Here is a 56,096-nt window from a genome sequence, read left to right as displayed (position 1 = left end):
CGAGCCCGGGAGGGTGACCGGCTTCCTGGGGCCCAACGGCGCCGGGAAGTCCACGACCATGCGGCTGATGCTGGGTCTGGCCCGGCCCACGTCGGGCGAGGCGCTGGTCAACGGCGGCGAGTACGCACGGCTGGCCTGGCCGACCAGGCAGGTCGGAGCCCTGCTGTCGCCGGACGCCGCCCACCCGGGGCGCAGCGCCCGGGCCCACCTGACCGCGAAGGCCGTGGGCGGGGGTATCCCGAGGAGCCGGGTCGAGGAGGTGCTGGAGGAGGTCGGTCTGACCGACGTCGCACGTCAGCGGGTCGGCGGGTACTCGCTGGGCATGCGCCAGCGGCTGGGCGTCGCGGACGCTCTGCTGGGGGACCCCGGTGTGCTGCTGTTCGACGAGCCGGTGAACGGGCTCGACCTCGACGGTGTGCGGTGGATGCGGGACCTGACCCGGCGGCTGGCCGACGAGGGCCGCACCGTCTTCGTCTCCAGCCATCTGATGAGCGAGATGGAGATGGTCGCCGACCACCTGGTGGTGGTGGGCAGGGGGCGGCTGATCACGGACGCTCCGATCGGTGACGTGATCGCGGCGTGGTCGCGTACGCACGTGCTGGTGAGCAGCCCGGACTCCGGAAGGCTTCGGGAGCGGCTGGAGGGACTGGGGCCGCGGGTGCGGGTCGAGGACGTGGAGGACGGCGGGGACGGACGGGACACCGCCGGCGGGGAGGGAGTCCGGGGCGGCGGCACCGACCGCGGCCCCGGCCTGAGGGTGTTCGGACTGGACGTGACGGAGGTCGGCGACCACGCGCACGCGGTGGGCGCCCGGGTCCACGGGTTGCGGCTGGAGGAGGCCTCGCTGGAGCAGGCCTACCTGGAACTCACCGGGGAGGCCGTCGAGTTCGGCTCGCGTCCGGCGAAGGGCGAAGCGGCGGGCGCGCCGGAGGCGCCCGGGAGAACGGCGGACGCCGCGGGGGGAGCGGCGGGCGCGAACGGACCGGTGCGCTGATGCGGACACCGGAGAACCAGCGGACGGGTCGAGGGCCGGAGAACGGCGGAAAGCGCGGGCAGGACGTATGAGCGGGACGAACACGCCGGGTACGCCGGGCACTCCGGAGACGGCTGAGGCGACGGAGACACAGGAGATGCGGGAGAGGCGGGATACCGGGCGGCAGGCGGAGAGGCGGCCCGGACGAGAGGCGGGCGTGCGACCAGGACGGCGGGCGGACGGGCAGCACGGACTCGGATCGGCGAAAGCGGTCGGGGCGACCGGCCGTCGGCGGTCGGACCTGCTCCGGGAGGTCGCCGCCGAGTGGGTGCGGCAGTCGTCGCTGCGGTCCACCTGGTGGGCCGTCGCCGCCGCGCTGGCGGGCATGGCCCTGTTCGCCGTGCTCATGGGCTACACGGAGTGGACCCGGATCCTGGAGAACCCCGACGAGGCGGACGGCCGCGCTTTCATGCGGCTCACCTCGCAGGGGCACTTCTACCTCGTGCAGTTCGCGGTGCTGATCCTGGCCGCGCTCGCCTCGACCGGGGAGTTCACCAACCGCAGCGTCACCAGCACGCTGCTGTGGCGGCCGAACCGGGGAACGGTGCTGGCGGCGCGCACGCTGGTGACCGCCGGGCTGGCCTTCGTGGTGGGCGCGCTCGCCACGGTGGTCGGGGTGGCGGTGCTGGCCGGGTTCGTCGGCTGGTACACCGACGTCGACGTCGCGGGTGCCCTGGCGACGGCGCTGAGGGCGGGCGTGTGCATGGCTCTGTTCGCCGTGCTGTTCGTCGGCCTCGGCACGGCTCTGCGCAGCATGTCGGGCACGTTCACCGTGGGATTCCTGCTTCTCCTGGGGTTGCCGCTGGTCATGCAGCTCTCCGGGGTGCAGATGATCAACGACCTCGCGGCGCTGATGCCGGGGATGGCGGGGATCGAGTTCTACGCGGGCGGCGACGTCGGGTTCTACACGGCACCGCACGACGGGCCCGTGAACATCGCCGCGGTGGCGGGCTGGGCCCTGGCCGCGCAGATCGTGGCCCACACCGAGCTGCGCGTCCGGGACGTGTAGGGCGCGGGCGGGGCCGGTGGCGCGGTGGTTCCCGCCCCGCCCCGCCCCGAACCGGCGCGTGTCACACGCGCACGGCGCTGACCAGCCAACCCGAGTCGCCGACCCGGACGCCGTCAGCGGTGTGGAAGGCGGTCAGCCCCTCCACCAGCTCCTCGCGCACCCTGTGCCGGGTGGCGTCGTCGAGTCCCTCCAGACATGACCGCACCATGCCCTGCCCGCACACGAAGTCCGCGGCGTCCACCGGGTCCGCGCCCAGGACGGCGACGGACTCGACGCGCTCGATGTCCGTGTCCCGGAATCCCGACGCGCTCAGGAGCCCGTGGACGACGTCGCGGCTGCCCAGGGACATCATGCGGCGGGTGGTGGGGGAGGGCTTCGCCATGTGCGGGCGCAGCGCGGCGGTCGCCCGCGCGTACTCGCCGTCGGGCTCGGCGGCGCCGGGGACGAGGAAGGCCAGGCGTCCGCCCCGGCGCAGACCCCGGCCGAAGTTGGCGAACGCGCACACGTGGTCGTCGAAGAACATCACCCCGCCCCTGCTGACCACGGCGTCGTAGCCCTCCCGAGGGAAGGGGTGGACCTGGGCGTCCGCCTCCTCGAAGGAGACGTTGGCCAGGCCCCGGGCCCGCTCTTCTGCGGCGGCGACCATCCGCGCCGAGATGTCCACACCGGTGGCCGAGCCGTCCACCGCCCTCGCGGCGGCCTCCCGGGTGAGCTGGCCGGTGCCGCATCCCACGTCGAGTACGTGCGAGGAGGCACCGACACCGGCGGCGTCCAGGATCAGCGCGTTGTACCCCTCCACGAGGCCGTCGTAGCGGTCCGGGTGCTCCACCCAGTGCTCGCCGAGCCATCCGTTCCAGACCTGCTGCTGCTCGGTGTTGGTCACCTCGGACATGGTGTCCTCCCAGCCAATTCCACTAGTGTCGCTCACTAGTGACTTACTCTAGTTATAAGCTGCTGGCATGAACCAGGTCAAGACCGGGGGAAAGCGTGCCGAGAAGGCGCGGATGACCCGCATGCGCATGCTGGAGGCCGCCAAGGAGCTGTTCGTGGCGAACGGTTTCGGGGCCACGCCCATGCAGGACGTCGCCGACCGGGCCGGGGTCGCGGTGCAGACGCTCTTCTACACGTTCGGCACCAAGAAGGCCCTGCTCAAACAGGTGGTCGACACGGCGATCGCCGGTGATGACGAACCCGTGCCGACCCTGGAGCGCGCCTGGTTCCGCGACGCGGCGGGCAGACCGGACGCCCGGTCCGCGCTCGAAGCGCACGTGGACGGCACGGGCCGGGTGCTGGCCCGCGTCGCCGGGGTGTCCGAGATGCTGAGGGTCGCCGCCGCCACCGACCCCGCCGTGGGCGGTCTGTGGGGCGAGGACGCCCCGGCCGATCCCCGCTACACGGTCCAGACCGCCTTCGCCCGGGCCCTCGTGGACAAGCCCGGGGCGGCGCCCGGTCTGGACGCCGCCAGTGCGGCCGACGAGTTGTACGCGGTGCTGGGCCCCGAGCTGTACCTGGCGCTCGTCCGGGACCGGGGCTGGCCGCACGAGCGGTGGGAGGACTGGGCACGTGAGGTGCTGACCGCCCGGCTGTGCGCCTCCTGAGTACCGCGGGTCCCGGGCGCGCGGTTCCCGGGCACGCGGGTCCTGGACACCACGGCTCCGGTGGCCCGCTCCGCACGGCTCTGCGCCGGTCCGCTTCGGTCCGGTCCGCTTCGCTCCGGCCTGTTCTGCGCCGGTCCGGTGGGTGACGGGTCCCGGGAGAGCTCTCCCGGGACCCGTGTCATCAGTCGTGGCCGACGAACTCCATCTCGGGGAAGTCGGGGGAGGGACCGTCCAGGACCGGGGTGTCCTGTCCTCGAAGGTGGGTGTCGAAGAAGGCCGTGACGTGGGCGCGCTGGGTGCGGACGGATCCCTCGGGGTCGACGGTGCCGATCGCCCCGGACACCAGGTTCCTCCAGGCGTCACCGCCGGGGTGGTGGTACTCCTCGATGGCGGGCAGGATCCACTGCTGGTCGGTGTAGCTCATGTGCTCGCCGTCGGCCATGTACAGCTCCAGGACGTGCGCGGACGAGGCCTCGACGAACATCCGGTAGCCCGGGCTGTACCCGCTGTGGTGCGGTTTCCGGGCGCTGCCGGACAGCCCCGCCGTCAGGAGCGCGAACGGACGGTCGGTCCCCCGGAGGTTGGACTCCGCCCACACCTCGTCGCCCACGTGGTAGCCGATGCTGCCCTCCATGTTGATACCGGCGTCGACGCGGTCGTCCACCAGCATGACCTCGGCGGCGGTGAACCCTCCGGCGGAGTGGCCGAACATGCCCACCGCGTCCATGTCCAGCGCCTCGCCCAGTCCGGCGGGCGGCTCCTGGCCGCTCGCGTCGGGGCTGCCGCCCCCGGCCAGCTCGGTCAGGCCGTCCAGGACGAGGCCGACGTCCTCGCTCCGGACCGCGATGACCTCCCGGGCGACATCGGCGCTGTAGGAGGGCGCGTTCGTGCGCAGGACCCGGCCGTCGGGCATGTCCACGGCCAGCGTCTCGTACGGGTGGTCCATGGCCGCCACCACGTAGCCGTGGGAGACGAGCTCCTCGATGTTGGAGGTGTTGAGGAACCGGGACTCCCGGAACCCGGGTGAGTAGAGGACCACGGGGAAGGGGCCCGCGTCGGAGACGGCCGCGTCCTGGAGGGCGTTGGCGCGGGAGGCGGCGAGGTCGACGGCGTCGCGGTGGAGCCCGCCCTGTTCCAGCTGGCTCTTCAGCGCACCGGCGACGGAGGGCGTGACGTAGGGCGCGGGTTCGGCTCCGCCGTCCTCGCCGGCCGGATACCAGACGCTGACCATGACGTCCCGCGTGGTGGCCTCCTCCACCCACGGGTGGCCCCGGTCGGGGTCCACGAGGTGCAGTTCGGTCCGGCCGACGGCGTACGGGCCGGTGGGTTCGGGCGGTGTGAGGACCAGGCTTCCGGAGTCGGTGACGGCGGTGACGACGGTGGGGATCGAGAACGTCGCGGCGAGGACGAGCGCGGCCGACCCGTAGGCGAGTATGCGCTTCCTTCGGACGGAGCTGGCGGTGATCATGTCCGTATCCTCCGTCGCCGGGCCTCACCCGCGCATCGCCTGGTCGGCAACGGCCGGATAGGCACAAAGGGGTAGACGCGCGAGGGGACGAAGGGACGAAGGGACGAAGGGACGAAGGGGCGAGGGAGCGAGGCGCGGGGGAGCGGACGGGCGGGGGAGTGGACGGGGCGGGGGAGTGGACGGGGCGGGACCCGCGGGCACGCGTGTGTGGAAGGGCCCCGGGGACCCCCCGCTTTCCATGAGACCGCAGCGGCCCCCACACCGCCAGACCCGGTTCGCGCCTGTGGACAACCGGGCCCGCACCGCGGTTCCGCGTCGCGGCCCGCACCGCGATGTGGAGCCGAGGTCAGGGAACCCCGTAGCCCATCGCGCCTGTGAGGTCCCTCCAGTTCGAGACCAGGGAGCTCCACGCCTGGCCGCACTCCGTGTCCGACTCGTGTTCCTCGGAGGTGAACCAGTCCTCGCAGGGCTTGAGTGCCTTGACCGTCTCGTCCATTCCGTCGATCGCGGTGGAGACGTCGGCGTACTCCTCGGGGGCCGGGCTTCCCTCGATCTCCTCGCGCATGGGCTCGACCACGTCGTCGGTGATCCCGGAGCGGATGTGGTCGAGGCCGCAGCTCTTCTCCGCGTTGGCCGACATTCCCGGAGCGCAGTAGGACAGCGTGGCGTTGAGGTCGCCTATCTGTGAGTCGAACCGGTTGAAACGCGATGTGTCGGGGGAGTCGTCCGAGCTGGGCGCGGGGGCGGCCGACTCGGGGGATACGGAGACCAGGCTGTCGGGATCGTCCTGGGAGTTGCCGCACCCCGCGAGCAGCAGGGCCAGAGCGGGGACGAGGCCCGCCCGGACGGCGCGTCGCGCCGGGCGTGTGGATCGGGAACGGGGCGTGTGCTTGATCGGGACCACTGGCGAAGCCCTCTCCGAACAGGGGGTTTGGGGGATAGGGCACACGTTAACGGGGCTTCGGGCGAAGCGACAGGAGTACGGCGGATCGGATCGGACGAGTTCCGGGCGCCACCGGCGGGCCGGCGACGGGCCACCGACGGGCCGACTGCGGCGCCCGGGGCGCGGTGCCCGGGGACCGCGGCGTTCGGACAGGTCGGCGCGCGTCCGCCGAGAACGCCCCTAGGGCATGTATGGCGGATACTCACCCTGCTGCGCGACGCCCCAGCGGCACCCTCACTGCGTTCTCATCAGTCAACAGCCAAACCAGGATGCTTCCTTCTTCGGCCTTGCGAGGCCACCACCGGATACGCCCGCCCGTCTCCCTCCCACCGCCCTCAACGGTCGCGCTTCGCGCGCAGCGCTCTCCAAACGACGGGCGGCATCCACCACACACGCCCTAGACCAGTCCGGCCTCGTAGGCGAGGATGGCGGCCTGGACCCGGTTGCGCACGTCGAGCCGGGTGAGGATCGACCCCACGTGCACCTTGACCGTGCCCGACGCGATGGCCAGACGGCGGGCGATCTCGTCGTTGGGGCACCCCTCGCCGACCAGCGCCAGCACCTCGCGTTCGCGCTCCGTGAGCTGCCCGACCCGCTCCCGGGCCTCCGACGCCCGGGACAGCCGCCCCCCGGAGGCGTCCAGCTCGTCGATCACCCGGCGCGCCACCTCCGGCGACAGGTACGCTCCGCCGTCCGCGACCGCGCGTAGCCCGTCCACCAGTTGGCGGGGGTCGCCGCTCTTGAGCACGAACCCGCCGGCACCGCCGGAGAGGGCCCTCGCGATGTAGGCGTCCTCGGAGAAGGTGGTGAGGATGACGACCGCCGTCCCCGGGTACCTCGCGGTGATGGCCTCCGTCGCGGCCAGGCCGTCCGTGCCGGGCATCTGCACGTCCAGCAGGGCGATGTCGGGCCGGTGCTCGGCCACCAGGGCCACGGCGGCGGCACCGTCCTCGGCCTCGCCCACCACCTCGATGCCGGGCACCGCGGACAGGATCGCGCGGATACCCGCGCGCATCATCGCCTCGTCGTCGGCGAGGACGACTCTCAGCACCCCGTCACCGTCTGTCGCGTTCACGCCGACACCCTACTCGGCGCCCGGTCGGGGGAGCGTGCGGAGGCCGTACGCCCCACCGCGCGACGGCCACCGGCCCCGACGCGCGGCACCCGCACCACCTGCGGCGGCCACCGCGCGCACCGTGTGGAGGACACCCGCCCCACCGCGCGACGCACGGCACCCGCCGGACCCGCCCTACTCGACGCGCTGGATCTCGTCCTTGTCCACCAGGACCCCGTCCGCGAAGCACAGCCGGTACACCGGCGGCAGTCCGTTCTCGTTCCGCACCAGGTAGAAGGAGCACCGGGCGCCGGGCGGCTCCGGCGGCCGGTTCGGCACGGACTGCTCGGGATAGGCGAACCGGGGCAGCATCCGCTCCACCCGCTCCTGGTCGTCTCCCACGGACAGCCGCTCGTAGCGCTCGGGCGGCAGGACGGTGCTGGTGCTGATCCACGCCAACAGCCCGAAACCGACCAGTACCGTCCCCAGTCCCAGGGCGACCGGGACGGTCACGGCGGTGACCAGTCGGCGCCGGGCACGGTCACGGGCCTCGCCGTGGGCGCGCCGGGTCTCCAACGCCTCGGTCCCCTCCTCCGCGCCACCGTCGGCGCGGCCGCCACCGGAGTCCGGGACGGTCGCCCGCACGGTGAACCCCGCACCGTCCTCCGGACCGGCGTCGAGGCTGCCGCCGAACTCTCCCACCAGGGAGCGCAGCCCGGCCAGGCCGGACCCCTCCTGCCTGCGTGCGGGCAGGATCGCGTCCGCGCCGGAGCCGGTGTCACCGACCGACACCCTGGTCCGGTCCGCCTCGCGGACCACCCGCACGGTCACCTCGGCCCCCGGCGCGTACTTGGCCGCGTTGGTCAGGGCCTCCCGGACCACCCGGTGCACGACCGCGCCGCCCGGGGCCGCCGGGTCCGGGTCGGGACCCTCCCGCAGCAGCCGGACCGGCATCCCGGCGTCCGAGGCGCGCTGGACCAGGGCGGCCACCGGTTCGGGGGCCTCGTCGTCATCGGCGTCCTCGCCCCCCTCGCCTCCCTCACGCAGCACCCCGATGACCTCCCGCAGCCGCAGGTTGGCCTCGTGCGCGGCCGTGCGCAGCTCACCGGCCGCCCTCCGCTGCTCGGGGTCGTCTTGGGCGGTTATCTCCAGGGCGGCGGCGCGGATCGCGATCAGTGCGAGGTCGTGCCCGAGGGAGTCGTGCATCCGCCCCGCGATGCGGGCGCGCTCCCGGAGGCGGGCCCGGTCGGCCTCGGCGGCACGGGTCCGCTCCATGCGCTCGGCGATCTCCCAGCCGCCCCGTGTCGCGTTGTGGTACAGCCGCTGGTACCGGCCGAACAGCCACGGGGCGAACGTGGTCAGGGCGATGGCGAGGGCACCGCCCAGCCAGTCCACGAAGTCGGACAGGAACGCACGGACGTCGGAGCCGAACATGATCCCCGACAGCAGGTACAGGACGAAGGTGAAGGCACACGCCACGGCCACCGTCGCGACCATGGGCCGCACCCGGTCGGAGCGCAGTCCCGCGAGGAGGGACAGGGCCATCACGGCCAGCCACGGGGAGAGCGCGAAGTTCGGCACCAACTGGAGGGCGTTGGCCGATATCTGCAGGGTCGCACCGGCGAGCATGACGCCCACGGCGGTGAGCGGGAGGGAGCGGCGCAGGACGGCCGCGATGCCCAGGGCGAGGAGGAGTACGTACGTTTCGAGGAGCGGTGGCCGGTCGCGGGCACCGAACAGTTCGACCACGATGAACAGGCCCAACAGCGCCCACAGGGCGGCCTCGGTGGCCGGGCGGCTCCACCGGCGCAGTCTTTCCCGCATCACCACAGATTAGGCCGTGCTCCCTCTCCGCCTCCCCGGCGACGGCCTCCCGCGCCCCGCCCCGGACCCTCCCGGACGCCCATGCGCCGCTTTCGGCCCTCCCGCCTCCCGCGCACCGCCTTCAACCCTTTCCGAACGCCCACGTGCCCCACCGGTTCATCCCCTTCCCTCCGGCCGGAAGACGGGCGCCATCGCGGCGTCGGGTTCTCGCGTCGCGGTGTACTCGCGATCGCGCGGTCGGCTTCGTCACCGCTGGTCCCGGTCGCGGGGGGATCCGCCGGGAAGCGCCCGTCAGCGCGGGGCCAGGCCCTCGAAGAGCACGTGGACCACGTCGGCGAGGCCCGCGTCGACCTCCTCGGGGGAGACCGTGGCGCTGAACACGGTGATGCCGTGCAGGGTCGCGGACACGACGGACGCGAGGACCACCGGATCGCCGCCCGCGATCTCACCGGCGGCCTGGCCGTCGACGATGGGCCGCACCAGCATGTCCTTCAGCCGCGACACGGCGTCGGCCAACTGCTCGGAGACGTCGGGATCGTGCTTGTGCGCGTACATCAGGTCGAGCAGCGCCTTGTGCTCCATCGCGAACCCCACGTAGGCCCTGGCCATGGCGAGGACCTGGGCACGCGCGCTCCCTCCGGAGGCGGACGCCTCCGCCAGCCGACCGATCAGCCGCTCGAAGCCGGTCAGCGCCAACGCGTCCAGCAGCGCCTGCTTGTCCCTGAAGTGGCGGCCCGGTGCGGCGTGGCTGACCCCCGCCTCGCGGGCGAGCTCGCGCAGGGACAGCGCCGCCGGACCGTGCTCGGCCAGGGCGCGCTCCGCGTTGGCGAGCAGGGCGGCGCGCAGGTCTCCGTGGTGGTAGGGGCGGTCGGCCATGGGATCCAGGATAAGCGGATGTTCGCGCTGCCATCATTGGTCCCATGGACAACCCCTGAGGGCTCGCCTACCGTGGCGAGATGGACACCTCAGCGGTCAGAATCCCCGATCTCAGCGGCCGGACCGCGGTCGTCACCGGAGCCAACAGCGGTCTGGGCATCGAGACCACGCGTGTGCTGGCCAGGGCCGGAGCCCGTGTCGTGCTGGCCGTGCGCGACGAGGTGGGAGGCCGTGCCGCGGCCGACAGCGTGGACGGCGACACCGAGGTGCGCCGCCTGGACCTGGCGGACCTGTCCTCCGTACGCTCCTTCGCCGAGCGGTGGCGGGGCGACATCCACCTGCTCATCAACAACGCGGGGATCATGGCGGTGCCCCGGGGCAGGACCAAGGACGGCTTCGAGCTACAGTTCGGCACCAACCACCTCGGCCACTTCGCCCTGACCAACCTCCTCCTGGAGCACGTCACCGGCCGGGTGGTCACCGTCTCCTCCAGCATGCACCGGATGGCCCGGGGCATCGACTTCGACGACGTCGACCTGGAGCGGGGCTACACCCCCTACAAGGCCTACGCGCAGTCCAAACTCGCCAACCTGCTGTTCACACTGGAGCTCCAGCGCCGCCTGGACGCCGTGGGATCCCCGGTGCTCTCCACCGCCGCCCACCCCGGTTACGCGGCGACCAATCTACAGAGCCACGGCGCCAACCCGCTCTCCCGCGGGATCGCGATGCTGGGCAACAAGATCTTCGCCCAGAGCGCCGCGAACGGCGCCCTGCCCACGGTCTTCGCCGCCACCCAGGACGTTCCCGGCGGGGCCTACGCCGGTCCCAAGGCCATGGGCGGCACGCGCGGCGCACCCGCCCTCTCCAGCCGGAGCGAGGAGGCCTGGGACGGCCGCGCCGCCAAGCGCCTGTGGACGCTGTCGGAGGAGCTCACCGGGGTCTCCTTCCCGCTCCGGTCCGCCGAGCGGAACTGACGACCTCCCCTCCCCACGCCTCCCACCGCTCCGGGCCCGCCCACCCGGGCCCGCCCACTTGCGATGATCTTGCTCCCAGCGGCACTGTCGGTGCCTCACAGTGCCACCAAGAGCAAGATCACCGGCGGAGGAACCTCACGCTCGCGGCCGGCGCACCGGGGCCTCAGCGCATCAGGGCCTCAGGACCAGCTCGTCCGCGGCGGCCTCGCGGACCGCCTCCTCGCTGACCACGAACGGCAGGGTCTCGCCCCGGCTCCACAGCTCCAACTGGTCGTCGTAGTCGCCGTGGAACGCGTGGCCCGAGTTGCCGGTCAGGTGCACCCACGTGGAGGCGTCCCGGTCGGACAGGTCCACCACCATCCGCATCGACGGCACCGCGGTGATGGCGTACCCCTCGGTCGGGTCCCACCCGGTGGCGTTGACGATGCTGGACCCGCCGGAGCTCTCCACAGGACCCCGGTTGAACAGCCACTCGACCGGGCCGATGCCCGAGGTGCCGAACGACTCGTGGGTCGCGGTCAGGGTGTGCAGGTCGCCCCAGCGCCAGTCGGCGGGGTCCTCGCCCAGGCGCTCGGTCAGCTCGTCGGCCGCCGCGTCCATCGCCGCGGCGAGCACCTCCTCGCGCCCGTCGGCCTCCTCGCCCCGCCACCAGTGCGACTCCGGGTCCTCCAGCAGCCGTCCCACCACGTACATCCCGCGCGAACTGCCGCTCATCGTGTACGGCTCCAGCTCGTCGAACAGCAGCGGCAGCAGGTGGCGCCAGGTGGCCTGGTAGAACGCGGCCCCGGCGGAGTCCGCGTCGGTGAACAGGTCCCAGTCCCTCAGCAGCTCCTGCGCCTGGGCGGTGGTCCCCTCCACGTCCGCCTCCAACAGGTGGGGGACGACGTCGACGGCGCCGCCGTGGAACGAGTCCATGTGGATGCGCGACATGTCCTCACCGGTCACCGGGCCCTCGGCGATCGCCTCGTCGAGCAGGTCGTTGATCCGCTGCGACCGGTAGCCGTAGTCCCAGTCGCCGGTGAGCATGTGCTCGTAGTCCGCGTCCACGACCGACTGGTTCGCGGTGACGATGACGCCCGACTCGGGGTTGTACACGCTCGGCAGCTCGTCGAAGGGGATGTACTCCTTCCAGTCGTAGTCGGAGTCCCAGCCGGGGGCGGGGTAGCGGCCGTCGCCCTCGCCGCGGACCGGCACCGTGCCGGGGGTCTGGTAGCCGATGTTGCCCTCGTTGTCGGCGTAGACGAGGTTCTGCGCCGGGACGTCGAACTGGCTGGCGGCCTCGCGGAAGTCGTCCCAGTCGCGGGCGCGGTTCATGGCGAAGATGGAGTCCGCCGTGGTCCCGGGGGTCAGCGCGGTCCACTGGAGGGCGACGGCGTACTCGCCCTCCTCGGCGCCCTCCAGGTCGGGGTCCTCGGCGATCCCGGCTAGGTCGGCGCCCGCGGAGGTGTCGGACAGCAGCGGCCCGTGACGGGTGGAGCGCACGGTGATGTCGACGTCCTCGCCGCCCGCGACCTTGACGGTCTCCTCGCGGGTCTCCAGCGGCCGGGTCTCGCCGTCGACCACGTAGCCGTCGCCCTCGATCCGCTCCACGTACAGGTCCATGACGTCGGGGTTGACGTTGGTGAAGCCCCACGCGATCGACTCGTTCTGGCCGATGATCACGCCGGGCAGGCCGGAGAAGCTGAACCCGCTGGTGTCGAAGGGGCAGGCCTCGGACAGCTCGGTGCAGTGCAGCCCGATCTGGTACCAGGTGGAGGGCATCGCCGCGCCCAGGTGGGGGTCGTTGGCCAGCAGGGGCTCGCCGCTCTCGGTGTGCTCCCCGCCGACCACCCACGAGTTGGAGCCCAGGTCGGGGCTGCTGCTCGGGCCGAGCATCCGGGGGAGCGACGCGGCGGTCTCGGCCACGCCGGTGAGGGCGGAGACCGCGTCGGCGGGCAGTTCGGGGGAACGGCGCTCGTCGGCTTCCCGCAGGTCGCTCTCGCTCCCGTTCCCGTTCCCGTTCCCGGTCTCGGATCCGGAATCGGGCCCGGCTGCCTCGTGCTCGTCGGTGTCCGTGATGGGCTGGTGCTCCTCGAAGGGGTAGGCCGGGTAGAGCTCCTCGACCTGCTCCTTCGTCAGCCCGGCGTCGACCAGTTGGGCGCGCTGGGTCTCCTCCTGCATGTTGCCGCCCAGGTCCCAGGCCATGGCCTTGAGCCAGGCGAGGCTGTCGACCGGGGTCCACTCCTCGATCTCGTGGCCGCCGTTGAGCACGGAGAGCAGCCCGTACTCCAGGCTGGCCTCCGTGCCGTCGTTCTCGGCCAGCCAGGCGTTGACCCCGGCCGCGTAGGCGTCCAGGTAGTCCTGCGTCTCGGGGGCGAGGAGGTCGTACTCCTGCTCGGCGACGTGCCGCCAGCCCATGGTGCGCAGGTAGACGTCGGTCTCCACCTGGTCCGGGCCGAACAGCTCGGCCGTGCGCCCCGCCGTGACGTGGCGGCGGAAGTCCATCTCCCAGAAGCGGTCCTGGGCGTGCGTGAACCCCTGCGCCATGAAGAGGTCGTGGGTGTTGTCCGCGTAGACGTGGGCGACGCCGTGCTCGTCGCGCAGCACGTTGACGGAGGACTCCAGGCCGGGGACGGTGAGCTCTCCGGAGGTCTCCGGGAAGGACCTTCGGACCGTCCAGACCCCCAGGAGCGCGCCGACCAGGGCCAGCACCACCACGGTGGAGAGAAGGCCCAGAAGCACACGAACGAGGACACGCTTACGCATTACACCCATGCCGGAACCCTAGAGTGCGCCCGGTCACAGTCTCCAGAGGCGGGCGACACGTGGTCCCAATTGTTACCAACTGGTAGATCCCGGTGGACGCCCGCCGGTGGCGACGGTGAACGGGCGGTGTCCGTGGTGGACGCCGCCCGTTGGAGTGTTTCCCCGCGGTCGGCTCGTCCAACCCGGTCGAGGTAGAGGCGGATCACCGCGGCGAGGTCGCCCATGTCGTCGGCCACGCCTTCGGCGGGTGACGCGGGCCTGGCGGGGCCAGTGGGGGCGGTGGGGGCGGCGAAGGGGGTCGAATCGACGGGTCCGTCCAGCAGGTCGCCGGCCGGGACCCGGGGCCCGGGAATCAGAGGTGTGCGCCTCGGTGAGGGCGGAGGGGGAGGGGGAGAAGAGGAGAGGGGCGCCGCGGCCAGGTAGGGGCGGACCAGGGCGCCCGCGGCCTCGGCGGGGTCGGTCCCGCGCCTCTCGCTCACGTGCTCGCCGCCCTGGTGGTCGCCCCTCCATCGCGGGGAGGTGCGGCTCGCACTCGTTCGCCGGACGTCGTCGGCCGGGAAGTCCGGCGGGTCCTGCTCGGGGCGCTGACGCTGGTGCTGCCGCTGACGCTGGTCCTGCCGCGCGGATGCGGGCGGCGGTTCCCGGTGGCGGGGCGGCGGCGTGATCGCCGTCCTCTCGGGGCGGGGACGCCGGGGGTGCTCGGGGACGAACACGTAGGCCAGGGCGATGGCCAGCATCGCGGCGGTCAGCGCCCACACGCGTCCGGCCAAGCTCTGGCGGGGCCTGCGGTGTCGCCCGTTAGGGTGGTGCTCCACGGTCTTCCTCCTGCTTGCTCAGGTGGTTGATCGCGCCCCGGTCCGGTGGGTCCAAGCACCGGTCGGGGCACCTTCTCTTCTTCTGTGTCCGGTTCTGTGTCCGGGCGGGTGTCATTGGCCCCGGTGGGGCTGCGCTTCCCACTCGGTGGTGCGGATCCGCTCGTCGAGCTGCTGCGGAGTGGCCGCGCTCAGCGGCGCGACGTGGTGCGGGCCGAGGTAGAAGGCGAAGAAGAGGCGTGATCCCGGTCCCCACAGCACCCACCAGTGGCTGTGCAGTTGGTCCAAGAGACGGGCGGCCTCGTACTTGTCGGTGTCCTGATCGCGGTCCCACGCCACTCCGTGCTCCTCAGGCCTCGACGCTCTCGTGGGCGGGCGCGTAGGGGTCGATGTGCGCCCAGACCGTCAGGGGCCTGCCGGGTTCGCCGTCCCAGCCCCATTCCACGGACAGCCGGTCCACGAGGCGCAGACCCCGACCGCACGTGGCCAAGGCGTCGGCCTCGGGGGTCAGCCGCGGTAGGCAGACGGTCTGTCCGGGGCGCGGCCCGTCGTCGGTGACCGCCACGAGGAGGACACGCTCCAGCAGGTGCCGCATCTGGATCCTCACCCGCCCGCATTCGGCGCCGGAAGCGCTGTGCAGCCAGGCGTTGGCCACCAGTTCGCTGACCACCACCAGCACGGGAAAGGCCCGGTGTGCGGGCAGGCGGACGCCGCGCTGGCACCAACTGCGGATCTGAGCCGACTGCGAGGGCTGGGATCCGAAGAACGCCGTGCGCGTCCCCGTCCCCCCGCTGGGGAACCGGTGCGGCAGTCCGCTCCCGGGCACCCGCCACTCCTCCTTCACCGCCCGCCTCGGCCGAGGCACACCAAACCCGCCCATCGCAAACTCCCTCAGATCAACAGTCACCTGGTGTGTCTGTCTCTAAGCAATGAGTATGTAGACACACAGAGCGATGCGCAATAGATTCCAGGGAAATTTGCGCGGAGACTGATTGCCACAAGTTGGCTCTCTGGGTAGGGATGCGCCAAACTGGACACACCCCGGCTCCTGGAGGTCATCGGTGGGTCAGAGCCCAGCAGGCGTCACCCGGCGCACCATCGCCCGCGTCATGAAGCGCGCTCGTATCCGGGCGGGCATCAAGAGTGGAACTGCGGCTCGTCACGCCGACATCAGTCCAGGCACGCTGACCAAGTACGAGAAGGCGGAGAACCCCTGGCCCGTACCGATCGTGTACGTGCTCAGCGAGTTCTACGGGCTGTCTCAGGAGGACAGAGACAAGCTCGTTGACCTGGCCAGGCAGAAGGAACTCGGCTGGTGGCACAGGCACCGGGACATTCCCGAGTGGTTCGAGTCCTACGTCGGCCTGGAATCCGAAGCGCACACCGTGCTGAACTACGAGGACGGCACGATCCCCGGGCTGCTCCAGACTGCCGACTACGCCCGTGCCGTGCTCTCGGCCGACGTCGATGCCGACTCGGACGAACAGATCGAAGCTCACGTCACCGTGCGCCTGCAACGGCAGAAGCGCCTGACCGAAGACTCTCCCCTCCAGTTCAATGCGGTGGTGAACGAGAGTGCCCTCTACCGCACCGTCGGTGGCGCGAAGATCATGCGCGAACAGCTCTCGATCCTGTTGGAACGTGCTGAGCTGCCCAACGTGGACCTCCGCGTCCTGCCTTTTGAGTCCGGCGCCCACCCCGCCAGCGAGGGAAGCTTCGTCCTCATGCAGTTCCCCGACTTGCTTGCTGATGTCAGCTTCGGGGACGTCGTTCTCGTTGAATACCGGGCAGGTGCCCTCTACCTGGAGAAGGATCCCGATATCGACCTCTTCTCGCGCATCTTTCAGCAGATCCAGGGCCAGGCTCTAAACCCTGAGGAATCCGTCAAACGCATCCAGCGCGTCCGCAGCGAACGATACGAAGGATGAGGCACAAGGTGGTTTTCAACGAGGCCGAGCGCGTGGCCTGGCACAAGTCCAGTTACTCCGGTGGTGGCGGTGGGAACTGTGTTGAGGTGGCGGAAGGGCGGAGCGTTCTGGTGCGCGACACCCAGCACCGTGAGCTCGGTGCCCTCGCCTTCACCGGCCCTGAGTGGAGCGGCTTGCTCGCCACCCTCAAGGCGCGTCAGCCGTAGCCGCACCGGGTACCTCGGAACCGTCCGGAGTCCCCGGACCAAGATGGGCCAACGGCCCACTTCCCGGCTGTCTCTCCGCCAGGTCCACGGCTTCGGCCGACCGTCCGATGTAGGCGGCCTGGTGTCCCAGCGCCGCGGGAACCTCCGCACGATCCCTCGTCCCCGGATGTCCGGGCCATGCGCGGGGCCCGAACCAAGGACCCGGCCGCGATGGGCAGGCTGTTGACCGACGCGCTGGCCGCTCGCGACCTGCCCTGGTCGCCGGGGGCGGCTGGGGGCAACATGTGGATCCCGCAGACCGGTGTCCCAAAGTCGGCCGTGGTCGAAGCCTTCGCCGCCCGGTTGCCGGCCACCCTCACCTCGATCAACCAGGAGAGACGATGTTCACCGGCCTGAGCGCCTTCCCCTTGACCCCGCTCAACGATGACCGCTTCGACGAGCAGGCCTACACCGGGCTCGTCACCCGCCTGGTCGAGGCGGGTGTCGACTCGGTCGGCGCGCTGGGATCGACCGGCTCCTACGCCTACCTGGACCGTGAGGAGCGTGGTCGGGTGGCCCGGGCCGCCGTGCGCTCGGCGGGCGAGGTGCCGGTGATCGTCGGTATCGGCGCGCTGCGCACCTCCCTGGTGCGCGCCTTGGCCGAGGACGCCCAGGAAGCCGGGGCGGCCGCCGTGATGCTGGCCCCGGTGAGCTACCAGCAGCTCACCGACGAGGAGGTGTTCGGGCTCTACGAGGAGGTCACAGCGGACCTGTCGGTGCCGCTGGTGGTCTACGACAACCCGGGCACGACGCACTTCACCTTCTCGAACGGGTTGTACGCGCGCATCGCCGAGCTGCCCAACGTGGCCGCGATCAAGATCCCCCCGGTCCCGCTGGACCCGTCCGCCGCCCGCGAGCGCGTCGGCGCGATCCGCGAAGCCGTTCCCGACCATGTGAGCATCGGGATCTCCGGCGACAGCGCCGCCGCCACCGGGCTGAACTCCGGCTGCCAAGCCTGGTACTCCGTGGTGGGAGGCACCGTGCCCGACACCGTGCTGCCCCTGGCCCGTGCCGCCCTCAACGGTGATTCCGCGGCCGCCGTGGCCGAGTCGGAGCGGCTGAAGCCGTTGTGGGAGATGTTCGCCGCCCACGGCAGCCTGCGTGTGACCGCCGCGATCGCCGAGCACCTGGGACTGGTCGCCCCGCACTGCCTCCCCCGCCCGGTCCTGGGCCTTTCCAACGCCGATCGGGAGCGGGTGGCCCGCCTGGCCGAGGAACTGCACCTGGCGTGAACCACACCAGCGCACGCACCAGGTGGGGGTTGACCCCGCTACGTCGTGGCCGTCGCGCCCACGCTCTCGGCGGCGCTGGTATCCCGGCGTGAGCGCTTCACCACCCGAAGCTCGTCTGCCGGGGGAAGCGTCGGATCGCACCCTGCTCCCGTGCCCTGCCTGCGGAACCCGTAGGCGTCTTCCTCAGGTCCGCGTCGACGTCCACCGCTTCGAGCTGTGGCCGTGGGCATCGCCGGAAGTCGGTCCGGGCTCCCACGAAAGGAGGGGGTCGGGCGGCCTGGAGCTCCTCCCGGAAACCGAGCCGGGTCCTTGCTTTCGCCAGAGGTGCCGGAGGACTCTCCGGACCTAGGCTCCCCGTGGCCCAGAAGGACACGGACAGGGGGAGAACGGGATGACGCGGAAGCCGAACACGGGTGCCGGGACGGTGGCCTGAGATGCTGCGCACCACCCTGGCGGGCCTGCGCCTGCACCGGGGCCGCCTGTTCACCACGGCCCTGGCCATCGTGCTGGGCGTCATGTTCGTTACCGGAACGCTGGTCTTCACCGACACCATGAGCGAGAGCTACAGTCGGCAGGCTCTGAGCGGTGTGGACGACTTCGACGCGCTCGCCGTCGCCGACCGGAGTGAGGAAGCCGCACCGACCGGGCTCGACGGGGAACTCCTGCGGGAGGTCCGCGCGCTTTCGGAGGTCGACGCGGCCGCGGGCCTGGTCTACGGCAGCGCCGCCCTGCTGGACGAACGCGGCCGAGCTGCGGGCCAGGTGGCGACCCTGGCGGTGTCGCTGCCGGAGGAGGAGGCCCTGCACCGCTACCCCGTCGTCGAGGGGCGTGCACCACAGGTCGCCGACGAGGTCGCGCTCGCCACCGCCACGCACCGCCAGACCGGCCACGGGATCGGCGACCGGGTGCAGGTGCACGGCGTCGACGGCCGGACGCACGAGTTCACCGTCGTCGGCTTGGTCAACGCCGGGGTCGACTCCCTGATGAACTTCCGGGGCACCCTGTTCTACACCCCTGATGCCACCGCCGCGCTGACCGGCCGTGACGACTTCGTGGAGATCGACGTCGTGGGCGCCGACGGACTGTCGCAGGAGGAGGTCGCCGAGGCCGTGGCGGCGGTCGTCGAAGCGGCCGGGGCCGAGGGCGTCGACGTCAGCACCGGTCAGGAGTACGCGGCTCTCCTGTCCGACGCCGCCAGCCTCCAGGCCGAGGTCTACGCCATGGCGCTGCTGCTGTTCGCCGCGGTCGCGGTGTTCGTCGGCGGGCTGGTCATCTACAACACCTTCGCCATCCTCATCGCCCAGCGCCAGACCGAGATGGCCCTGCTGCGCTGTGTCGGCGCCACGCGCTCCCAGGTCTTTCGCTCCGTGCTGCTGGAGGCCCTCATCGTGGGCCTGCTCTCCTCCGCCGTCGGAGCGGCCGCCGGCGCGGGGCTGGGCGCGGGCGGGTTCGCGGTGCTCAGCGCGGCCAACCCGGACATGGCCACCGCACCGGTCATCACGCCGACGGCGGTCGCGGTGGGCCTGGCCGTCGGCACCGTCGTGACACTGGTGTCCGCCCTGGTCCCGGCCCTGCGCGCGACCGGTGTCCCGCCGCTGGCCGCACTGCGCACCGGTGCCACCGCGCACGCCCCCGGAGGGCGCCGGGCCGGTGTGCTGCGGGCCGCCGCCGCGCTACCGTTCCTCGCCGCCTCCGCCGCGGTCTGCGCGTTCGCCCTGCGGGCCGAGCCGGGGCAGGCCGCCATGGGCATGGTCGCCGCCTCGGGGGTGGTCGCGTTCGTCGGCGTCCTGATCCTGGGCCCCCTCCTGGTGAGCGCGCTGACGGCCCTGGTGGCCCGGCCGTTGCGGCGCACGGGGGTGGCGGGCATGCTCGCCGTCGACAACTCCCGGCGCAGCCCCAGACGGGCCGCGACCGCGATGGTCGCCCTCACCGTGGGGGTCACGCTCGTCACCGGCTTCTCGGTGGTCAGCAGCACCATGGAACGGACGATCGACCACAAGCTCGACGCGCAGTTCCCCATCGACTACATGCTCTCCAAGTACTACGACGAGCAGGACACGGGCATCCCCGGGCGCATCGCGCAGCGGCTCCAGGACGACGGCGACTTCGACGAGGTCTACACGGTGCGGAGCGTGGACGCCGAGGTCGCCGGACGTATGTCGCGGGTGGATGCGGTCACCGGGATCTCACTCCAGGAGGCCGCCGGGGAGGCGCTTCTGGAGGGCGGTCTGGACGGAGCCCCGGGTACCGCCGTGCTCCGGGCGGACGCGGCGGCGGAGCTGGGCACGGGCGTCGGCGACACGGTCCCCGTCACGACCGAGGAGGGCCGGCGCGATGTCGAGGTCACGGCGGTCGTCGACCGGGAGACCATCCTCCCCGAGGTCACGCTCCCGCTGGAGGACTTCGGCGCCGGCTTCGACCGCGAGAACGACGACATCGTGTACGTGGTCCTGGCCGACGGGGTGTCCCAGGAACGGGCGCGCGCCGAACTGGAGTCGGTGGTGGCGGACGAGCCGACCGTCGCCCTGGACAACGCCGCCGCGATCAAGGAGCAGTACACGGGCATGATGGACCAGTTGTTCCTGGCCGTGCTCGGGCTGTTGGCGCTGACGATCGTCATCGCGGTGTTCGGCATCGCCAACACCATGGCCCTGTCGGTCCTGGAGCGCACCCGCGAGTCCGCGCTCCTGCGCGCCCTGGGGCTGTCGCGGGGACAGATGCGGCTCATGCTCGCGACCGAGGCCGTGATCGTCTCGGGGATCGGCGCGGTCGTCGGTGTCGCCCTGGGCGTGGTCTTCGGCGCCCTGGCGGGGCGGACGATGATGGAGGGAACACTGTTCGCCCTTCCCGCGGGCGAGATCGCGGCCTTCCTCGTGGGCGCCGGGCTGGTCGGCCTGCTCGCCGGGGTACTGCCCGCCCGAAGGGCCGCCCGCGCCTCGATCACCGAGTCCCTGACCGACCAGTGACCGGGCAGGTTCTGGTGAATCCGAAGTCCGCACCACAGACGGCAAGGGGATTTAGATATCTCCTATGGGCCACCCGACGAAGGCGCCACCGTCTTGGTAGACGAGGTTGATATTGACGGACTCCAGGAGATCCTGCAGGTCAGGGTTTGGCTTTTTTGGGAGCAAGACAGCAAGGGTGGGGTTCGGGTTAATATGTCTCCGGTAATCCATGAGTTGACCGATGGCCATGCGAACAGATTCGCGTGAGCTTGTCCCTTTAGCTTCGTAGAGTACATGAGACTTGGTGTCATACAGATCAGTGAGGAGACTGGAAGAGAGGCCCGAAGTTCTGATCTGGAATCTTCGCACCTGATGCTCGTGTTCTTCGAGCATATCCCTGAATGCTTCACAAAGCTCTGCTTCTCGGCGCTCGACCTTGGTGCTGCGGGTCGCTGACCTGGAGATAGGTTTGCCACTGTAAGTCTCGGGATCCACGATGATGCTCGTGGCGGTATCAACCGGGACCTGCTGGATCTCAGTCTCCGTCAAGGGCGCGATGGTGTCTTCGGGAAGCGGCGTGAGTTCATCGACTGGGCGCAGACGAAATACGATGACGCGCCGAAGCTCGCCTGCCTGGTTGGGTGCCTGGCGGAGGACGTAGGGCTCTTCCTCGTCCAGCTTGAACTTGCCAACGTAGCGTTGGAGTTTAGTTCCTTCCCCAGGCACTCTTCCAGCCGCCTTAAAGACGCGTAGTGCACGCCCCTCTTCCGCATGCATTAGGATGGCACGGTTTCTTGGGCCATAGCGCCCATGAAATACCTGGTCGCCCTCACCGTCGCCGGTGTACTCAAAGAGAGGGGTGCTGGAATCATCGGTGGGGAGCCAGCCGTCGTAGTACCCAGACTTCTCGCCTGATGCAGGATCGGTATAGAGCAGCACATTGGGAGAGGTTGAGCATGGCTGGATTCCTTGACCTTGTCCCCCACCAAAAACCGCTTTCATCTCCTTGCGGGTGGTAAGTTCACCGGGTTTGATCCATTTGTCAGCCATGGGCTCAATGTACAGCTTTGGTGGGTACTGGTCTCGTCGCTCAGTGGAGTGAAAAGAGCAGGGGCCTGCGGCGAGACTGCCGGTGCCTGTGAAAGCCCAGGTAGGGCTGCCGAATACGCCCGAGTGAGCACTCGTGGGGAGCAGGTAGATACTCCTGGTTCATCGGGGACACTCGGGATCGTGTGAGGCGACCTCCTCCAGGTCGACCTCTGGCCCGGCCAGTGGATCCACGCCATGTCCATCGGCGATTCTGGACTACTGGATGAAGGGCCCCTCTGTCACCGGTTAGGCCGTCGGGCGAAGTGCCCGCGCCCGCTCCTGGCCCGCGTCCGAAACCGGGCCCGAAACGGTGCCTACGCCAAACCCTCGTCAAGACTTCATCGGGTTCTCCGTGAACCCGAGAGTTTCTCCGCAGGTGGGAGCCCTACGCCTGGCAGCCTCAGAGGCATCGTCGACGCCTTTGGAGGACCGCTCTATGGACATGCCCGTGGTGAACTCGTGCCAGGTGGACGCCTGCGCCTACAACACCGAACACACCTGCCACGCGCTGGCCATCACCGTGGGGGACTCCACCCACGCCCAGTGCGACACCTTCTTCGGGACGCAGACCAGTGGCGGCGACCCCGCCAGCACCGGCCACGTCGGAGCCTGCAAGATGGCCGACTGCCAGCACAACGTCCGGTTGGAGTGCCAGGCACCGGGTATCTCCGTCGGCTTCGCGCAGGACCAGGCGGACTGCCTCACCTACGCGCCGGCGTGAACACCCGTCGGCGTGAACCCGCCCCGCCGCACCGCGGGGCGGGTTCGGAGCCGAACCGGGTCAGACCCGGACGCCCGCCTCGCCGGCCTCGTGGCGCAGCCGCTCCATGATCTCGGCGGCGGGGGCGTCCATGGCCTTGCGGAAACCCGTGCCCGCCCACAGAGCCATCCCGTCGGGGTCCCCCGCCTGGGCGGCGGCCGCGCGCAGCGGCTTGGTCATGTGGTGGATCTCGGGGTAGGCGCGGGGTGCCTCCGGGTGCTCGGAGACGAACCGGTTGACCAGTCCACGCGCGAGACGTCCGGTGAAGGCCCGGGTCAGCGTGGTCTCGGTGTAGGAGGGGTCGGCCAGCGCCGCCTTGTGTTCGGGGTGGGCGCCGCTCTCGTGGCACCGCAGGAACGCCGTGCCGAGCTGCGCGGCGGCGGCGCCCCGCTGTAGGACCCCGGCCACGTCCGCACCGGTCATGAGCCCTCCGGCGGCGATCACCGGGACGTCCACCGCATCGACCACGTCCGGCAGCAGTTCCCACAGCGACCGGTCCGCGCTCCTGTTCCCGTGCTCGTCCCCGGTCGCGGCGAACGAGCCCCGGTGTCCGCCGGCCTCCACGCCCTGGGCGCACACGCCGTCGGCGCCGCGCTCCACCGCCAGGCGCGCCTCCTCGACCGTGGTCACGGTGACCACCGTGGCGCTGCCGACCCTGCGCAGCCGCTCCAGGACACCGGCCTCCGGGCAGCCGAAGGTGAAGCTGACGACGGGGACGGCGGCCTCGGCGAGCAGGTCGATCTTGGCGTCCCACGCGTCGTCGTCGTGCACGGGCTCACCCACCGACACCTCGTAGCGCTTCGCCTCGGTCTCCAGGAGCGGCATGTAGGGGGCGGGGGCGTCCGGGGCGCAGATCGGGCCGGGGACGAACACGTTCACGCCGAACGCGGCGACCCCGGAGTCCCGCACCGCCCGGATCCGGGTGGCGAGGGTGTCGGGCCCCAGGTAGCCGGCGGCCAGGAATCCCGTCCCGCCCGCCTCGGTCACGGCGGCCACCAGCTCGGGCGTGGCGGCTCCGCCCGCCATGGGCGCCTGCACGATGGGGCGCTCCCGTAGTAGATCAGTCAGTCCCATGCTTCCTCCGTGTGTCGTCAGTGGCCCGGTGGGGTCGGGCCACGGCTCCCCCAATCTCGATGACTCCGGAGCGGGGTGCTTCCTTCCTCTCGGACTGGTGCGAATACTACATATCCGTTTTGTCGTCCGAAGGGCGATCTGCGTACCAAGAGTCAGTCAAGCCACTGCCCCAGAATTTATGTGGAACACATCACGGATTCCTCGCCGCCGGAACAGGGAAAAATACTGTGCCGGTTCTGTCACGGTCGCGACGCTACACGGCCTTTTCGTCGGTTTCCGACGCGTTCGAGGGATGGTCGGCGAACCTGGTCGACTCCGGGAGGAGCCGGGACGACACGGCGGCCACGACCGCCGCGACCACGCTGAACGCGACCACCGCCGTCACCGCCCACTCCATCCCGAGCAGCCCCCACAGCCACCCGAACGACAGCACGGTCAGCATCCTGACGGCGTTGCCGACCATCCCCAGCATCGAGAACATCGTGTTGCGGTTGGCGTCGGAGAACATCAACTGCTGCCACACCTGTGACAGCACCACCGTCAGCCCGATCAGGAACTCGGACGCCGTCAGGCCCGCGACCAGCGGGACGAGTCCGTGCGCCGCCAACAGCAGGGGCAGGCCCGAGGACGCCGCGAGCAGGGGCGCCCACATGTGGGGACGGCTCCGGCCCGCGAACCGCGAACTCGCCGAACCCGCCGTCATGGCGGCCATCATCACCAGCAGCACCAGCCCGTTGAGGCGCACGTCCTCGCCGTGGGCGGCCGTCAGCATCGGCTGCCAGGAGACCACCAGCGCGGCCAGACCGGAGACCGACGCCACCGACAGCGCCATCAGCGGCACGAAGCGCCTGCTCGCGACCAGCACGGCCGACTCCCGGACGATCCGGGTGACCGGGCGTCCCGGCTGGCCCGGCGAGCGGGGGAAGCACACGGGCGTCAGAGCCCCCAACACGACCAGCACCGCGCCGCCCGCCGCCATCATGGCGTCGGCGGGCAGCCAGGTCCCCGCCACCATGACCGAGGCCGCGCCCAGCACCGCGCCGCCGCGCCCCGACACCTGGCCGATCCGCACCGTGCGCGCGATCCGCGCCGAACGGTCGCGGCTCCCGATCCGGTTGACCACGAGCGCGACCAGCGTCCCCGAGTGCAGGTGGAAGCCGGTCGCCCACAGGTACATGCCCGCGAGTGTCGGCGCGAGCCCGTCCGCCTGCCCCATCAGCAGGAAGCCCGCGCCCCACACGGCCAGGCCTACCGCCAGGAGCCTGCGGTGCCCGTACCGGTCGCCGAGCGCTCCGCTGGGGGCCTCGACCAGCAGGGCCACCAGGTTCGCGGAGCCGAGCATCAGGCCCAGCATCCACGGCTCGGCCCCGCGATCCATGAACACCGTGACGAAGACCGCACCGAAAAGGAAGTCGGCCGTCGCGCCGAGCAGGGTGAAAAAGGTGTACCGGACGAGTAGCGACGATTCTCCGGGGCTGTCCGCTGTCATGGGCGTGTTTTTCCTGTCGGGGAACTCCGCGGCTCCGAACGGAAATTCCGCCCACGCTAGCACCGGCCGATTCCGCGGCCCACAGGTTTTTCCGCGTACGGGAAACCGGCCGCCCCGTGCGCCGCGGCGCCTCCGTGCCGAGCCGGCCACACCCGTTGATCTTGTACTTATAGCGAGTTTCGGCGCCGAAACTCGCTATAAGTACAAGATCAACGTTGGGGGCGCCTAGGCCAGGGCATCGGTGAGGGCGGCGGCCAGGACCGGCACCCCCGGGTTCTGGTCCCCGCGCGGCCACACCAGGCCGAGCGCCGACTCCGGCAGGCCGCTGACCGGAACCAGGACGACGTCGTCCCGGTCGTCGTGGGCCGTGGTGTCCCCGCACAGCAGCATGGCGCCCCGGCCCGCGGCGACCTGGGACATCCCCTCCCGCAGGGTGTCCACGCCCTGCTCGTGGTGGATGGTCCTGCCCAGCGGGGTGACGGTGGGGGAGTGGACGCGCAGCCAGTAGTCGGGCGCCCGCCGGACCGGGATGAGCGGGACCCGCGCCATGTCCTCCACCCCGACGCCGGAGCGCGAGGCGAGCGGGTGGTCGGCGGGCAGCGCGAGACGCTGGGGCTGCCGCGAGAAGACCGCTCCCACGACCAGGTCGCGCTCACGGACCGGCAGCAGGACCACGGCGGCGTCCACCTCGCCCTCGCGCAGCGGGCTGAACACGTCCGTGAGCTTGATCTCCATGATCTCCACCCGCGCGCCGGGCTCGCGCTCCTCGAACGCGCGGACCGCCTCGGCCACGGGCCCGTGCACCGTGCCCTGGAAGCCGAGGCGCACCCGCAGCGGACCGCCCCGGGCCCGCTCACGGGCTCCGTCCACCACCGCGGCCAGGTTCTGGTAGGCGGGCCGCAGGGCGTCGAGGAACTCCTCGCCGAAGCGGGTGAGGCCGAAGCGGCGGCTGGCGGGATCCATCAGCGGGGCGCCGACCCGGGCCTCCAGCGAGCGCACCAACCGGTCCACCGTGTCCGCGGACACGCCCAGCCGCTCGCCCGCGTGCCCGGGGTGCAGCTCCTCGGACAGGACGAGGAAGCACTCCAGCTCCCGGATCTCGATCCCCCGCAAACGGCCGCCCTCCTCTCGTGTCCGTCACCGCGTCGCCTGCCGCCCCCCTGGGGCGCGGTGGAGCGGCGAGCAACCCTCATAGAAGCACGGTGACCCCCGATCCGCTTCGCCCGCCTCCCGGCCCGGGCGAGTCCCGTACCTGACCGGAGGGGTGGAGGGGCCACCGGATACGCTCTGCGCGACAGCGATTCCCGGGAGGAGCCACCATGACAGCGACCGCGGTCGTCACCGGAGCCAGCAGCGGGATCGGGGCCGCCACCGCGCGCGGGCTCGCGGCGCGGGGCTACGACGTGGTCCTCGTCGCCCGCCGCGCCGACCGGATCGAGGCGCTGGCGGAGGAGCTGGCCAAGGAGGGCCACGGCGCCCGCGCGCACGTCCTCGACGTCACCGACCGCGCGGCCGTCGACGCCTTCGCCGAGTCCCTGCCCGCCTGCGACGTGCTGGTCAACAACGCGGGCGGCGCCATCGGCACGGAGAGCGTCGCCGCCGGCGACCCCGCCGACTGGCGCGCCATGTACGAGGTCAACGTCATCGGCGTGCTCAACATGACCCAGGCCCTGCTGCCCAAGCTGACCGCCGGCGGCGACGGCACCGTGCTGGTCGTCTCCTCCGTGGCCGGGCACGTGGTCTACGAGGGCGGTGGCGGCTACGTGGCCGCCAAGCACGGCGCGCACACCCTCGCCGCCACGCTGCGCCTGGAGCTGTGCGGTGAGCCCGTGCGCGTACTGGAGGTCGCGCCCGGCATGGTCAGGACCGAGGAGTTCTCCCTCAACCGGCTGCGCGGCGACGCCGGCGCCGCCGAGGCCGTCTACGCCGGTGTCCCCGACCCGCTGACCGCCGAGGACGTCGCCGACACCATCGTGTGGGCGGTCACCCGTCCCCCGCACGTGAACATCGACCTCCTGGTGGTGCGCCCGCGCGCGCAGGCCGCCCAGCACAAGGTCCACCGCGTCACGCCGGAGGAGGAGTAGGCCGGCGGAGGCGGACCGGGCGGGCGCCGGGAGGTGCGGGAGGAGGGGACGGACTCAGTCCTCGGACCCGGGGGAGGCGCACTCGGCGCAGTCGCAGTAGTTCGTCGTGGACATGGACCGGCACCTGGTGCAGATCTTGCGCTTCACCCCGGGAGGATCGTGCTTCCAGTCGTGCTGCCCCCGCCGACAGATCCCCGAGGGGCCGATGACGGTGTCGTCACGTGAGGTGTCCATGGGAGCACGGTAGTCGCGGCGCGCGGGTATGGCCAGAGTCCGCGGCCGTAGCCGCGCGGGCCGCCGCGCGCACGGCGGCCCGCGTCCCGGCTCAGGTGTCCAGCTCCTTGGACAGCATCTCCACCAGCCCGTCCAGGACCTTGTCGGCGTCCTCGGAGTCCTCGCAGGTCACGGTTACCGTCTCTCCGTGTTTGGCGCCCATCGACATCACCGAGAGCACGCTGCGCGCGTCCACCGGCTTGTGTCCCTCGCGGGAGACCATGACGGGCAGGCCGGAGTCGTTGACGGCCTGGACGAACAGGGCGGCGGGGCGGGCGTGCAGGCCGAGCTGGGAGGCGATGGCCACGGTGCGCTGGGGCATGTCAGTCCTCGGGGGTCGTCGGGCGGGCCGTTGCGGGCCCGGTCAGAGTGTGTCGACCGACCACTGCGGGTCGGGGTCGGCCACCACCGTGATGGCGTCGGTGGCCACGTCGTCGGGAGAGGGGACGGTGGTTCCGGGCAGGGACACCGCGGCCGTTCCCCATGCCACGGCACGGCGCAGCCGTTCGGCGGGGGAGCCGTCCGTGCCCAGGAAACCGGCGAGGGCGCAGTCGCCCGCGCCCACCGTGCTGCGCGTGCGGACCTGGGGTCCGCGCGCCCACCAGGTGTGCCCGGAGGCCACGAGTATCGCACCGTGTCCACCGAGTGTCACGAGCGCGGAACCGTTCCCCCGGTCCAGGACCTCGCGGGCGGCGCCGGTGACCGCGCCCACCGTGGGCAGGTCCCGCCCGACCAGCTCGGCCAGTTCCTCGTGGTTGGGCTTGAGCAGGGACACCGACCCCGCGCGCGCCGCCGCCTCCAGGGGTTTGCCGGAGGTGTCCAGTGCGAGGGGCACCCCGTGGGAGGCGGCCAGTTCGGCGACGCGCACGTACAGGTCGTCGGGGGCGCCGGCGGGAAGGCTGCCGCTGGCCACCACCCAGTCGGGGCCGCGGCCGAGCTCCTCCGCCAGGGCGCGGAGCAGGGCGTCGGTCTCCTCGGGGGACAGGACGGGACCGGGGGCGTTGAGCTTGGTGGTGGTTCCGTCGGCCTCGGTGACGGCGATGTTGGCGCGTGTCTCCCCCTCGATGGGGACGGTGACGCAGGGGAGGTCCCCGAGCAGGGCGGTGAGTTCGGCGCCCCCGCCCCCGCCCACGGGCAGGACCGCCCGTGTGGCGGCGCCCGCGCGGCGCAGGGCCCGGGCGACGTTGACGCCCTTGCCGCCCGCCTGCGCGCGGGTGGAGCCCACCCGCAGGACCTCGCCGCGTACCAGGCGGTCCACCTCCAGGGTGTGGTCCACGCTCGGGTTGGGGGTGAGGGTCAGGATCATGGGTGCTCTTTTCGGGAGTGTCTGCGCCCGGCCCGGTCTGGATGTTGGACTGTATTTGATTATGTGTGTTTGCCTGTGTATGTCAACACTAGTGGGTCCCCGTTCCCGGTTCCGCGGGGCGGTCGGCGGGGGCGTTTCGCGGCCGTTCCTCCCCTGTCACCGGCATCGTACGCGTGGCGCGTCGTCGGATGATCCTCCCTGATTCCCCTGGTCGGCCGGGTGGTGCGGGCGTGGTGGTCTCGTGTGGGATTGCTGGGATATTGGGTGGAGGAACCCCTTGTGTGTTCCAAGCAACACCATTAAACTCACCGAAAACCACACCGAAACACAGGTGATCCAACATGTACGCGGAAGAGCGCCAGAAGGTGATCCTCGAACGCGCCCGACGGGACGGCCGGGTCGACGTCACGGGGCTCGCCACGGAGTTCGACGTGACCTACGAGACCGTCCGGCGCGACCTCACGGCACTCGAACGCCACGGGGTGCTGCGCAGGGTCCACGGTGGCGCGATCCCCGTCGAGCGGCTGGGCTTCGAGCCCGCCCTCAACGTGCGCGACTCCGTCCTGACCGAGGAGAAGGAGCGCATCGCCAAGGCCGCCCTGGCCGAACTCCCCGAGGAGGGCGCCGTCCTGTTCGACGCGGGGTCCACCACCGGGCGCCTCGCCGAGCAACTGCCCTCCGACCGCGAACTCACCGTCGTCACCAACTCCCTCTCCATCGCCCTCACCCTCGCCCCGCGTACCAACGTCAACCTCATGCTGCTCGGTGGCCGCCTGCGCACCCGCACCCAGGCCACCGTCGACGCCTGGGCGCTGCGCTCACTCGCCGAGTCCTACGTGGACGTGGCCTTCATGGCCGCCAACGGCGTCTCCGTCGAGCGCGGGCTCACCACGCCCGACCCCGCGGAGGCCGAGGTCAAGAGGGCCATGATCGCCTCGGCGCGCCGCTGCGTCCTCCTCGCCGACCACACCAAGGTGGGCAACGACCACTTCGCCCGCTTCGCCGTGGTCGAGGACCTGGACACGATCATCACCGACACCGGGCTCGCCACGGGGCTCGCCGAGGAACTGGAGGCCGCCGGACCCCGCGTCCAGGTGGTCTGACCGGCCGGGTGCTCCGGAGCGCCGTCCTGTGGTCCTCCCGGCCGGGGGCCGCACCGCCCCGGAGCACCCCTCACCACCCCGCTCCCGCACCGTCCACCCCTCACCCAGTACCGCCCTCCGTTTCGCACCGTCCACCCCCGCACCACCCGATCCCCCGACACCCACCCCTCTGCTCAGTACCACCCACCCCCACCCCGGCGCGGTAGAAGCCCGCCGCACCTCCCAGGAGGTCCCCATGACCACACAGCAAAGCGGCAGCAGGCTCGCCTCGGTGCGCTCCGGAGTCCAGCGCTTCGGCGGGTTCCTGTCCAGCATGGTGATGCCCAACATCGGCGCGTTCATCGCCTGGGGGCTGATCACCGCCCTGTTCATCCCCGACGGCTGGTGGCCCAACGAGTACCTGGCCGAACTCGTCGGGCCCATGATCACCTACCTGCTCCCGCTGCTGATCGCCTACACCGGCGGAACCCTGGTGCACGGGCAGCGCGGCGGTGTGGTCGGCGCGGCGGCGACCATGGGCGTGATCGTCTCGGCGGACATGCCGATGTTCCTGGGCGCGATGCTCATGGGACCGCTGTCGGCCTATCTCATGAAGCACTTCGACCGGGTGGTCCAGCCGCGGATCAAGACCGGCTTCGAGATGCTGGTCAACAACTTCAGCGCCGGCATCCTCGCGGCGCTCCTGGCGGTCCTGGGCGCCTACGTGGTCGGACCGCTCGTGGGCGCCATCGCCCGGGCACTGGGCACGGCGGTGCAGTTCCTCATCGACATGAGCCTGCTGCCCGTGGTCTCGGTCCTCGTCGAGCCCGCCAAGGTGCTCTTCCTCAACAACGCCATCAACCACGGCGTCTTCACGCCGCTGGGCACGGCCCGCGCGGTCACCGAGGGCAGCGCCATCGAGTTCCTCATCGAGACCAACCCCGGTCCCGGCCTGGGCATCCTCCTGGCCTGCATGCTCTTCGGGTCCAAGGTCAGCCGTGCCACCGCCCCCGGAGCGATCGTCATCCACTTCTTCGGCGGCATCCACGAGATCTACTTCCCGTACATCCTCGCCCAGCCCAAGCTGATCCTGGCCGCGATCGGCGGCGGGATGTCCGGCGTCGCGACCTTCATGCTCCTCGACGCCGGGCTCATCTCCGCCGCCTCCCCCGGCAGCATCATCGCGCTCATGGCGGTCACCCCGCCCGGGGGCCACGTACAGGTCCTGGCCGGAGTCGCCGCCGCCACCATCGTCTCCTTCGTCATCGCCTCGCTCCTGCTCGGCTTCGGCCGGTCCGAGCGCAGGGCCGAACGCGAGGAGAAGACCCAGCAGGAAGCCGCAGAGAAGCAGGAGAACAACCGATGAGCAGCATCGAGGGTTCCGCCATCAAGAAGGTCGTCGTGGCGTGCGACGCGGGCATGGGCAGCAGCGTCCTGCTCACCTCGCAGTTGAGCAAGTCCCTGTCCCCGCACGGGGTGGCCGTCGAACACGCCCCCGTCGACCGGATCCCCGAGGGCGCCGACGTGGTCCTGTGCCACACCGGCCTGGTCGACCGGGCCCGCAAGCGGGCCCCCGACACCGTCGTCATCGCCTTCCAGATGTTCATGGGAGACCCGGCCTTCGCCCGCCTGGAGCAGGCCGTCAGGGACGGGAGCACCCTTGCCGAGTGAGCTGGTGCTGACCGCCGACGCGGTCCGGCTGAACCGCACCGCTACGGGCCGGACCGACGCCATCGACCAGTGCGGCGCCCTCCTGGTCGAGCTCGGCGCGGTCGAGCCCGGCTACGTGAGCGCCATGCACGAACGCGAGGCCTCCGTCCCCACCTTCGTGGGCGAGGGCGTGGCCATCCCGCACGGCACCGACGCCTCGCGGTCGCTGGTGAGGAGGACCGCGCTGGCCGTGGTCCAGTTCCCCGACGGGGTCGACTGGGGCGGGCCCACCGTCCACGTGGCCATCGGCATCGCCGCCTCCGGGGAGGAGCACCTGGGCGTGCTGTCCTCGCTGGCGGGGATCCTCACCGACCCCGACAGGGCCGCCCGGCTGCGCGCCGCGGCCACCCCGTCCGACGTCGTCGAACTGCTCGGCCCCGTCCGGAACGGCTGAGCACACCCACCACCCGCCGGGCCGGGACCGGTCCGGCGGGCACCACCAGAAAGGCCCGAACATGCTCGTCGCCCGCTTCTACGCACCCGGTGACATCCGACTGGAGCAGGCTCCCGAGCCGACCGCCGGACCCGGACAGATCAAGATCGCCGTCGTCAACTGCTCCACCTGCGGCACGGACGTGAAGATCTCCCGGCACGGCCACCACCACATCCGCCCGCCCCGCGTGATCGGGCACGAGATCGCCGGACGGATCGTGGAGGTGGGCGAGGGGGTCACCGGCTGGGCCGAGGGCGACCGCGTCCAGGTCATCGCCGCCATCCCGTGCGGGACCTGCGCGGAGTGCTCCGACGGCCGGTTCACCGTGTGCTCCCGCCAGGAGTCCATGGGCTACCACTACGACGGCGGCTTCGCCGAGTACATGGTCATCCCCGAGGCGGTCCTGGCCGTGGACGGGGTCAACCGGGTCCCCGAGGACGTCGACTTCGCCGAGGCCTCCGTCGCCGAGCCGCTGGCGTGCGTGCTCAACGGCCAGGAGATCGCCGGGGTCGGCGAGGGCGACACGGTGGTGGTCATGGGGGCCGGTCCCATCGGCTGCCTGCACGTCCGGCTGGCCCGGGCCCGCGGCGCTTCGAGGGTCTACCTGGTGGACCTCAACCGGGGCCGCCTGGACATGTCCGCCGCCGTCGTCGGCCCCGACGCCGCGATCTGCGGGGAGGAGACCGACGCGGTGGAGGAGGTACTCCGCCTGACCGACGGCCGGGGCGCCGACGTGGTCATCACCGCCGCCGCCTCCGGACGCGCCCAGGAGGACGCGCTGCGCATGGTCGCCCGCAGCGGCCGGATCAGCCTCTTCGGCGGCCTGCCCAAGGACGCGCCGGTCATCCAGTTGGACGCCAACGCGGTGCACTACCGGGAGCTCAGGATCTTCGGCGCCAACGGCTCCAGCCCCGAGCACAACCGCCGTGCCCTGGAGCTGATCTCCTCCGGCGCCGTGCCGGTGGCCGACCTGATCACCGAGCGGATGTCCCTGTCCGACGTCCACAAGGCCATCGAGACGGTGGCCTCGGGCACCGCGATCAAGGTGACCATCCAGCCCTAGGTCATGTTCTCTTGAGGCTGCGCTTCGCCTCGTGCTCGGGCGCCGCGGGTACGGGGACCCTCGGGACCTCCGGCGGCCCCGTCGGCGCCCTCGCTGTGTCGTCTTTGAGGCTGCGCTGCGCCTCGTGCTCGGGCGCCGCGGGTACGGGAACCTTCGGTCCCTGCGGCGCCCTCGCCACCACCCCTGGTGGCACAGGACCCAGTCCACCGAACAGAACCCAGCCGCTCCGGCCGCCGGAGCGGACCCCGGACCCCGGACCCCCGGACCCCGGCACCCGAGAACCAGAGAAGCCGCCGGGGTGGACCCGGGGCGTTCCGGGGAAGGACATCCCCCGAAAACGGCACCCCCGGCATTCCCAGCCATTCCCGACGTACGGAGCGAACATGGCGCAGACCGACCCCCTCCCCTCAGCGACCGGTATCCACCGGTGCTCGGGCATCCCCGCCAGTCCCGGCGCCGCCGTCGGACCGGTGGCGCGGATGGCGCCCCCGCCGTCCCTGCCCGAGCAGCGGCCGACCACGGGCAAGCCCGGCGACGAGGCGGACCGGGCCCGGCGGGCCCTGGAACAGGTGGCCGAGCTGCTCGACCGGCGGGCCGCCGGCCTGGAGGGCGACGCGGCGGCGGTGCTCGGCGCCCAGGCGCTCATGGCGCGCGACCCCGACCTGGCGCGCCGCGTCGGGGAGCGCACCGAGGAGGGGGACCCGGCGGCGTGGGCGGTCCACTCCGCGTGCGGCGCCTACCAGGAGCTGCTCCAGGCGGCCGGGGGCTACCTGGCCGAGCGCGCCGCCGACCTCGCCGACATCCGGGACCGCGCGGTGGCCCTTCTCATGGGCCTGCCCATGCCCGGGGTGCCCGATCCCGGCGTTGCGCACGTGCTGGTAGCCGACGACCTCGCGCCCGCCGACACCGTCCAGCTCGACACCGAGCGGGTGCTCGGCATCGTCACCCGCTACGGCGGCCCCACCAGCCACACGGTCATCCTGGCCCGGGCGCTCGGTATCCCCGCCGTCGTGGGTTGCGAGGGCGTCGAGGGCCTCGCGGACGGGGTCACGGTGGCGGTGGACGGCGACGCGGGGACGGTCGAGGTCGATCCCGACGAGGAGCTCGCCGACCGGATGCGCCGGCGCGCCGAGCGCAGACGCGCGCTGCTCGCCGAGTCCACCGGGCCCGGCAGGACCGCCGACGGCACGCCGGTCGCGCTGCTGCTCAACGTCGGTGAGGGGGACCCCCGCAAGGCGGGCGCGCACGACAGCGAGGGCGTGGGGCTGCTGCGCACCGAGTTCCTGTTCCTGGGCCAGGCGGAGCCGCCGACGGTCGCGGAGCAGACCGCCGCCTACACCTCCCTGTTCGAGGCGTTCGCCGGACGCGTCGTCACGGTGCGCACCCTGGACGCGGGCTCGGACAAGCCGCTGTCCTTCGTGGAGACCGGGCAGGAGGACAACCCCGCGCTCGGCATGCGGGGCTTTCGGACCTCGCGCGTGCACCCCGGACTGCTCACCGAGCAGCTCTCGGCGATCGCCGCCGCCTCCTTGGAGACCTCGGCACGGGTGCGGGTGATGGCGCCGATGGTGTCCACGCCCGACGAGGCCGCCGAGTTCGCCGCCCTGGCGCGCCGGGCCGGGCTCACCGAGGTCGGGGTGATGATCGAGGTGCCCGGGGCGGCCCTGCTCGCCGACCGGCTGCTGCCCCGTGTGGACTTCGTGTCGATCGGCACCAACGACCTGGCGCAGTACACGATGGCCGCCGACCGGACCCTGGGCGCGCTGCCCGACCTGCTCGACCCCTGGCAGCCCGCGCTGCTGCGGCTGGTGGAGACCGTGGGTGCGGTGGGGGAGCGGTCGGGCCGTTCCGTGGGGGTGTGCGGCGAGGCCGCCGCGGATCCGCTGCTGGCCCTGGTGCTGGTGGGGCTGGGCTCGACCAGCCTGTCGATGTCCGCGCCCGCGCTGTCCGCCGTGCGCCACGCGCTCGCCCTGCACACCCGCGACGAGTGCCGCAGGCTGGCGGAGCTGGCGGTGGCGGCCTCCAGCGCCGAACAGGCGAGGGAGGCGGTGCGGGCCGCCGCCCATCCGGAGACCTCCAGCCGGTGACGGCGTCCGCCGTGGGCGTGGCCGGCGGCCACGACGGGCGTGGCCGCCGCCGGAGCGGTGGCGCCGGATCGGTCGGTCCGCGATGCCGCGGTGCGTCCGGAGCCCACGGGAAGCGGCCTCCCCGCCGTTCGGAGCGGGTCCGGGGACGGACGTGGGACGTGCCGCCGCGGGATGGAACGAGGTCCTCCGAACGCGGTGTGGCCGACCAGCGGGTGCTGGTCGGCCACGGCCGTCACGGCGAACGCGTCCCCGCGAGGTCCAGGGGAGCGTGGGCGACATCGCCCGGAGGCCGGGCCAGGCGAGCGCGTCCCCGCTCGGATCAGGGCTTGCGGGCCATGCCGCCGTACTGGTCCACGTGCACGGTGTGTCCGACCTCGGCCGGTGACGGGCGCCAGAAGGGCACCGACACCACGCCGGGCTCCAGCAGGTCCAGTCCCTCGAAGAAGCGCTCGATCTGCTCCGGGGCGCGCAGGTGGATGTGGGAGGAGGCGTTGGCGTTCCAGTGGTCGGCCGCCTGGACGATCTCCGGGCTGGTGTTCGTGCTGTCGTTGGTGACGAAGAAGCTGCCCGGGCAGAGCGCGTCCACGTAGGCACGGACCAGGGACACCGCCTCGGCGTCGTCGGGGACGTGGGCGAGCGTGCCCATGATCAGCAGGGCGATCGGCTGGTCGAAGTCCAGGTACTCGCGGGCCTGCTCCAGGAGGGGGCCCGGTTCGCCCAGGTCCGCGTCGATGTAGTGCGTGGCGCCCCTCGGATCGCTGGTGAGCAGGGCCCGGGCGTGCGCGAGCACGAGCGGGTCGTTGTCGACGTAGACGATCGTGGACTCGGGGGCGGCGGCCTGGGCGACCTCGTGGGTGTTGTTGGCCGTGGGCAGGCCGGTGCCGATGTCGAGGAACTGGCGGATGCCCTCCTCTTCGGCCAGGTAGGTGACCGCGCGGTACAGGAAGGCGCGGTCGGCGCGGGCGGCGGCGACGATCCCGGGGAAGGTGGCCTGGATGTGCTCACCGACCTCCCGGTCGGCCGGATAGTTGTCCTTGCCGCCCAGCCAGTAGTTCCACACCCGTGCGGAATGGGCCACGCTGGTGTCGATGGGGAGGTCTGCCATATAAGGGCTCAATCTGTTTCACGGGTGGACAGGGAAGTCCAAAGTAGCGCTGTCACGCAGCAATGTGTATGTTTCCGACACGCTCGTTTCCGGCCCGTGGTACCGGTTTCCGATGCCGTTCGGTCCCCGTCCTTCCTGGAGCCCCGTCCTTTCCGGAACGGGGACGCGCCTTCCGCAGCGTCCTCCCCGTGCGGTGGGACCCGCGTGTTCGCCGGCCCGCCCCGGCTCCGGCGGACGTGCCATCGCCCGGGGCACCGCGAACACCGCCGGATACCGCCGGCCCCAGCCGGCCTCACCGGCCTCAGCCGGGCACCCCGATGAGCCGCCGCATGGCGCTCGGCGGGCCGTGGGCGCCGGTGGCGGGGTCGAACGACGTCGTCGCGGCGGCAGTAGTACAGGCGCTGCCAGACACGCCACGGCGGACACCTTGGCGACCTGGTCCCCGCTCGAACACACCGGGCAGTTCGCCATCGGCCGCTTCCCTCCCGCGCCGCCCCGCTCTCCGTGAAGCCCGCCCGAGCCTAGTGACGGCCGGAGGGTTTGTTGAGGGGGCGGTGACGGATTTCCGTCGCCGGGAGGGGTTCGACGCGCCGCTCCCCGAGGGTTCCCGGGAGGGGCCCGGCGTTCAGCCGGGGGAGGGGACCGGAGGACTCCAGGGGCCCTCGACCACCTCGGGGACCAGGTCGAGCCGGTCGAGGAAGGCCCCGAGCAGCCGTTCCTTGTCGTGGGAGCCGGACGCGCACCAGGCCTGGTGGCCCGTGGCCAGAGCGGAGAGGAACACCGCGGCCAGGACGCCCGGGCGCGGGTCGGTGGCCGGGTCCACGCCGGTGCGCTCGCCGACGGCCCGGGCCAGCCGGTGCTGCCTGCGGTGGCAGTAGCGCATGTTGACCTCGATCAACTCGGGGCTGTCGGCGACCATCCCCATCGCGCTGCCCTTGAGGTGGAGCGGCCCGCGCCTCAGGTACTCCCAGTGGTCGACCATCGCGTTGCGCAGCGCCGTGAACGGGGGCTCGTCGGCGGGGCGGTCGGCCAGGGACGCGAACAGGTGCTCGTCGACGTCCTCGACCGCCTCCAGGACGACGTCCTCCTTGGAGCCGAAGTAGCGGAAGAACGTGCGCTGGGAGACCCCGGCGCAGGCGGCGATCTCCTCGGTCGTGGTCCGCTGGTAACCGTTCTCGTGGAACAGGCGCAGAGCCGACTCCATGAGGGACTCGCGCATCCGGGCCTTCTTGCGCTCACGGAGCCCGACCTGTTCCTCCGGTTCGGCGCTCGTCGCGCTCATGGACGTGCCTCCCAGGTGTTGGCTCTGTCCACAGGGTACCGCGTGAAGAATATTACGTCAGCGGCTGACAAAACACAGTTGATGCAAGGAGTCAGCCGCTGACATGATTACCGGAGAAGACACCGGCGCGCAGGGGGAAGCATGACCGCACAGACCGTTCCACAGACCACACGGGCGGAGCGGGGAGGGCTTCGGGGCAACCCCTGGGCGGTCCTGGTGGCGATCGCGTTCGGCGTGATGATGGTGGCCCTGGACGGCACCATCGTGGCCGTCGCCAACCCCGCCATCGGCGAGAGCCTGGGCGCCTCGCTGGCCGGGCTCCAGTGGGTCACCCACGGCTACCTGCTCGGACTGGCGGTCTTCCTGATCACCGCGGGCAAGCTCGGCGACCGCTTCGGCTACCGCAACACCTACCTCGTGGGCGTGGTGGGCTTCGTGCTCTCCTCCGTGGCGATCGCGCTGTCCGCGGGTGTGGCCATGCTCATCGCCTTCCGGGTGCTACAGGGGATCTTCGGCGCGCTGCTGATGCCCGCCGCCCTGGGCCTGCTGCGGTCCGGCTTCCCGCCGCACAAGCTCGGCCGTGCCTTCGGCGTCTTCGGCAGCATCCTCGGCGCGGCCACCGCGGGCGGCCCCATCGTCGGCGGCGTCCTGGTGGGCACGTTCGGCTGGGAGGCCGTGTTCTTCGTCAACGTCCCCGTCGGAGCCGCCGCCCTCGCCCTGGGCCTGTGGCTGCTCGCCCCGAACCGGGCGACCGACTCCGGATCGCGCATGGACGTGCCCGGCATCGTCCTGGTCAGCATCGCGATCCTCGCCCTGGTGTGGGCCCTGGTCGAGGCGCCCACCGCGGGCTGGACGGACCCGGTCACCCTGGCCTCCCTCGCCGCCGCCCTGGTCTTCGGCGCCGCCTTCGTGCTGTGGGAGCGCCGCCCGCAGGAACCGCTGATCCCGCTGGGGCTCTTCGCGAACCCCTCCATCTCCATCGGCGTCGTGCTCATGGTGCTGATGGCGGTGAGCCTGATGGGGTCGCTGTTCTTCGTCGCCTTCTACCTGCAGGGCGTGCTGGGGATGAGCCCGGCGCAGACCGGCATGCAACTGCTGCCGATGACCGCGCTGATGGCGCTCACCTCGCCGGTCGCGGGCCGTGTCCTGGACCGCGTGGGCGCCCGGACGCCCACCACGGCGGGCCTGCTGCTGGCGGGCGCGGGCATGTTCCTGCTGTCCCGGCTGGACACCGACACCGGCACCGTCTACCTGTCGGCGGCCTTCGTCCTGCTCGGCACCGGTCTGAGCCTGGTGATGACGGGCTCCACCGCGGCCATCGTCGGCAACGCCCCGGTGCGCTTCGCGGGCGTGGCCTCCGCCGTCCAGCAGGCCGCCATGCAGTTGGGCGGATCGCTGGGAACGGCCGTGCTGGGCGCGGTCATGTCGGCGACCATCATCTCCACCCTGCCCGGCCACTTCGCCGCGGCGGGCCTGGCCGAGCCCGCCTCCGGGGAACTGGCGGACATGCAGAGCACCATCGCCCAGGGCGGCGCCGTGGTACCCGGGGGCGCCACGGCCGAGGTGGCGCGCGCGGTCACCGAGGCCAGCAACCTGGCCTTCATCGACGGGTTGCAGTGGGCCTTCGGGATCGCGGCGGTGCTGATGCTGCTGGCGGCGGGGCTGTCGCTGTTCATGCGCGGGGGCAGGCCCGACGGCGGTGAGCCCGTCGTGCACGTCTAGGCCGTTTCCCTTGGGGCTCCGCCGCGCCTCGCCTCGTGCCCGGACGCCGCAGGTACGGGAACCCCCGGTCCCCGCGGTGCGCACGCGCCTATCTCACGGGCGCACCCGCGGGACCTCCGGCGGCACAGGATCCGAGTCCACCGAACAGAACCCGGCCCGCCCTGCATGTGTGGACGCACCGGTCCGGGAGGCCGGGAGCGACTCTGGGGGCAGGACCGTCCCGGGCGGGCACGCCGATGCCGACGCGGGCTCCGGGCCCCCTGTATCCAGCAAACCGCGAAAGAGGAGGCGGCACCAGCCCCTGTGGACGGGGACCGGTGCCGCCTCCGGCGTGAGTGGCCGGGCCAGGCGGTCGGACTGAGCCGGCCGGCCGATCAGCCGACCAGGCCGGCCGACCGGGCCGTCTCCGGCTCAGGTCGTGTAGTCGGCGTTGATCCGGATGTAGCCCTCGGTCAGGTCGCAGCCGTAGACCGTGAAGGCGCCGTCGGCGATGCCCAGGTCGACGCCGATGACCACCTCGTCGCCCTTCATGTGCTGGGCGGCGCGCTCCAGCACCTCGTCCGTGGACTCGGCCGGGTAGGTCTCCACGTCGCCGAAGGAGATCCGCACCCTCTCGGGCAGGATGTCGGTCTCCTCCTCGCACTTGCCGACCGCCATCGTCACCCGGCCCCAGTTCGGGTCCGCGCCGTGCACGGCCGTCTTCACCAGCGGGGAGTTCACCACGGCCTTGGCCACCCGCTTGGCCTGCGCGTCGTCGCGCGCGCCCGAGACGCGTACCTCGATCAGCTTGCTGGCGCCCTCGCCGTCGGAGGCGATCATCCGCACCAGCTTCAGCGCCACCTCGTGCAGCGCCGCCTCGAACGCGGCCACGTCCACCGGACCGGCCAGCCCGTTGGCGAACACCGCCGCCGAGTCGCTGGTGGAGGTGTCGGTGTCGATGCTCAACGCGTTGAAGGTGCGGTCCACCACCCGGCGGAAGACCTCGTCCAGTTCCGACCGCTCCAGGTCGGCGTCGGTGAAGAACCAGGCCAGCATGGTCGCCATGTTCGGCTCGATCATGCCGACGCCCTTGGCGATGCCCGTCACCGTCGCCCCGCCCACCTTCGCGGAGGCGGTCTTGGGCCGGGTGTCGGTCGTCATCATCGCCGCCGCCGCGCGGTCCAGGTCGGCCGGGGGGAACTCGGCGGGCAGCGAGTCCAGGTGGGCGCGCACCTTGTCCATCGGATAGGGCCGCCCGATCACCCCCGTGGAGGCGACCAGTATCTCCTCGGGTGCGACGCCCGCCGCCCGGGCCACGCGCTCCTGCACCTCGCGCGCGTAGTCGTCGCCGATCCGGCCGGTGGCCACGTTGGCGTTGCGGGCGATCACCGTGACCCCCCGCGCGCGGCCGTCCGCCGCGGCCCGGCGGCTGAGCAGCACACTGGGTCCGGCGAACCGGGACCGCGTGAACACGGCGGACACGCTGGCGGGGACCTCGGACACCACCGCGAAGAAGTCGTCCTGCGGGTCCTTGATCCCGATGTTTCCGGCCACACCGCGGAAACCGGCGGGTACGGGGGTCTGACTGCTCATCGTCCTCCCTCAGGGGTTCTCGGGCGCCAGACTACTCCGCCGGGCGCTCGGCCCCTCATTACGGCTATGACCTGCGAGGGTTTCGTCCTGGGCACATGGGGAGCCCGTGTGACAACGGCCCGATAACGGGGTATCCGCCGGGTGACGAGACCAGCCGGGGGGAGGCGTGTTGTGCGTGATGGTGACTGGCTGACGGAGACAGGGGCGCAGATCCGTGGCGTCCTGAAGGTGATGGTGGACGCCGGATGGCTGCCGGGCGGCACGGCCGTCGTGGGTACCGGCGGCATGTGGGAGTTCGTCGCGGTCGGCCGGGTCGACGCGGAGCACGACACGGCTCCGGACGTTTCCTACGACGTGGCGAGCCTGACGAAGGTGATGGCGACCTGGCCGCTGGTCGGCCAGGCGGTCGCCGAGGGGATCATGGACCTGGACGCTCCGATGTCCGAATACCTGGACGTGGACCATCTCCCCGGAGCCGAGGTGACCACCCGGCAGATCCTCACCCACACCAGCAGACTCAACCCGGTGACCTGGCTGGAGAGGTACGCGGGCACCGAGCAGGACCTGGCCGAGGCGATCCTCGCCGACCCGCTGGAGGAACCCGGCTACCGCTACATCGACCGGGGGTTCATCCTGCTCGGCCTGCTCCTGGAACGCCTCTACGGCACCGGCCTGGACCGGCTCGCCCACGACCTGTGGGAGGAGCTGGGCATGCGGTCCACGGCCTTCGGCCCGCTGGCGCGCTCACCCGGGGTCGCGCCCACCGAGCGCCGCCTCCCCGGGGCCGCACCCGCGTGGGGCGTGGTGCACGACGAGGCGGCCGCGCTGATGGGCGGTGTGGCCGGGCACGCCGGGGCGTTCACCACCGCCATCGACCTCGGCGCGTTCGCCCGGGAGGTCCTGCGGCTGCACGACGGCGGCCGGGGACCGGTGCCCTCCTCCTACGTGCGCATGAGCTGGCAGCCGCACGTGGACGCGGGCGCCCGGCTCTGGCGGGGCCTGGGCTGGCTGGTCACCCCGGAGGGGGTGGTCTACCACAACGGCTTCACGGGGACGAGCCTGTTCATGCACCCCGAGAGCGGCAGGTACGTGGGGGTGCTCACCAACGCCGTGCACTACGGGCGCGACCGGACCGGGCTGGTGGACCTGCGTTCGGCGGCGCGGTCGGCGCTCACGCCCCAGGCACACGAGTCCTCGTCCTGAACGGGGAGGGCTCACACACCGGAGGCGCCGCGGACCGCGTCCGTGAGGCCGCGCAGCAGGTCCGCCAGCCCGGCGGGGCCGGGAACGACCAGATCGGCGGCCTCGGCCACGGCGGCGACCTCGTCGGAGGACGAGCACACGGTCAGACCCGCGACGCCCTGGTCGCGCAGTGCGGCCACGGCGGCGAAGGCGGGCAGGTCGCCCAGGTCGTCACCGGCGTAGAGCACGGTGCGGGGCCCGCTCTCGGCGACGAGCGCGGTGAGCGCGGCACCCTTGTCCACACCCTGTGGACGGAGTTCGACCACCATCCGGCCCGGCTCCACCTGCAGTTCCGCGCGCCTGGCCAGTTCGCTCAAGGCGGGGGTGAGCAGGGTGAGGGCGCCGTCGGGGTCGGCGGTGCGCCGCGTGTGCACGGCCAGGGAACGGCCCTTGTCCTCGATCCAGGTGCCCTCCGGCGCGTTCAGCCCGTCGAGCAGGCCGGGCAGCTCCTCCCGCACCAGCTCCACCCCGGGCGGCGCGGGGGCGGCGACCACACGGCCGCCGACCCAGCGCTCGGCGCCGTAGTGGCCCAGCACGGTGATGCCCGGGACCCGGTCCAGCTCGCCCAGCCGCACCGCCGTTCCGGCGGGCCTACCGGTGACCACCGCCACCGAACCGATCAGTCCGGCCAGGTCGGCGAGCCCCTCCACGATCCCCGGATAGGGGGCGGACGTGCGCGGATCGTCCACGATGGGTGCGAGCGTGCCGTCGAAGTCGAAGGCGGCCAGCGCGCTCGCGGGTGCGTTCAGGAGGGCGTCGAGCGCGGTGCGCCCGGCGTCCGTGCCGGGTCGGGGCAAAGACATGGAGGACCTTTCCGGTGAGGCCGCGGATGCGGACCGGGCGGGGCCGCCAGACTATCGACGCGCCCCCGCCCGGAGGGGACCCCTACCCATACGTGCGGCCGTGTTTCACCGGACGGTCCCGTGGTGTTCGGCGTGCGCTCGCCCGCGTCGGCGGGCGGCTCCGGACGCCCCCGGACGGACCGGTCTCCCCGTCGTCGGCTCGGCCGCCCCGATACGGGCGGTCCCTCCAGCCGGTTCCCGGTGTCGCTCAGCGGGGGTGGCCCGGGCGACACACCCGTGGAAGCGGACCACGCGCGGATGGTGCCGTCGGCGTGTGGTGGGTACGAATGACCGCGAAGGCGCGACGAGGGGATATCAGAGCTGGATACCCAGCTGGCGTGCGTTGCGTTGGCGGCGGCGGTCGGCGCGCAGACGGCGCAGCCGCTTGACGGTCATCGGGTCGAAGGCGAGCGCCTCGGGGCGCTCCACCAGCCCGTTCAGCAGTTGGTAGTAGCGGGTGGCGGAGAACCCGAACTCGTCGCGGATGGCCTGTTCCTTGGAACCCTCGAACTTCCACCACTGGCGCTCGAAGGCGAGGATGCGCTGTTCGCGTTCGGCGAGAGCCGACTGACCGTCCTCGGTCGGACCGATATTCGGCATGGGACACCCCCTGGACGGGAAATTGGTTTGTCCGGATCGGCCCGACTCATGCTAGCGACTCGACATGCCGGATGCGGAGCCGAGAGCTCAGGACTGGCACCAGGGATACAGTTACGTTCCCTACCCCTCAGGTCACTTGTCCACGCCTGAATCCTGTGCTCATGACAGAATTGCGGGGGTCCGTGGGGCCGCGTGGAACGCCGATCATATCGTTCGAGGGAGCCTGACGTGCTCGGGGGCAACAGCCGTAGCAGGACACACACACGCCGCACCCGTGGCGGGACCGCCTCGGCCTGTGCGGCCGCCGTCACCGCCACCGCCGTGCTCCTCGGCCCGGCGGCTCCGGCCTCGGCCGACCTGGTCCCCGACTACCGGCCCGAGCAGTGGGGCCTACAGACCATCGCCGCCCAGGAACTGTGGGAGGACACCCAGGGCCAGGGCGTCACCGTCGCGCTTCCCGGAACCTCCGTCAACGAGGAGCACCCGGACCTGGTCGACAACGTCCGGGTGGACACACGGTTCGGTACGGGCGGCGACGCCGGGGCGGGCAGCGCCATGGCCTCCCTGGCCGCGGCCCACGGACACGGCTTCGACGCCGACGGCGGCATGCTCGGCGTGGCGCCCGAGTCCACCGTGCTCGTGCTGCCCACCGGGGACCGGCTGGCCGAGGCCGTACGCTTCGCCGCGCAGGAGGACGTCCAGGTCATCCTGCTGCCCGAGACCGACGGGGCCGCCGACCTGGCCGGCGCCACCCAGGCCGCGGTCGACAACGGCGTGCTGGTCGTCGGACCGGCCGGGGGCCCGGAGGACCCCAACGTGCTCACCGTCGCCGGAACGGACGCGGACGGCGCACTCGTCCCGAACTCCCCCGACACCGGATCGGTCGCGCTGACCGCCCCGGGCGCCGACCTGATGGCCGCCGACACGGAGGTGGGCTACACCGAGGTGACCGGTGCCCAGTACGCCGCCGCCATGGCCGCCGGGGCCGCGGCCCTGCTGCGCTCCGACCACCCGCACCTGCTCCCCGGCCAGGTCCGCGACGCACTCGTCGAGGGTTCCCGGTCCGGCCCCGAGGGGCTGCCCGCCCTGCACCTGCCCTCCGCGCAGGAACAGGCCACCGCCATCGCCCAGGACAACCCGGCGTTCGAGGAGGACGTCCTCAGCGGGGACGGTCAGGGATGGGCCGTGCCGGTGTGGGTGTGGTTCGCCACCGTCGGCGCCGTCGTGGTCCTCGGCGTCCTCCTGGTGGTCCTGTGGATACGCCGTTCCACCGCCGACCCCTACGGCGTGGAGGCCGAGCGCCAGGAGGAGGACGAGAGGATCGCCGCCGAGCGCGCGGCCGAGGCCCCGCCCGCCAGCCGGCGCAAGAGGGGCGGCCGCCGCCGCAGGACCCGCGGCAAGTAGCCCGGCGCCGGGTGCCCCGGCGGCTGGCCCGGCCGCGCACCGGGCGCGGCCGTGAGCACGGCGCACGGCTTCCGCACGGACGGCGCCGTCGCGGCCCGCCCCGCTCCGGCGGCTCCGCGGCCGAGGCCGGACACGGTCCGTGGTCGCCGCACGTCATGGGCGCCCCACGAACAGTGACGTCATGGCCGCACGTGCATATGTAAGGAACGGTGAACGGTCTTGACGCAGGCACGTGAGGGGGACAAGGCTTTGAGAATGTCACCCCTCGAAGCGTCTCCCCTGCCCTCCCGAGGCGGTTCGCGGACCGGGATCGCACCCGAGTTCCGCAACCTCGTCGACGGACGCGTCCGCCTCGTCGAGTACGACACCAAGTGGCCCTACCTCTTCGAGCGCGAGTCCCGAAGGGTCGCTGCCGCGCTCGGTGACCGGATCCTGCTCTTCGAGCACGTCGGCTCCACCGCGGTGCCCGGCCTCGCCGCCAAACCCTGCGTCGACCTGCTGCTGGTCGTCGCGGACTCCTCGGACGAGCCCGCCTACATGCCCGACCTCGAAGCCGTCGGCTACTCCCTGGTGATCAGGGAGCCCGACTGGTACCAGCACCGCGTGTTCAAGGGCACCGAGGTCAACCTCAACCTGCACGTGTTCAGCGAGGGCTGTGAGGAGGCGGAGCGGATGCGCCGCTTCCGGGACCTCCTCATCGACGACGCCGACGCGCGTGAGCGCTACGCCGCGGTCAAACGCGAGCTGGCCGAGCGCACCTGGGACCGCATCCAGGACTACGCCGACGCCAAGTCCGACATCGTGGTGCGGCTCCTGGCCGAGGCGGACGGGAAGGACGCCGCCCGGGGCTGACCCCCGGGGCGGCCGGCCGGGGCGCGTGCCGGCTGCGGGAGGGCCTCAGCCCAGCGAGCGCAGCTGGTCCTGGAACCACCGCCGCGGCGGCAGCGCCACCGCCGCCTCCGCCAGGCGCCGCCTGTGCTCGCGCCGCTGCTCCTCCGGCATCGACAGCGCCCTGTGCAGCGCCTCCGCCGTCTCCACGGTGTCGTAGGGGTTGACCAGCAGCGCGTGCTCGCCCAGCTCGTCCGCGGCGCCGGCCTCACGCGAGAGCACCAGCACCGAGTCCCGCTCGGACAGCACCGGGCCCTCCTTGGCCACCAGGTTCATGCCGTCCCGGACCGGGTTCACCAGCAGCACGTCGGCCATCTGGAAGGACGCCAGCGAACGCGGGTAGTCGTCGTTGACCTCCAGGATCAGCGGGGTCCACTCGGCGGTCGCGAACTCCGCGTTGATCTCCTTGGCGGTCCGCAGGACGGCGTCGGTGTACTCGCGGTACTCCGGCACGTCCCCCCGGCTCGGGTAGGCGAACGCCAGGTGCGTCACCCTGCCCCGCCACTCCGGATGGGCGATCAGCAGCTCGCGGTAGGCCTCCAGGCCGCGCACGATGTTCTTGGACAGCTCCGTGCGGTCCACCCGGACGATGAGCCTGGTGTCGCCGACGGCCTCCTCCAGGGTGCTCCGGCGCGCGGCCACGGCCGGTTCGGCGGCGCTCTCGCGCAGCGTCTCCTCGTCCGCGCCCAGGGCGTGCACGTTGACACCGACGATCCGGCCGCCGTACTCCACGGTGCGGTGCCGGAAGTCCACGTCCGCGCGCAGGACGTCCGCGCAGCAGCGCAGGAACGCGTCCGCCCACCGCGGGCTCTGGAAGCCCAGCTGGTCCGCGCCCAGCATGCCCTCCAACAGGTCGCGCGCGACCTGGTCGGGCAGCATCCGGAAGTACTCCGGAGGCGCCCACGGGGTGTGCGAGAAGTGCGAGATCCGCAGGTCGGGGCGGCGGGCGCGCAGGATGCGCGGCACCAGGGCCAGGTGGTAGTCCTGCACGGCCACGCGGGCGCCGTCGGCGGCACCGGTCACCAGCGCCTCGGCGAACGCGTTGTTGTAGGCGGTGTAGTCCTCCCACATCCGCCGGAAGTGCGAGCCGAAGGACGGCTTGTTGGGGATGTCGTACAGCATGTGCTGCACGAACCACAGGGTCGAGTTGGCCACCCCGGTGTAGGCGCCCTCGAAGGTGCGCCGCGGGATGTCGAGCATGTGGACCCGCATGCCGTCCAGGTCGTGGGCTTGGTCCAGCCGTGCCTGCGGCGCCTCCGCCGCTGCCCGGCGGTCGGCGTCCGACAGGGCGGCGCACACCCAGATGCTGTCGATCTCGTTGGCCACCGAGATCATTCCCGAGACCAGGCCGCCTCCGCCGCGCCGGTGCTCCAGGGAGCCGTCGTCGGCGGTCGAGAAGGACACGGGTCCCCTGTTGGAGGCGATGAGGATCTGTGCCTTGTCCACGTGGTCGTCCTCTCGGATGATACGGCTGGAACCGGGTGCGCGCACCGCACGGGGCGCACCCTAGGTCTCGCCTGTGGACAGCGGCCCCAAACCCGTCCCAGGCCAAGCGGGGCGCACGTCACAGGCGCGCGGTGCCGCACGTGCGTGCGCGGGGTCCCGACCGGTGTCGTCTCACCATGTGAGCACGTTCGTGTTGCGCGGGTCACCAGGCGTGGAAAACCGGTCAGCGAGTCCGTTACAGTGACGGTGCGGATCCGACAGGACCCGCGACAACTTCATATTGCTCATCCAGAGGGGTGGAGGGACCGGCCCTGCGAAGCCCCGGCAACCATCCCAGCATGCGATACTCGCGAACCCGCGAGGCGGCTGGGGCAGGTGCCAACTCCGGCCTGGGGACAAGGTGTCCGCCAGGAAAGATGAGGGGAGACGCCTCGCCATGGCGATTACCGTCACCGAACCCACCTCCAAGCAAGCCTTCGGACCCGGTACCGCGCTCTCGTGCCGCGAGTGCGGTGAGCGCTACGACCTCACCCCCCGGTTCGCCTGTGAGGCCTGTTTCGGACCCCTGGAGATCGCCTACGACTTCGGGACCGTGACCCGCGCGGACATCGAGAGCGGCCCCAAGAGCATCTGGCGCTACCGCTCCCTGCTCCCCGTCCCGGCCGACGTCGCCGAGCTGCCCAACATGGCCCCCGGCCTGACCCCGCTGGTGAGGGCCGACCGCCTCGCCGCCGAGCTGGGCCTGGACTCCCTCCACGTCAAGGACGACTCCGGCAACCCCACGCACTCCTTCAAGGACCGCGTGGTCGCCATCGCCGTCGAGGCCGCCCGCACCTTCGGGTTCACCACCCTCTCCTGCTCCTCCACCGGCAACCTGGCCGGCGCGGTCGGCGCCGCCGCCGCGCGCGCCGGATTCGAGTCCTGCGTGTTCATCCCCGCCGGGCTGGAGGAGGCCAAGGTGGTCATGGCCGCCGTCTACGGCGGCAAGGTCGTGGCCATCGACGGCAACTACGACGACGTCAACCGCTTCTGCTCCGAGCTCATCGGAGACCCGGCCGGTGAGGGCTGGGGCTTCGTCAACATGAACCTGCGCCCCTACTACGGCGAGGGCTCCAAGACGCTGGCCTACGAGATCGCCGAGCAGCTCGGCTGGCGCCTGCCCGAGCAGATCGTCATCCCGATCGCGTCCGGCTCCCAGCTCACCAAGATCGACAAGGGCTTCCGTGAGCTCGTCGAGCTCGGCCTGGTGGAGGACCGCCCGTACCGGATCTTCGGCGCCCAGGCCACGGGCTGCTCCCCGGTCGCGCAGGCCTGGGAGAAGGGCATCGACGTCATCCAGCCGGTCAAGCCCGACACCATCGCCAAGTCGCTGGCCATCGGCAACCCGGCCGACGGCCCGTACGTGCTGGACATCGCCCAGCGCACGGGCGGTTCGGTGGAGCACGTGAGCGACGAGGAGATCGTCGACTCCATCAAGCTCCTGGCCCGCACCGAGGGCGTCTTCGCCGAGACCGCGGGCGGTGTCACCACCGGTGTCCTGCGCAAGCTGGTCCGCGAGGGCAGGCTCGACCCCAAGGCCGAGACGGTCGTGCTCAACACCGGTGACGGGCTCAAGACCCTGAACGCCGTCGACTCCGGCGTGACCGCCACCATCAAGCCGTCCCTGAGCGCCTTCACCGGCGCCGGTCTCGCCTAGACGGTGTTCTTCGGGGCCTCCGCTCCGCTTCGGCCCGTGTTCGGGCGCCCAAGAGGCCAGGGATTCTTCCTCGGCGGCGCCTGCCGCTCGTTCCTCGCTCGCGGCTTGCCTCGTCGTGCAGAACCCTGGCGGCGCCCGAACCAACACCCTCCGGGGTGGATGCGCCGGAGAACGAGCCCCGGCCCCCGTGGCCCCGGTGCGTCCGCCGGGGCCCGCACCAGCCCGCAGTCTCCCACCAGAAGGAAGTCCGCCATGAGCGCCAGCGTCCGCGTGCCCACCATCCTGCGCACCTACACCGACGACGCCTCCGAGGTGACGGCCAAGGGCAACACCCTCGCCGAGGTCCTCGACGACCTGGAGGCCAACCACCCCGGTATCCGCGCCCGCATCCTCGACGACAGCGGCAAGGTGCGCCGCTTCGTCAACGTCTACGTCGGTGACGAGGACGTGCGCTTCGAGAAGGGCCTGCAGACCGAGATCGCCGACGGAGCCCAGATCTCCATCATCCCGGCGGTCGCCGGGGGCTGCTGACCCGTCGACGAGTCCCGAAGAGGGGCGGTCCCGGCTCCGGAGGGGGAGCCGGGACCGCCCCTCTCCGCTTCGCCGACCGCGGCGCCGCGGACTGTGGCGCCGCACACCCGGGCGGAGGCACCGGTGCGCCGTACCGGCCCTCGTAGGCTGGGGGAGATCTGCGGTTGAACGAGGGTGGAGATGTCGGCGACGCGGCTGTTGGTCCTGGGTGTGGTGCGCATGGAGGGGCAGGCCCACGGGTACCGGGTGGGTCGCGCGCTCCTGTCCTGGGGGGCCGAGGAATGGGCCAACATCAAGTGGGGGTCCATCTACCACGCCCTGCGCAAGCTCTCCCAGGAGGGCAAGTTGCGCGAGTTCGTCGCCGAGGGGGACGAGGTGGTCGACCGCACCTCCTACTCGATCACCGAGGACGGCGTCGCGGAGATCCACCGGCTCCTGCGCCGCGGGCTGACGCGCAGGGACGACCCCGCGATGCTGTTCGCGGCGGTCACCCTGATGACCTCGCTGCCGCGCGGCGAGGTCGTCGACCTGCTGCGCCGGCGGCTGGAGCTGCTGGAGAAGACCAGCGGTGAGCTGCTCCCCTCCGAGAGCCGGGGCGAGCCGGGGCACGTGCGCGAGCTGTTCAACCTCTGGAGGGGCACGATCGACGCCGACATCCAGTGGACGCGGAACCTCATCGCCTCCCTGAGAGCCGGGGAGTACACCATGGCCGACGACGCCCCCGACGCCTTCGGGCTGCCGCCGGCGGAGTCCTAAGCCGTGTCTCCTGGAGGCTCCGCTGCGCTGTGCCTCGTGCTCGTGCGCCGCAGGTATCGGCGCCCCTGCTGTGTCGTCTTTGAGGCTTCGCTGCGCTTTGCCTCGTGCTCGTGCGCCGTAGGTACGGGAACCTTCGGCCCCTGCGGTGCGCCCGCTCGTACCTCACGGACGCACCTGCGCGGCCTCCAGAACCCCGTCGGCGCCCTCGCTGTTTTGTTTTTGAGGCTCCGCTGCGCTTCGCCTCGTGTTCGGGCGCCGTAGGTACGGGAACCTTCGGATCCTCCGGTATGGCGGCTCGTTCCTCGCAGCCCCACCTGCGAATCCTCCAGAACCCCGTCGGCGCCCTCGCTGTGTTGTTTTTGAGGCTGCGCTGCGCTTTGCCTCGTGTTCGGGCGCCGTAGGTACGGGAACCTTCGGATCCTCCGGTATGGCGGCTCGTTCCTCGCAGCCCCACCTACGAATCCTCCAGAACCCCGTCGGCGCCCTCGCCCCCGGCGGAACAGGACCGAGTCCACCGAACGGAACCTGGACGTACTGACCACGTTCGCCGGGCACTCCCCGAAGCACTGACCGGAGGGGGACGCGTCCGCGCGCGGGCGGGCGGAGACCGCTCTTACTAAAATTTGAATATCCCGTTCGGGTGGTGCACACTCGTCCCGAGTTCAAGTTTTAATAGGAAGGGGGCCGGATGATCCGTACACGTGGCCTGACCCGGAACTTCCGGGTCGGCAAGGAGGTCGTCGAGGCCGTCCGCGGCGTCGACATCGACGTGGCCGAGGGCGAGCTCGTCGCCCTGCTCGGACCCAACGGGGCGGGGAAGTCCACCACGCTGCGCATGCTCACGACACTGCTGGAGCCCACGTCGGGAACGGCCGTGGTCGCCGGACACGACGTCTGCGCCGAGCCCGCGAGGGTGCGCCGGGGGATCGGCTTCGTCGGCCAGGGCCACGGCGCCGGGGACGACCAGCGGGCCGGGGAGGAACTGTACACACAGGGGCTGCTGTACGGGCTCGACCGGCGCACCGCGCGCCGCCGTTCGGGCGAACTGCTCGACATGCTGGAACTGGGCTCCGCCGCCGACCGCGTGGTCACCAAGCTCTCCGGCGGCCAGCGCCGGCGGCTCGACATCGCGATGGGGCTCATCCACGAGCCCGGGCTGCTGTTCCTGGACGAGCCCTCCACCGGGCTCGACCCGCACAGCCGCGCCAACCTGTGGGAGCACATCACCGGTCTGCGCGAGCGGCTGGGCACCACGGTCGTGCTCACCACCCACTACCTCGACGAGGCCGACGACATGGCCGAGCGGGTCCTGGTCATCGACCACGGCAGCGTCATCGCCGACGGCACCGCCGACGAGCTCAAGGGCAAGGTCTCCGGGGACCTGGTCGCCTTCTCCGTGCCGGACGAGGAGCACGCGCGCGCCGGTGCCGGGGTCGCCGAGCGGACGCTCTCCTCCGGGGCGGCCGAGGTCGTCACGGCGCCGGGTCGCGAACCCGAGGTGCGCCTGCGGGTGGAGCGCGGGGACACCGTGCTGCCCGAGCTGCTGCGCGCGCTGGACTCCGCCGGGGTCCCCCTGCTCACGGTCCGGGTGCAGCGGCCCACCCTGGACGACGTGTTCCTGACCCTGACCGGCCGCAGCCTGAGGGAGGAGAAGGCATGAGCGCCCACGAGGGGACCGGAGGGTCCGTGGAGACGACGGAGCGGGCGTGGCGGCCGAGCCTCCTGCGTGACACCGCGACCGTCTTCTCCCGCCAGATGAGGCCGGTCCTGCACCGGCCGGTGATGCTGGCCTTCGGCATGTTGCAGCCGGTGCTGTACCTGGTGCTGTTCGCACCCCTGCTGACGGGGCTGGCCGGAGCCGAGGGCGAGAACCCGTGGCAGTGGTTCGTCCCCGGCCTGCTGGTCATGCTGGCCCTGTTCACGGCCGGGTTCTCCGGCTTCGGGCTGCTGCCGGAGATGGCCTCCGGAGCGCACGAGCGGCTGCTGGCCGCCCCGGTGAGCCGGGTGTCGCTGCTGCTCGGCCGGGTGCTGCGCGACGTGGCGACCATGCTGGTCCAGATGGTGCTCGTCATCGTGCTGGTGGTCCCGTTCGGGCTCCGCGTCTCGGTGGCGGGCGCGGTCGTGGGGCTGCTCCTGCTCGCGGTCCTGGGGACCGGCCTGGCCACGCTGTCGTACCTGACGGCCATGGCGGTGAAGCAGACGTACGTGTTCGCTCCGGTCCTGCAGACGGTGATCATGCCGCTGATGCTGCTGTCCGGTGTGCTGTTGCCGATGGAGTTGGCGCCGTCGTGGCTGTACGCGCTCTCGCGCGCCAACCCGGTGGCGTACGTGGTGGACGCCGAGCGGGCGCTGTTCGCCGGTGAGTGGGGCGCCTCGGTCGGGATCGGCTGGGCGGTGGCGGTCGTGCTGACCGTCGCGGCGCTGGCCGTGGGCTCGCGGGCGATGCGCCGCCTCAGCTCCTGACCCGGTGCCCCGGCCCCGGCCCGGGGCGCCGGCTCCGGTCCGGGCTTCCCTCCGCTGTCCGCTGAGCGCGGAAAACCTGGGTGTTATGTGGTGTTTGTGCAGGTAGATACTGGGATGGGCCGGAGTGAAATCGTGACCACATCGTTTGCACTCTCGGGGGCCGAGTGCTAAAAATGGATCTGGTTAGCACTCGCCTTCACTGAGTGCTAACCGGAGCGAGGCTGCGAGACCGCGGCACCCGGCAGCAGGGTTGCCGGAAGTTCCGTGGTCGTCCGTCGCGGGCGCACGTCTCGTCCCATCGCGTATCAGCCCGGTCACGGGAGGACAAGAACTCATATGGCAGCCAAACTGATCGCGTTCGACGAGGAGGCCCGTCGCGGCCTCGAGCGCGGCATGAACCAGCTCGCTGACGCCGTCAAGGTCACGCTCGGCCCGAAGGGCCGCAACGTCGTTCTGGAGAAGAAGTGGGGCGCCCCCACGATCACCAACGACGGTGTCTCCATCGCCAAGGAGATCGAGCTCGAGGACCCCTGGGAGAAGATCGGGGCCGAGCTGGTCAAGGAGGTCGCCAAGAAGACCGACGACGTAGCGGGTGACGGCACCACCACCGCCACCGTGCTCGCCCAGGCGCTCGTCCGCGAGGGTCTGCGCAACGTCGCCGCCGGTGCCAACCCGGTCGGTCTCAAGCGCGGCATCGAGCTCGCCGTCGCTCGCATCAACGAGGAGCTCGGCAACATCTCCAAGGACATCGAGACGAAGGAGCAGATCGCCTCCACCGCCTCGATCTCCGCCGGCGACCCCCAGATCGGCGAGACCATCGCCGAGGCCATGGACAAGGTCGGCAAGGAAGGCGTCATCACCGTCGAGGAGGGCCAGACCTTCGGGCTGGAGCTCGAGCTCGCCGAGGGCATGCGCTTCGACAAGGGCTACATCTCGCCCTACTTCGCCACCGACCTGGAGCGCATGGAGACGGTCCTTGAGGACCCCTACATCCTCATCGTCAACTCCAAGATCTCGAACAACAACGAGTTCCTGCCGATCGTCGAGAAGGTCCTGCAGGCCGGCCGTCCGCTGATGGTCATCGCCGAGGACCTGGAGGGCGGCGCCCTCCAGACGCTGGTCGTCAACAAGATCCGCGGCACCTTCAAGTCCGTCGCCGTCAAGGCCCCGGGCTTCGGTGACCGCCGCAAGGCCCAGCTCGGCGACATCGCCGTGCTGACCGGCGGCCAGGTCATCACCGAGGAGGTCGGCCTCAAGCTGGAGAGCACCGAGCTGGACATGCTCGGCCGCGCCCGCAAGGTCGTCGTCACCAAGGACGAGACCACCATCGTGGACGGCGCCGGTGACGCCACCTCGATCGCCGGTCGCGTGAACGAGATCCGCAACGAGATCGAGCGCACCGACTCCGACTACGACCGCGAGAAGCTCCAGGAGCGCCTGGCGCGCCTGGCCGGCGGCGTGGCCGTCATCAAGGCCGGTGCCGCCACCGAGGTGGAGCTCAAGGAGCGCAAGCACCGCATCGAGGACGCCGTCCGCAACGCCAAGGCCGCGGTCGAGGAGGGCATCCTGCCCGGCGGTGGCGTCGCGCTGCTGCAGGCCAGCGTCCCGGCGTTCGAGAAGCTGGAGCTGGTGGGCGACGAGTCCATCGGCGCCGACATCGTCCGTCGCGCCATCGCCGAGCCGCTCAAGCAGATCGCCGTCAACGCCGGTCTCGAGGGTGGCGTCGTGGCGGAGAAGGTCCGGAACCTGGAGCCCGGTTTCGGTCTGAACGCCGCCACCGGCGAGTACACCGACCTGTTCAAGGACGGCGTCATCGACCCGACCAAGGTCACCCGCTCCGCTCTGCAGAACGCGGCTTCCATCGCTGGTCTGTTCCTGACCACCGAGGCCGTCATCGCGGAGAAGCCGGAGAAGGCCGGCGCTCCCGCCGGTGACCCGACCGGTGGCATGGGCGGCATGGACTTCTAGCAGGTCCCGATACCTCGGGTCCTCGGACCCGCAGGCGTCTGAGGTCCGGATACGCGACCTCGCCCGCGACGACCGGGCGGCCCCTCGGGGCCGCCCGGTTTCGCTGTTTCCAGGCGAAGCGGGCAAGGACGGCGCTGTCCTTCGCGGAAGGCCGAGGCTGTTCCGCGGAGTGTCGCGCGGACGGGTGCACGGAGCGTCGGCGTCCTGTCCGAAGGTGCGGGGATCCGGCTGCCGGAGCCCTTCGGCGTCGAGCCCGACACGTCCGGCTCTTCCGGCCCCGGCCGGTGGCCGGCCTGAGGCCGTCGACGGGGACCCGGCCGCGTCAGCCCTGACCGTGCCAGGCGTGCCACAGGGCGGCGTAGGAGCCTCCGCGTGCGATCAGCTCGTCGTGGCCGCCCAGCTCGCTGATCCTGCCGTCCTCCACCACCGCGATCCGGTCGGCGTCGTGCGCGGTGTGCAGCCGGTGCGCGATGGCCACCACCGTGCGGCCCGACAGCACCCCCGCGAGCGAGCGCTCCAGGTGGCGGGCCGAGCGCGGGTCCATCAGCGACGTGGCCTCGTCCAGCACCAGCACGTCGGGATCGGCCAGCACCACGCGGGCCAGGGCGAGCTGCTGCACGCGGGCCGGGTCCAGCGCGGCGTTGCCCGAACCCACCCGGGTGTCCAGCCCGTCGGGCAGCGAGCGCACCCAGTCGTCTGCGTCCACGGCGGCCAGCGCCTCCCACAGGTGCTCCCGGTCCACCTCCGCGGCTCCCTCGGGCAGGTCCAGCGCCAGCGCCAGGTTCTCGACGACCGTCCCCCGGAACATGTGGCTCTCCTGGCTCAGCATGATCGCCCGTCCGCGCCGCGCCTCGGGAGCCAGCCCCGACATGGACACCCCGCTCACGCGCACGCTCCCCGAGGTCGGCGGGTGCACACCGGCGACCAGCTTGCCCAGGGTCGACTTGCCCGCGCCGCTCGGTCCCACCACGGCCAGGCGCTCCCCGGGCCGCAGGAAGAGGTCGACCCCGTGCAGCACCTCCACGTCGGTGTAGGCGAACCGCACGTCCTCCAACCGGACCTCGCCCGGCCTCCCGCTGGAGGGCGCGTCCGACTCGGAGGGCTCCTCGGCGAGCTCCACGCCCAGCAGCCTGCGCAGACTCGTGAACCCCATCATCAGGCTGTCCACCTGGTCCAGCAGCTGGTCCACCGGGCGCCCCATCTGCCTGCTGAGGAAGACCGCCGTGGCGACCTCCCCCAGGCTCAGCGATCCGTCCACGTACAGCAGGCCCGCCACCAGGAAGGTCAGGGCGATCGGGAACATGTACCCGACCTCCAACGGCGGGTACCAGACGCACCGCAGCCACAGCGTGTACCGCTCCGCCGCGTAGGCGCGTCCCACCCGCCGCTCGTTGAGCGCGATCTGGCGGGCCTGCCGGCCCAGCGCCTCGATCGTGTGCGCGC

At 71.7% G+C, this 56,096-nt stretch carries 51 protein-coding genes and 1 riboswitch (2 of these 52 cut by a window edge); of the genes, 27 read left to right on the top strand and 24 right to left on the bottom strand.

Annotated features, from left to right (window positions below):
• A protein-coding gene (locus tag NOSIN_RS19750) for an ATP-binding cassette domain-containing protein (protein ID WP_077692181.1) crosses the window boundary here: on the top strand, positions 1-994 show its 3' portion. Its footprint begins 71 nt before the window's first position; the window shows 994 of its 1,065 coding nt (coding positions 72-1,065); its start codon lies off the left edge, out of view; its stop codon occupies positions 992-994.
• A 196-nt stretch (positions 995-1,190) separates the two neighbouring features.
• Complete coding sequence (locus tag NOSIN_RS19745) at positions 1,191-2,042, top strand: ABC transporter permease (protein WP_077692180.1); 852 nt, start codon at positions 1,191-1,193, stop codon at positions 2,040-2,042.
• A gap of 61 nt (positions 2,043-2,103) precedes the next feature.
• On the opposite strand, the gene NOSIN_RS19740 is transcribed toward NOSIN_RS19745, so the two are convergent.
• Positions 2,104-2,934: a class I SAM-dependent methyltransferase gene (locus NOSIN_RS19740; protein ID WP_077692179.1), complete on the bottom strand. Its 831-nt coding sequence runs from the start codon at positions 2,932-2,934 to the stop codon at positions 2,104-2,106.
• A 67-nt stretch (positions 2,935-3,001) separates the two neighbouring features.
• Between NOSIN_RS19740 and NOSIN_RS19735 the strand changes: the two genes are divergently transcribed.
• Positions 3,002-3,640 carry a TetR/AcrR family transcriptional regulator gene (locus tag NOSIN_RS19735; RefSeq protein ID WP_077692178.1) on the top strand — a complete coding sequence of 213 codons (639 nt, stop codon included), beginning with the start codon at positions 3,002-3,004 and terminating at the stop codon, positions 3,638-3,640.
• A 181-nt stretch (positions 3,641-3,821) separates the two neighbouring features.
• Here the strand turns inward: NOSIN_RS19735 and NOSIN_RS19730 are convergent, their stop codons facing one another.
• From NOSIN_RS19730 to NOSIN_RS19710, 5 genes are all read right to left on the bottom strand, one after another.
• A complete protein-coding gene (locus tag NOSIN_RS19730) occupies positions 3,822-5,108 on the bottom strand; it encodes an alpha/beta hydrolase family protein (protein ID WP_077692177.1) in 1,287 nt (428 codons plus the stop codon).
• A 346-nt stretch (positions 5,109-5,454) separates the two neighbouring features.
• Positions 5,455-6,012: a hypothetical protein gene (locus NOSIN_RS19725; protein WP_077692176.1), complete on the bottom strand. Its 558-nt coding sequence runs from the start codon at positions 6,010-6,012 to the stop codon at positions 5,455-5,457.
• A gap of 436 nt (positions 6,013-6,448) precedes the next feature.
• A complete protein-coding gene (locus NOSIN_RS19720) occupies positions 6,449-7,102 on the bottom strand; it encodes a response regulator (RefSeq protein WP_077693669.1) in 654 nt (217 codons plus the stop codon).
• Positions 7,103-7,300: 198 nt separating this feature from the next.
• Entirely contained in the window at positions 7,301-8,929 is a 1,629-nt protein-coding gene (locus NOSIN_RS19715; protein ID WP_077692175.1) for a sensor histidine kinase, read from the bottom strand.
• A gap of 291 nt (positions 8,930-9,220) precedes the next feature.
• Positions 9,221-9,805: a TetR/AcrR family transcriptional regulator gene (locus NOSIN_RS19710; RefSeq protein ID WP_077692174.1), complete on the bottom strand. Its 585-nt coding sequence runs from the start codon at positions 9,803-9,805 to the stop codon at positions 9,221-9,223.
• Between the two features lie 80 nt (positions 9,806-9,885).
• On the opposite strand from NOSIN_RS19710, the gene NOSIN_RS19705 reads away from it, so the two are divergent.
• On the top strand, positions 9,886-10,779 hold the full coding sequence (locus NOSIN_RS19705) for an oxidoreductase (protein ID WP_077692173.1): 894 nt from the start codon (positions 9,886-9,888) through the stop codon (positions 10,777-10,779).
• A 171-nt stretch (positions 10,780-10,950) separates the two neighbouring features.
• Here the strand turns inward: NOSIN_RS19705 and NOSIN_RS19700 are convergent, their stop codons facing one another.
• The 4 genes from NOSIN_RS19700 to NOSIN_RS19685 form a co-directional block, all read right to left on the bottom strand.
• Positions 10,951-13,524, bottom strand: a complete 2,574-nt coding sequence (locus NOSIN_RS19700) for a penicillin acylase family protein (protein WP_227015371.1) — start codon at positions 13,522-13,524, stop codon at positions 10,951-10,953.
• Positions 13,524-14,339 carry a hypothetical protein gene (locus NOSIN_RS19695; RefSeq protein WP_193371968.1) on the bottom strand — a complete coding sequence of 272 codons (816 nt, stop codon included), beginning with the start codon at positions 14,337-14,339 and terminating at the stop codon, positions 13,524-13,526. The genes NOSIN_RS19700 and NOSIN_RS19695 overlap by 1 nt, the downstream gene beginning before the upstream one ends.
• 111 nt (positions 14,340-14,450) lie before the next feature.
• Complete coding sequence (locus NOSIN_RS19690) at positions 14,451-14,675, bottom strand: hypothetical protein (RefSeq protein WP_077692172.1); 225 nt, start codon at positions 14,673-14,675, stop codon at positions 14,451-14,453.
• Positions 14,676-14,685: 10 nt separating this feature from the next.
• Positions 14,686-15,162, bottom strand: a complete 477-nt coding sequence (locus NOSIN_RS19685) for an ATP-binding protein (RefSeq protein ID WP_236743403.1) — start codon at positions 15,160-15,162, stop codon at positions 14,686-14,688.
• Between the two features lie 235 nt (positions 15,163-15,397).
• On the opposite strand from NOSIN_RS19685, the gene NOSIN_RS19680 reads away from it, so the two are divergent.
• The 5 genes from NOSIN_RS19680 to NOSIN_RS19660 all read left to right on the top strand — a co-directional run bounded on the left by NOSIN_RS19680 (position 15,398) and on the right by NOSIN_RS19660 (position 20,707).
• Positions 15,398-16,264, top strand: a complete 867-nt coding sequence (locus NOSIN_RS19680) for a helix-turn-helix domain-containing protein (protein WP_236743402.1) — start codon at positions 15,398-15,400, stop codon at positions 16,262-16,264.
• The gene (locus tag NOSIN_RS19675; protein ID WP_077692170.1) at positions 16,261-16,470 is read left to right on the top strand and encodes a DUF397 domain-containing protein; all 210 of its coding nucleotides are present in this window, start codon (positions 16,261-16,263) and stop codon (positions 16,468-16,470) included. The genes NOSIN_RS19680 and NOSIN_RS19675 overlap by 4 nt, the downstream gene beginning before the upstream one ends.
• A gap of 210 nt (positions 16,471-16,680) precedes the next feature.
• Entirely contained in the window at positions 16,681-16,866 is a 186-nt protein-coding gene (locus NOSIN_RS27310) for a hypothetical protein (RefSeq protein WP_077692169.1), read from the top strand.
• Entirely contained in the window at positions 16,851-17,741 is an 891-nt protein-coding gene (locus NOSIN_RS19665; RefSeq protein WP_077692168.1) for a dihydrodipicolinate synthase family protein, read from the top strand. The genes NOSIN_RS27310 and NOSIN_RS19665 overlap by 16 nt, the downstream gene beginning before the upstream one ends.
• Positions 17,742-18,175: 434 nt before the next feature.
• Positions 18,176-20,707 carry an ABC transporter permease gene (locus tag NOSIN_RS19660; protein ID WP_077692167.1) on the top strand — a complete coding sequence of 844 codons (2,532 nt, stop codon included), beginning with the start codon at positions 18,176-18,178 and terminating at the stop codon, positions 20,705-20,707.
• Between the two features lie 51 nt (positions 20,708-20,758).
• On the opposite strand, the gene NOSIN_RS26870 is transcribed toward NOSIN_RS19660, so the two are convergent.
• Positions 20,759-21,736, bottom strand: a complete 978-nt coding sequence (locus tag NOSIN_RS26870) for a hypothetical protein (protein WP_143832961.1) — start codon at positions 21,734-21,736, stop codon at positions 20,759-20,761.
• A 475-nt stretch (positions 21,737-22,211) separates the two neighbouring features.
• On the opposite strand from NOSIN_RS26870, the gene NOSIN_RS19655 reads away from it, so the two are divergent.
• Complete coding sequence (locus NOSIN_RS19655; RefSeq protein WP_077692166.1) at positions 22,212-22,496, top strand: DUF1540 domain-containing protein; 285 nt, start codon at positions 22,212-22,214, stop codon at positions 22,494-22,496.
• Positions 22,497-22,556: 60 nt separating this feature from the next.
• On the opposite strand, the gene NOSIN_RS19650 is transcribed toward NOSIN_RS19655, so the two are convergent.
• The 3 genes from NOSIN_RS19650 to NOSIN_RS19640 form a co-directional block, all read right to left on the bottom strand.
• Positions 22,557-23,609 (bottom strand): nitronate monooxygenase, encoded by a 1,053-nt coding sequence (locus tag NOSIN_RS19650; protein WP_077692165.1) that lies wholly within the window; start codon positions 23,607-23,609, stop codon positions 22,557-22,559.
• A 253-nt stretch (positions 23,610-23,862) separates the two neighbouring features.
• Complete coding sequence (locus NOSIN_RS19645) at positions 23,863-25,098, bottom strand: MFS transporter (RefSeq protein WP_077692164.1); 1,236 nt, start codon at positions 25,096-25,098, stop codon at positions 23,863-23,865.
• A gap of 225 nt (positions 25,099-25,323) precedes the next feature.
• Complete coding sequence (locus NOSIN_RS19640) at positions 25,324-26,211, bottom strand: LysR family transcriptional regulator (protein WP_077692163.1); 888 nt, start codon at positions 26,209-26,211, stop codon at positions 25,324-25,326.
• Positions 26,212-26,417: 206 nt separating this feature from the next.
• Between NOSIN_RS19640 and NOSIN_RS19635 the strand changes: the two genes are divergently transcribed.
• Positions 26,418-27,182, top strand: coding sequence for an SDR family NAD(P)-dependent oxidoreductase (locus NOSIN_RS19635; protein WP_077692162.1), 765 nt, complete (start codon positions 26,418-26,420; stop codon positions 27,180-27,182).
• Between the two features lie 54 nt (positions 27,183-27,236).
• On the opposite strand, the gene NOSIN_RS19630 is transcribed toward NOSIN_RS19635, so the two are convergent.
• From NOSIN_RS19630 to pfkB, 3 genes are all read right to left on the bottom strand, one after another.
• Complete coding sequence (locus NOSIN_RS19630; RefSeq protein ID WP_077692161.1) at positions 27,237-27,416, bottom strand: hypothetical protein; 180 nt, start codon at positions 27,414-27,416, stop codon at positions 27,237-27,239.
• A gap of 91 nt (positions 27,417-27,507) precedes the next feature.
• Positions 27,508-27,777, bottom strand: a complete 270-nt coding sequence (locus NOSIN_RS19625; protein WP_077692160.1) for an HPr family phosphocarrier protein — start codon at positions 27,775-27,777, stop codon at positions 27,508-27,510.
• 42 nt (positions 27,778-27,819) lie between these two features.
• On the bottom strand, positions 27,820-28,761 hold the full coding sequence (gene pfkB / locus NOSIN_RS19620) for a 1-phosphofructokinase (RefSeq protein WP_077692159.1): 942 nt from the start codon (positions 28,759-28,761) through the stop codon (positions 27,820-27,822).
• 341 nt (positions 28,762-29,102) lie between these two features.
• Here pfkB and NOSIN_RS19615 point away from each other — a divergent pair, with 341 nt between their 5' ends.
• The 6 genes from NOSIN_RS19615 to ptsP all read left to right on the top strand — a co-directional run bounded on the left by NOSIN_RS19615 (position 29,103) and on the right by ptsP (position 35,136).
• On the top strand, positions 29,103-29,864 hold the full coding sequence (locus NOSIN_RS19615; protein ID WP_077692158.1) for a DeoR/GlpR family DNA-binding transcription regulator: 762 nt from the start codon (positions 29,103-29,105) through the stop codon (positions 29,862-29,864).
• A 235-nt stretch (positions 29,865-30,099) separates the two neighbouring features.
• Positions 30,100-31,209 (top strand): PTS mannitol transporter subunit IICB, encoded by a 1,110-nt coding sequence (mtlA, locus tag NOSIN_RS19610; protein ID WP_077692157.1) that lies wholly within the window; start codon positions 30,100-30,102, stop codon positions 31,207-31,209.
• On the top strand, positions 31,206-31,514 hold the full coding sequence (locus NOSIN_RS19605; protein WP_077692156.1) for a PTS lactose transporter subunit IIB: 309 nt from the start codon (positions 31,206-31,208) through the stop codon (positions 31,512-31,514). Before mtlA ends, NOSIN_RS19605 begins: the two co-directional genes overlap by 4 nt.
• Positions 31,504-31,947, top strand: a complete 444-nt coding sequence (locus NOSIN_RS19600) for a PTS sugar transporter subunit IIA (protein ID WP_077692155.1) — start codon at positions 31,504-31,506, stop codon at positions 31,945-31,947. Before NOSIN_RS19605 ends, NOSIN_RS19600 begins: the two co-directional genes overlap by 11 nt.
• 61 nt (positions 31,948-32,008) lie before the next feature.
• On the top strand, positions 32,009-33,049 hold the full coding sequence (locus NOSIN_RS19595) for a zinc-dependent dehydrogenase (RefSeq protein ID WP_077692154.1): 1,041 nt from the start codon (positions 32,009-32,011) through the stop codon (positions 33,047-33,049).
• A 383-nt stretch (positions 33,050-33,432) separates the two neighbouring features.
• Positions 33,433-35,136 carry a phosphoenolpyruvate--protein phosphotransferase gene (gene ptsP, locus NOSIN_RS19590; RefSeq protein WP_077692153.1) on the top strand — a complete coding sequence of 568 codons (1,704 nt, stop codon included), beginning with the start codon at positions 33,433-33,435 and terminating at the stop codon, positions 35,134-35,136.
• A gap of 319 nt (positions 35,137-35,455) precedes the next feature.
• Here ptsP and NOSIN_RS19585 read toward each other — a convergent pair whose 3' ends face one another.
• Entirely contained in the window at positions 35,456-36,241 is a 786-nt protein-coding gene (locus tag NOSIN_RS19585) for an SAM-dependent methyltransferase (protein ID WP_077692152.1), read from the bottom strand.
• A gap of 625 nt (positions 36,242-36,866) precedes the next feature.
• A complete protein-coding gene (locus NOSIN_RS19580; RefSeq protein ID WP_077692151.1) occupies positions 36,867-37,523 on the bottom strand; it encodes a TetR/AcrR family transcriptional regulator in 657 nt (218 codons plus the stop codon).
• A gap of 141 nt (positions 37,524-37,664) precedes the next feature.
• Here NOSIN_RS19580 and NOSIN_RS19575 point away from each other — a divergent pair, with 141 nt between their 5' ends.
• On the top strand, positions 37,665-39,245 hold the full coding sequence (locus NOSIN_RS19575; protein WP_077692150.1) for an MFS transporter: 1,581 nt from the start codon (positions 37,665-37,667) through the stop codon (positions 39,243-39,245).
• Between the two features lie 411 nt (positions 39,246-39,656).
• Here the strand turns inward: NOSIN_RS19575 and argJ are convergent, their stop codons facing one another.
• Positions 39,657-40,817 carry a bifunctional glutamate N-acetyltransferase/amino-acid acetyltransferase ArgJ gene (gene argJ / locus NOSIN_RS19570; RefSeq protein WP_077692149.1) on the bottom strand — a complete coding sequence of 387 codons (1,161 nt, stop codon included), beginning with the start codon at positions 40,815-40,817 and terminating at the stop codon, positions 39,657-39,659.
• A gap of 171 nt (positions 40,818-40,988) precedes the next feature.
• Here argJ and NOSIN_RS19565 point away from each other — a divergent pair, with 171 nt between their 5' ends.
• Positions 40,989-42,020 (top strand): serine hydrolase domain-containing protein, encoded by a 1,032-nt coding sequence (locus NOSIN_RS19565; RefSeq protein ID WP_077692148.1) that lies wholly within the window; start codon positions 40,989-40,991, stop codon positions 42,018-42,020.
• An 11-nt stretch (positions 42,021-42,031) separates the two neighbouring features.
• Here NOSIN_RS19565 and otsB read toward each other — a convergent pair whose 3' ends face one another.
• Positions 42,032-42,862 carry a trehalose-phosphatase gene (otsB, locus tag NOSIN_RS19560; RefSeq protein WP_077692147.1) on the bottom strand — a complete coding sequence of 277 codons (831 nt, stop codon included), beginning with the start codon at positions 42,860-42,862 and terminating at the stop codon, positions 42,032-42,034.
• 354 nt (positions 42,863-43,216) lie between these two features.
• Positions 43,217-43,501: a DUF3263 domain-containing protein gene (locus tag NOSIN_RS19555; RefSeq protein ID WP_013155209.1), complete on the bottom strand. Its 285-nt coding sequence runs from the start codon at positions 43,499-43,501 to the stop codon at positions 43,217-43,219.
• Positions 43,502-43,729: 228 nt separating this feature from the next.
• Here NOSIN_RS19555 and NOSIN_RS19550 point away from each other — a divergent pair, with 228 nt between their 5' ends.
• Positions 43,730-44,905 (top strand): S8 family serine peptidase, encoded by a 1,176-nt coding sequence (locus NOSIN_RS19550; protein ID WP_077692146.1) that lies wholly within the window; start codon positions 43,730-43,732, stop codon positions 44,903-44,905.
• 255 nt (positions 44,906-45,160) lie between these two features.
• Positions 45,161-45,757 (top strand): GrpB family protein, encoded by a 597-nt coding sequence (locus NOSIN_RS19545; RefSeq protein WP_077692145.1) that lies wholly within the window; start codon positions 45,161-45,163, stop codon positions 45,755-45,757.
• A gap of 45 nt (positions 45,758-45,802) precedes the next feature.
• Here the strand turns inward: NOSIN_RS19545 and NOSIN_RS19540 are convergent, their stop codons facing one another.
• A complete protein-coding gene (locus tag NOSIN_RS19540) occupies positions 45,803-47,239 on the bottom strand; it encodes an alpha,alpha-trehalose-phosphate synthase (UDP-forming) (RefSeq protein WP_077692144.1) in 1,437 nt (478 codons plus the stop codon).
• Between the two features lie 281 nt (positions 47,240-47,520).
• Positions 47,521-47,662, top strand: a riboswitch (SAM riboswitch).
• A gap of 13 nt (positions 47,663-47,675) precedes the next feature.
• On the opposite strand from NOSIN_RS19540, the gene thrC reads away from it, so the two are divergent.
• From thrC to groL, 6 genes are all read left to right on the top strand, one after another.
• Positions 47,676-48,935: a threonine synthase gene (thrC, locus tag NOSIN_RS19535; RefSeq protein WP_077692143.1), complete on the top strand. Its 1,260-nt coding sequence runs from the start codon at positions 47,676-47,678 to the stop codon at positions 48,933-48,935.
• A gap of 252 nt (positions 48,936-49,187) precedes the next feature.
• Positions 49,188-49,466, top strand: coding sequence for a ubiquitin-like small modifier protein 1 (locus NOSIN_RS19530; protein WP_077692142.1), 279 nt, complete (start codon positions 49,188-49,190; stop codon positions 49,464-49,466).
• A gap of 180 nt (positions 49,467-49,646) precedes the next feature.
• Entirely contained in the window at positions 49,647-50,222 is a 576-nt protein-coding gene (locus NOSIN_RS19525) for a PadR family transcriptional regulator (protein WP_077692141.1), read from the top strand.
• Positions 50,223-50,910: 688 nt separating this feature from the next.
• Complete coding sequence (locus tag NOSIN_RS19520; protein ID WP_077692140.1) at positions 50,911-51,882, top strand: ATP-binding cassette domain-containing protein; 972 nt, start codon at positions 50,911-50,913, stop codon at positions 51,880-51,882.
• Entirely contained in the window at positions 51,879-52,685 is an 807-nt protein-coding gene (locus tag NOSIN_RS19515) for an ABC transporter permease (RefSeq protein ID WP_077692139.1), read from the top strand. Before NOSIN_RS19520 ends, NOSIN_RS19515 begins: the two co-directional genes overlap by 4 nt.
• Positions 52,686-53,021: 336 nt before the next feature.
• Positions 53,022-54,653, top strand: a complete 1,632-nt coding sequence (gene groL / locus NOSIN_RS19510) for a chaperonin GroEL (RefSeq protein WP_077692138.1) — start codon at positions 53,022-53,024, stop codon at positions 54,651-54,653.
• A gap of 322 nt (positions 54,654-54,975) precedes the next feature.
• Here the strand turns inward: groL and NOSIN_RS19505 are convergent, their stop codons facing one another.
• Positions 54,976-56,096: the 3' portion of an ABC transporter ATP-binding protein gene (locus tag NOSIN_RS19505; RefSeq protein WP_077692137.1), read on the bottom strand. It continues 700 nt past the right edge of the window; only the last 1,121 of its 1,821 coding nucleotides appear in the window; the start codon falls outside the window, past its right edge; it ends in the stop codon at positions 54,976-54,978.

The organism is Nocardiopsis sinuspersici (assembly GCF_001998325.1).
In the GTDB taxonomy this organism is placed as follows: Bacteria; Actinomycetota; Actinomycetes; order Streptosporangiales; family Streptosporangiaceae; genus Nocardiopsis; species Nocardiopsis sinuspersici.
The sequence above is the reverse complement of the archived record's forward strand: the minus strand, read 5'-3'. Positions and strand labels throughout refer to the sequence as shown.

Coding starts and splice junctions, on each gene's coding strand:
- ptsP (WP_077692153.1), top strand. CDS start 33,433: ATGGCGCAGACCGACCCCCTCCCCTCAGCGACCGGTATCCACCGGTGC.
- NOSIN_RS19730 (WP_077692177.1), bottom strand. CDS start 5,108: ATGATCACCGCCAGCTCCGTCCGAAGGAAGCGCATACTCGCCTACGGG.
- NOSIN_RS19645 (WP_077692164.1), bottom strand. CDS start 25,098: ATGACAGCGGACAGCCCCGGAGAATCGTCGCTACTCGTCCGGTACACC.
- NOSIN_RS19735 (WP_077692178.1), top strand. CDS start 3,002: ATGAACCAGGTCAAGACCGGGGGAAAGCGTGCCGAGAAGGCGCGGATG.
- NOSIN_RS19530 (WP_077692142.1), top strand. CDS start 49,188: ATGAGCGCCAGCGTCCGCGTGCCCACCATCCTGCGCACCTACACCGAC.
- NOSIN_RS19580 (WP_077692151.1), bottom strand. CDS start 37,523: ATGAGCGCGACGAGCGCCGAACCGGAGGAACAGGTCGGGCTCCGTGAG.
- NOSIN_RS19705 (WP_077692173.1), top strand. CDS start 9,886: ATGGACACCTCAGCGGTCAGAATCCCCGATCTCAGCGGCCGGACCGCG.
- otsB (WP_077692147.1), bottom strand. CDS start 42,862: ATGTCTTTGCCCCGACCCGGCACGGACGCCGGGCGCACCGCGCTCGAC.
- NOSIN_RS19585 (WP_077692152.1), bottom strand. CDS start 36,241: ATGGCAGACCTCCCCATCGACACCAGCGTGGCCCATTCCGCACGGGTG.
- NOSIN_RS19740 (WP_077692179.1), bottom strand. CDS start 2,934: ATGTCCGAGGTGACCAACACCGAGCAGCAGCAGGTCTGGAACGGATGG.
- NOSIN_RS19545 (WP_077692145.1), top strand. CDS start 45,161: ATGTCACCCCTCGAAGCGTCTCCCCTGCCCTCCCGAGGCGGTTCGCGG.
- NOSIN_RS19655 (WP_077692166.1), top strand. CDS start 22,212: ATGGACATGCCCGTGGTGAACTCGTGCCAGGTGGACGCCTGCGCCTAC.
- NOSIN_RS19650 (WP_077692165.1), bottom strand. CDS start 23,609: ATGGGACTGACTGATCTACTACGGGAGCGCCCCATCGTGCAGGCGCCC.
- argJ (WP_077692149.1), bottom strand. CDS start 40,817: ATGAGCAGTCAGACCCCCGTACCCGCCGGTTTCCGCGGTGTGGCCGGA.
- NOSIN_RS19630 (WP_077692161.1), bottom strand. CDS start 27,416: ATGGACACCTCACGTGACGACACCGTCATCGGCCCCTCGGGGATCTGT.
- NOSIN_RS19700 (WP_227015371.1), bottom strand. CDS start 13,524: ATGCGTAAGCGTGTCCTCGTTCGTGTGCTTCTGGGCCTTCTCTCCACC.
- NOSIN_RS19595 (WP_077692154.1), top strand. CDS start 32,009: ATGCTCGTCGCCCGCTTCTACGCACCCGGTGACATCCGACTGGAGCAG.
- NOSIN_RS19625 (WP_077692160.1), bottom strand. CDS start 27,777: ATGCCCCAGCGCACCGTGGCCATCGCCTCCCAGCTCGGCCTGCACGCC.
- thrC (WP_077692143.1), top strand. CDS start 47,676: ATGGCGATTACCGTCACCGAACCCACCTCCAAGCAAGCCTTCGGACCC.
- NOSIN_RS19675 (WP_077692170.1), top strand. CDS start 16,261: ATGAGGCACAAGGTGGTTTTCAACGAGGCCGAGCGCGTGGCCTGGCAC.
- NOSIN_RS19605 (WP_077692156.1), top strand. CDS start 31,206: ATGAGCAGCATCGAGGGTTCCGCCATCAAGAAGGTCGTCGTGGCGTGC.
- NOSIN_RS19660 (WP_077692167.1), top strand. CDS start 18,176: ATGCTGCGCACCACCCTGGCGGGCCTGCGCCTGCACCGGGGCCGCCTG.
- NOSIN_RS19515 (WP_077692139.1), top strand. CDS start 51,879: ATGAGCGCCCACGAGGGGACCGGAGGGTCCGTGGAGACGACGGAGCGG.
- NOSIN_RS19715 (WP_077692175.1), bottom strand. CDS start 8,929: ATGCGGGAAAGACTGCGCCGGTGGAGCCGCCCGGCCACCGAGGCCGCC.
- mtlA (WP_077692157.1), top strand. CDS start 30,100: ATGACCACACAGCAAAGCGGCAGCAGGCTCGCCTCGGTGCGCTCCGGA.
- NOSIN_RS19575 (WP_077692150.1), top strand. CDS start 37,665: ATGACCGCACAGACCGTTCCACAGACCACACGGGCGGAGCGGGGAGGG.
- NOSIN_RS19525 (WP_077692141.1), top strand. CDS start 49,647: ATGTCGGCGACGCGGCTGTTGGTCCTGGGTGTGGTGCGCATGGAGGGG.
- NOSIN_RS27310 (WP_077692169.1), top strand. CDS start 16,681: ATGGGCAGGCTGTTGACCGACGCGCTGGCCGCTCGCGACCTGCCCTGG.
- NOSIN_RS19665 (WP_077692168.1), top strand. CDS start 16,851: ATGTTCACCGGCCTGAGCGCCTTCCCCTTGACCCCGCTCAACGATGAC.
- groL (WP_077692138.1), top strand. CDS start 53,022: ATGGCAGCCAAACTGATCGCGTTCGACGAGGAGGCCCGTCGCGGCCTC.
- NOSIN_RS19635 (WP_077692162.1), top strand. CDS start 26,418: ATGACAGCGACCGCGGTCGTCACCGGAGCCAGCAGCGGGATCGGGGCC.
- pfkB (WP_077692159.1), bottom strand. CDS start 28,761: ATGATCCTGACCCTCACCCCCAACCCGAGCGTGGACCACACCCTGGAG.
- NOSIN_RS19555 (WP_013155209.1), bottom strand. CDS start 43,501: ATGCCGAATATCGGTCCGACCGAGGACGGTCAGTCGGCTCTCGCCGAA.
- NOSIN_RS26870 (WP_143832961.1), bottom strand. CDS start 21,736: ATGGCTGACAAATGGATCAAACCCGGTGAACTTACCACCCGCAAGGAG.
- NOSIN_RS19520 (WP_077692140.1), top strand. CDS start 50,911: ATGATCCGTACACGTGGCCTGACCCGGAACTTCCGGGTCGGCAAGGAG.
- NOSIN_RS19710 (WP_077692174.1), bottom strand. CDS start 9,805: ATGGCCGACCGCCCCTACCACCACGGAGACCTGCGCGCCGCCCTGCTC.
- NOSIN_RS19615 (WP_077692158.1), top strand. CDS start 29,103: ATGTACGCGGAAGAGCGCCAGAAGGTGATCCTCGAACGCGCCCGACGG.